Annotated in this window: 49 protein-coding genes and 2 tRNA genes (1 of these 51 running past the window's edge); 32 read left to right on the plus strand and 19 right to left on the minus strand. The window is 59.0% G+C overall.

Annotation, left to right across the window (positions count from 1 at the left end):
* The first annotated feature begins 15 nt into the window (after positions 1–15).
* The 4 genes from AACW87_RS04395 (at position 16) to yjjG (ending at position 2,646) form a co-directional block, all read left to right on the plus strand.
* Positions 16–92 (plus strand) — tRNA-Met (locus AACW87_RS04395).
* A gap of 102 nt (positions 93–194) precedes the next feature.
* Positions 195–271: transfer RNA gene (locus AACW87_RS04400), tRNA-Met, on the plus strand.
* A gap of 189 nt (positions 272–460) precedes the next feature.
* Complete coding sequence (locus AACW87_RS04405) at positions 461–1,957, plus strand: M17 family metallopeptidase (protein ID WP_241326666.1); 1,497 nt, start codon at positions 461–463, stop codon at positions 1,955–1,957.
* Positions 1,958–1,965: 8 nt separating this feature from the next.
* Entirely contained in the window at positions 1,966–2,646 is a 681-nt protein-coding gene (gene yjjG / locus AACW87_RS04410; RefSeq protein WP_241278673.1) for a pyrimidine 5'-nucleotidase, read from the plus strand.
* 72 nt (positions 2,647–2,718) lie between these two features.
* On the opposite strand, the gene AACW87_RS04415 is transcribed toward yjjG, so the two are convergent.
* The 4 genes from AACW87_RS04415 to elyC form a co-directional block, all read right to left on the minus strand.
* Entirely contained in the window at positions 2,719–3,975 is a 1,257-nt protein-coding gene (locus AACW87_RS04415) for an amidohydrolase (RefSeq protein WP_241326667.1), read from the minus strand.
* A 1,364-nt stretch (positions 3,976–5,339) separates the two neighbouring features.
* The gene (pfkA, locus tag AACW87_RS04420) at positions 5,340–6,311 is read right to left on the minus strand and encodes a 6-phosphofructokinase (RefSeq protein WP_042652255.1); all 972 of its coding nucleotides are present in this window, start codon (positions 6,309–6,311) and stop codon (positions 5,340–5,342) included.
* Positions 6,312–6,459: 148 nt separating this feature from the next.
* A complete protein-coding gene (tpiA, locus tag AACW87_RS04425; protein ID WP_043141977.1) occupies positions 6,460–7,215 on the minus strand; it encodes a triose-phosphate isomerase in 756 nt (251 codons plus the stop codon).
* 135 nt (positions 7,216–7,350) lie between these two features.
* On the minus strand, positions 7,351–8,121 hold the full coding sequence (elyC, locus tag AACW87_RS04430; protein WP_241326694.1) for an envelope biogenesis factor ElyC: 771 nt from the start codon (positions 8,119–8,121) through the stop codon (positions 7,351–7,353).
* A gap of 128 nt (positions 8,122–8,249) precedes the next feature.
* On the opposite strand from elyC, the gene cmoM reads away from it, so the two are divergent.
* The 11 genes from cmoM (at position 8,250) to AACW87_RS04485 (ending at position 20,266) form a co-directional block, all read left to right on the plus strand.
* Positions 8,250–9,026, plus strand: coding sequence for a tRNA uridine 5-oxyacetic acid(34) methyltransferase CmoM (gene cmoM, locus AACW87_RS04435; RefSeq protein WP_043141973.1), 777 nt, complete (start codon positions 8,250–8,252; stop codon positions 9,024–9,026).
* A gap of 212 nt (positions 9,027–9,238) precedes the next feature.
* On the plus strand, positions 9,239–10,558 hold the full coding sequence (gene mukF, locus AACW87_RS04440) for a chromosome partition protein MukF (RefSeq protein ID WP_043557782.1): 1,320 nt from the start codon (positions 9,239–9,241) through the stop codon (positions 10,556–10,558).
* Entirely contained in the window at positions 10,539–11,276 is a 738-nt protein-coding gene (gene mukE, locus AACW87_RS04445) for a chromosome partition protein MukE (RefSeq protein ID WP_021140832.1), read from the plus strand. Before mukF ends, mukE begins: the two co-directional genes overlap by 20 nt.
* Positions 11,277–11,321: 45 nt before the next feature.
* Positions 11,322–15,749: a chromosome partition protein MukB gene (gene mukB / locus AACW87_RS04450; protein ID WP_241326668.1), complete on the plus strand. Its 4,428-nt coding sequence runs from the start codon at positions 11,322–11,324 to the stop codon at positions 15,747–15,749.
* A 220-nt stretch (positions 15,750–15,969) separates the two neighbouring features.
* Complete coding sequence (locus tag AACW87_RS04455) at positions 15,970–16,356, plus strand: septal ring lytic transglycosylase RlpA family protein (RefSeq protein ID WP_103470884.1); 387 nt, start codon at positions 15,970–15,972, stop codon at positions 16,354–16,356.
* A gap of 147 nt (positions 16,357–16,503) precedes the next feature.
* Positions 16,504–16,809 (plus strand): putative quinol monooxygenase, encoded by a 306-nt coding sequence (locus AACW87_RS04460; protein ID WP_445206844.1) that lies wholly within the window; start codon positions 16,504–16,506, stop codon positions 16,807–16,809.
* Positions 16,810–17,093: 284 nt separating this feature from the next.
* Positions 17,094–17,591: a peptide deformylase gene (gene def, locus AACW87_RS04465; protein ID WP_241326669.1), complete on the plus strand. Its 498-nt coding sequence runs from the start codon at positions 17,094–17,096 to the stop codon at positions 17,589–17,591.
* Between the two features lie 85 nt (positions 17,592–17,676).
* Positions 17,677–18,153 (plus strand): GNAT family N-acetyltransferase, encoded by a 477-nt coding sequence (locus tag AACW87_RS04470; RefSeq protein ID WP_241326670.1) that lies wholly within the window; start codon positions 17,677–17,679, stop codon positions 18,151–18,153.
* Positions 18,154–18,390: 237 nt separating this feature from the next.
* Positions 18,391–18,876, plus strand: coding sequence for a GNAT family N-acetyltransferase (locus AACW87_RS04475; RefSeq protein ID WP_241326671.1), 486 nt, complete (start codon positions 18,391–18,393; stop codon positions 18,874–18,876).
* 53 nt (positions 18,877–18,929) lie between these two features.
* The gene (locus AACW87_RS04480; RefSeq protein WP_241326672.1) at positions 18,930–19,439 is read left to right on the plus strand and encodes a GNAT family N-acetyltransferase; all 510 of its coding nucleotides are present in this window, start codon (positions 18,930–18,932) and stop codon (positions 19,437–19,439) included.
* Positions 19,436–20,266: a hypothetical protein gene (locus AACW87_RS04485; RefSeq protein WP_445206845.1), complete on the plus strand. Its 831-nt coding sequence runs from the start codon at positions 19,436–19,438 to the stop codon at positions 20,264–20,266. The genes AACW87_RS04480 and AACW87_RS04485 overlap by 4 nt, the downstream gene beginning before the upstream one ends.
* A gap of 80 nt (positions 20,267–20,346) precedes the next feature.
* Here the strand turns inward: AACW87_RS04485 and AACW87_RS04490 are convergent, their stop codons facing one another.
* The gene (locus AACW87_RS04490) at positions 20,347–20,550 is read right to left on the minus strand and encodes a hypothetical protein (RefSeq protein ID WP_241326673.1); all 204 of its coding nucleotides are present in this window, start codon (positions 20,548–20,550) and stop codon (positions 20,347–20,349) included.
* A gap of 224 nt (positions 20,551–20,774) precedes the next feature.
* Between AACW87_RS04490 and AACW87_RS04495 the strand changes: the two genes are divergently transcribed.
* A complete protein-coding gene (locus AACW87_RS04495) occupies positions 20,775–21,692 on the plus strand; it encodes a PhzF family phenazine biosynthesis protein (RefSeq protein ID WP_241326674.1) in 918 nt (305 codons plus the stop codon).
* 87 nt (positions 21,693–21,779) lie between these two features.
* Here AACW87_RS04495 and AACW87_RS04500 read toward each other — a convergent pair whose 3' ends face one another.
* Positions 21,780–23,069 (minus strand): lipase family alpha/beta hydrolase, encoded by a 1,290-nt coding sequence (locus AACW87_RS04500; protein WP_241326675.1) that lies wholly within the window; start codon positions 23,067–23,069, stop codon positions 21,780–21,782.
* A 256-nt stretch (positions 23,070–23,325) separates the two neighbouring features.
* Between AACW87_RS04500 and AACW87_RS04505 the strand changes: the two genes are divergently transcribed.
* On the plus strand, positions 23,326–24,324 hold the full coding sequence (locus AACW87_RS04505) for a Wadjet anti-phage system protein JetD domain-containing protein (protein ID WP_241326676.1): 999 nt from the start codon (positions 23,326–23,328) through the stop codon (positions 24,322–24,324).
* 433 nt (positions 24,325–24,757) lie between these two features.
* Here AACW87_RS04505 and AACW87_RS04510 read toward each other — a convergent pair whose 3' ends face one another.
* Positions 24,758–25,336, minus strand: a complete 579-nt coding sequence (locus tag AACW87_RS04510) for a PhnA domain-containing protein (RefSeq protein ID WP_241326677.1) — start codon at positions 25,334–25,336, stop codon at positions 24,758–24,760.
* 241 nt (positions 25,337–25,577) lie between these two features.
* Between AACW87_RS04510 and AACW87_RS04515 the strand changes: the two genes are divergently transcribed.
* The 7 genes from AACW87_RS04515 (at position 25,578) to AACW87_RS04545 (ending at position 32,060) form a co-directional block, all read left to right on the plus strand.
* Entirely contained in the window at positions 25,578–26,807 is a 1,230-nt protein-coding gene (locus AACW87_RS04515) for a methyltransferase (RefSeq protein ID WP_241326697.1), read from the plus strand.
* 324 nt (positions 26,808–27,131) lie between these two features.
* Complete coding sequence (locus AACW87_RS04520) at positions 27,132–28,583, plus strand: chitinase (protein WP_241326678.1); 1,452 nt, start codon at positions 27,132–27,134, stop codon at positions 28,581–28,583.
* 628 nt (positions 28,584–29,211) lie between these two features.
* Complete coding sequence (locus tag AACW87_RS04525) at positions 29,212–29,583, plus strand: VOC family protein (RefSeq protein ID WP_241278688.1); 372 nt, start codon at positions 29,212–29,214, stop codon at positions 29,581–29,583.
* Positions 29,584–29,648: 65 nt separating this feature from the next.
* Positions 29,649–30,098: a GNAT family N-acetyltransferase gene (locus AACW87_RS04530; protein WP_241278689.1), complete on the plus strand. Its 450-nt coding sequence runs from the start codon at positions 29,649–29,651 to the stop codon at positions 30,096–30,098.
* Positions 30,099–30,284: 186 nt separating this feature from the next.
* On the plus strand, positions 30,285–30,683 hold the full coding sequence (locus AACW87_RS04535) for a GFA family protein (protein WP_241278690.1): 399 nt from the start codon (positions 30,285–30,287) through the stop codon (positions 30,681–30,683).
* A 45-nt stretch (positions 30,684–30,728) separates the two neighbouring features.
* Entirely contained in the window at positions 30,729–31,331 is a 603-nt protein-coding gene (locus AACW87_RS04540) for a histidine phosphatase family protein (RefSeq protein ID WP_241326679.1), read from the plus strand.
* A 318-nt stretch (positions 31,332–31,649) separates the two neighbouring features.
* Positions 31,650–32,060: an SRPBCC domain-containing protein gene (locus AACW87_RS04545; RefSeq protein ID WP_241326680.1), complete on the plus strand. Its 411-nt coding sequence runs from the start codon at positions 31,650–31,652 to the stop codon at positions 32,058–32,060.
* Positions 32,061–32,220: 160 nt separating this feature from the next.
* On the opposite strand, the gene smrB is transcribed toward AACW87_RS04545, so the two are convergent.
* Positions 32,221–32,745, minus strand: coding sequence for an endonuclease SmrB (gene smrB, locus AACW87_RS04550; RefSeq protein ID WP_005315464.1), 525 nt, complete (start codon positions 32,743–32,745; stop codon positions 32,221–32,223).
* A gap of 65 nt (positions 32,746–32,810) precedes the next feature.
* Between smrB and prmB the strand changes: the two genes are divergently transcribed.
* Positions 32,811–33,746, plus strand: a complete 936-nt coding sequence (gene prmB, locus AACW87_RS04555; RefSeq protein ID WP_043142017.1) for a 50S ribosomal protein L3 N(5)-glutamine methyltransferase — start codon at positions 32,811–32,813, stop codon at positions 33,744–33,746.
* A 16-nt stretch (positions 33,747–33,762) separates the two neighbouring features.
* A complete protein-coding gene (gene aroC, locus AACW87_RS04560) occupies positions 33,763–34,851 on the plus strand; it encodes a chorismate synthase (RefSeq protein WP_043555824.1) in 1,089 nt (362 codons plus the stop codon).
* A 117-nt stretch (positions 34,852–34,968) separates the two neighbouring features.
* Here aroC and AACW87_RS04565 read toward each other — a convergent pair whose 3' ends face one another.
* On the minus strand, positions 34,969–35,814 hold the full coding sequence (locus tag AACW87_RS04565) for a substrate-binding periplasmic protein (RefSeq protein ID WP_241326681.1): 846 nt from the start codon (positions 35,812–35,814) through the stop codon (positions 34,969–34,971).
* Positions 35,815–36,136: 322 nt separating this feature from the next.
* Between AACW87_RS04565 and AACW87_RS04570 the strand changes: the two genes are divergently transcribed.
* The gene (locus AACW87_RS04570; RefSeq protein WP_043555822.1) at positions 36,137–37,540 is read left to right on the plus strand and encodes a DEAD/DEAH box helicase; all 1,404 of its coding nucleotides are present in this window, start codon (positions 36,137–36,139) and stop codon (positions 37,538–37,540) included.
* A 72-nt stretch (positions 37,541–37,612) separates the two neighbouring features.
* Here the strand turns inward: AACW87_RS04570 and rdrB are convergent, their stop codons facing one another.
* The 4 genes from rdrB to cra all read right to left on the minus strand — a co-directional run bounded on the left by rdrB (position 37,613) and on the right by cra (position 45,402).
* Positions 37,613–40,153 carry an antiviral RADAR system adenosine deaminase RdrB gene (gene rdrB / locus AACW87_RS04575; RefSeq protein ID WP_241326682.1) on the minus strand — a complete coding sequence of 847 codons (2,541 nt, stop codon included), beginning with the start codon at positions 40,151–40,153 and terminating at the stop codon, positions 37,613–37,615.
* Complete coding sequence (locus AACW87_RS04580; RefSeq protein ID WP_241326683.1) at positions 40,154–42,694, minus strand: hypothetical protein; 2,541 nt, start codon at positions 42,692–42,694, stop codon at positions 40,154–40,156.
* Between the two features lie 225 nt (positions 42,695–42,919).
* Entirely contained in the window at positions 42,920–44,113 is a 1,194-nt protein-coding gene (locus tag AACW87_RS04585) for an aromatic amino acid transport family protein (protein WP_098984003.1), read from the minus strand.
* Positions 44,114–44,415: 302 nt separating this feature from the next.
* Positions 44,416–45,402, minus strand: a complete 987-nt coding sequence (gene cra / locus AACW87_RS04590; RefSeq protein WP_172955341.1) for a catabolite repressor/activator — start codon at positions 45,400–45,402, stop codon at positions 44,416–44,418.
* Positions 45,403–45,710: 308 nt separating this feature from the next.
* Between cra and fruB the strand changes: the two genes are divergently transcribed.
* From fruB to fruA, 3 genes are read left to right on the plus strand one after another with little or no spacing between them, the layout of a single operon-like run.
* A complete protein-coding gene (gene fruB / locus AACW87_RS04595) occupies positions 45,711–46,811 on the plus strand; it encodes a fused PTS fructose transporter subunit IIA/HPr protein (protein ID WP_241326684.1) in 1,101 nt (366 codons plus the stop codon).
* Positions 46,811–47,800: a 1-phosphofructokinase gene (pfkB, locus tag AACW87_RS04600; protein WP_241326685.1), complete on the plus strand. Its 990-nt coding sequence runs from the start codon at positions 46,811–46,813 to the stop codon at positions 47,798–47,800. The genes fruB and pfkB overlap by 1 nt, the downstream gene beginning before the upstream one ends.
* Positions 47,797–49,521 (plus strand): PTS fructose transporter subunit IIBC, encoded by a 1,725-nt coding sequence (gene fruA / locus AACW87_RS04605; RefSeq protein WP_241326686.1) that lies wholly within the window; start codon positions 47,797–47,799, stop codon positions 49,519–49,521. The genes pfkB and fruA overlap by 4 nt, the downstream gene beginning before the upstream one ends.
* Positions 49,522–49,613: 92 nt before the next feature.
* Here fruA and AACW87_RS04610 read toward each other — a convergent pair whose 3' ends face one another.
* Positions 49,614–49,865: a DUF1289 domain-containing protein gene (locus tag AACW87_RS04610; protein ID WP_241326687.1), complete on the minus strand. Its 252-nt coding sequence runs from the start codon at positions 49,863–49,865 to the stop codon at positions 49,614–49,616.
* A gap of 150 nt (positions 49,866–50,015) precedes the next feature.
* Between AACW87_RS04610 and mltA the strand changes: the two genes are divergently transcribed.
* Positions 50,016–51,167 carry a murein transglycosylase A gene (gene mltA / locus AACW87_RS04615; protein ID WP_098984008.1) on the plus strand — a complete coding sequence of 384 codons (1,152 nt, stop codon included), beginning with the start codon at positions 50,016–50,018 and terminating at the stop codon, positions 51,165–51,167.
* Between the two features lie 130 nt (positions 51,168–51,297).
* Here the strand turns inward: mltA and yfaE are convergent, their stop codons facing one another.
* The 5 genes from yfaE to ubiG form a co-directional block, all read right to left on the minus strand.
* Positions 51,298–51,618: a class I ribonucleotide reductase maintenance protein YfaE gene (gene yfaE / locus AACW87_RS04620; protein WP_241326688.1), complete on the minus strand. Its 321-nt coding sequence runs from the start codon at positions 51,616–51,618 to the stop codon at positions 51,298–51,300.
* Positions 51,619–51,651: 33 nt separating this feature from the next.
* The gene (nrdB, locus tag AACW87_RS04625) at positions 51,652–52,785 is read right to left on the minus strand and encodes a class Ia ribonucleoside-diphosphate reductase subunit beta (RefSeq protein WP_043135401.1); all 1,134 of its coding nucleotides are present in this window, start codon (positions 52,783–52,785) and stop codon (positions 51,652–51,654) included.
* A gap of 65 nt (positions 52,786–52,850) precedes the next feature.
* A complete protein-coding gene (gene nrdA, locus AACW87_RS04630) occupies positions 52,851–55,118 on the minus strand; it encodes a class 1a ribonucleoside-diphosphate reductase subunit alpha (protein ID WP_172955343.1) in 2,268 nt (755 codons plus the stop codon).
* 556 nt (positions 55,119–55,674) lie between these two features.
* Positions 55,675–56,361, minus strand: a complete 687-nt coding sequence (locus AACW87_RS04635; RefSeq protein WP_241326689.1) for an HAD family hydrolase — start codon at positions 56,359–56,361, stop codon at positions 55,675–55,677.
* Complete coding sequence (gene ubiG / locus AACW87_RS04640) at positions 56,361–57,077, minus strand: bifunctional 2-polyprenyl-6-hydroxyphenol methylase/3-demethylubiquinol 3-O-methyltransferase UbiG (RefSeq protein WP_098984011.1); 717 nt, start codon at positions 57,075–57,077, stop codon at positions 56,361–56,363. The genes AACW87_RS04635 and ubiG overlap by 1 nt, the downstream gene beginning before the upstream one ends.
* Before the next feature lie 201 nt (positions 57,078–57,278).
* Between ubiG and gyrA the strand changes: the two genes are divergently transcribed.
* A protein-coding gene (gene gyrA, locus AACW87_RS04645) for a DNA topoisomerase (ATP-hydrolyzing) subunit A (RefSeq protein WP_241326690.1) crosses the window boundary here: on the plus strand, positions 57,279–57,671 show its beginning. The gene runs 2,403 nt beyond the window's last position; the window shows 393 of its 2,796 coding nt (coding positions 1–393); the start codon lies at positions 57,279–57,281; the stop codon falls past the right edge of the window.

A 57,671-nucleotide genomic window follows, 5' to 3' on the forward strand; every position in this document is an offset into this window, starting at 1 on the left:
GCAGTACAATTCGGACGCGGGGTGGAGCAGCTCGGTAGCTCGTCGGGCTCATAACCCGAAGGTCGTCAGTTCAAATCTGGCCCCCGCAACCAACTATTTGTGCTCATGGCGAGGCTGATGCCAAGCGATGGGTGTAAAGACAGCACGCTACTTCTGCTCGGTAGTGTGTGGTGATGAAGGCAGTACAATTCGGACGCGGGGTGGAGCAGCTCGGTAGCTCGTCGGGCTCATAACCCGAAGGTCGTCGGTTCAAATCCGGCCCCCGCAACCAACTTTCTTCTGTTTCTCCATTTCGTTTTTCCTCTTGTTTTCCCCTCGTTATGTTTCGCGCCGTTTCCTGTTGCTCATCATATGTACGCATAATCACGCTTGATATTGATTTTCAAGTGCAAATCTGGCCGCCACCGCGCTTTGTTGGGTATCATCAGTGATATCTCTTCATGGACGAGGCCTCTGCCCAATGATGCAACAGTTCACTTATCTCCCCCCCCAGATCGACATTCATGATGCCACCCTGAGCCAGGCCATGGGCAACGGGCTTTCGGCCAACCTGCTGCTTGTTGCCGAAGATCTGCGCGACTCTATTCTGGCCAGACCTGAGTTTGCCGCCGTGGCAACCCAGATAGCGCTGGGGCAGAAGGCGCCCTACAGCCTGGTGCAGCACAACAGCCTGCAACTGGTGATCTTCATCGGAGCCCGTCCCGCCCGGGATCACGCCCTCTACAAGCAGGCCAGATCCTGGATAGCCCCGCTGGCCGGACTCAAGATCGAGCGGATGGGGTTGCACCTGGAAGGGTTTGATGAGGGGGACAGGGCGCAGCTGGCCGAGCTGACGCTGGCCTGCCTGTTGGCGGCCAATGTGCCGCTGCCGAGCCACAAGCATAACGCCGAGGATGAGTGGCGCTATCAGCAGATTGCGGTGTCGCCGCGCTGCGTGCTGGATCTGGCGCGGATCTACGCCGAGGCCGAAGGCAATGGCATGGCGCGGCATCTGGCGGTATCGCCGGCCTCCGATCTCACCGCCCGCAGCTATCGGGAGTGGGCTCGTCAGTTGGCTCAGGTCGAAGGCTGGCAGTGGCACGAGTACGATCAGGCCCAACTGGCCGAACGGGGAGCCGGCGCCTTCATCGCGGTGGCGAGAGGCTCGGAAGACAACCAGGCCGCCATGGTCAAGCTCAGTTACTGCCCGCCGAATCCGGTGCGCCGGGTCGCCCTGGTGGGCAAGGGGATCTGTCACGACTCGGGCGGTTACAACCTCAAGGTCGCCGGCAGCATGTATGGCATGCACCTGGACATGGGTGGCAGCGCAGTGGCACTGGGCGCCCTCTATGCGATCAGCCGGGCCCGCCTGCCCTATGAGGTGCACTGCTGGCTCGCCATCGCCGAGAACCACATAGGCCCGCTCGCTTACCGGCCGGGGGAGGTGGTGACGGCGCTCAACGGCACCACCATAGAGGTGGTGGATACCGATGCCGAGGGGCGCATGGTGCTGGCGGATACCCTCTGCATGGCGGTGCAGGATAATCCGGATCTGCTGATCGATTACGCCACCCTGACGGGGGCCTGCAAGCGGGCACTGGGCAGCCGTTACAGCGGCGCCTTTACCAACCGGCCCCAGTGGTTCGGCGAGCTGATAAGCCTGGGCCAGTGCAGCGGTGAGCGAGTCTGGCCCTTCCCGCTGGATGAGGACTATGACGACAACCTCGATAGCGAGTGGGCCGATCTGTTACAGTGTGCGCCGGGCGCATCGCCGGATCACATAGATGCTGCCCGTTTTCTCAACCGCTTCGTGCCTGCCCAGACCCCCTGGCTGCACCTCGATTTGAGCGGTTTTCGCAGCAAGGGGGGTAATGGCGTGGTCAGCAGTGAAGTGACCGGATTCGGGGTCAGGCTGACGCTGGACTTGCTCGCCAGCCCGCTGGGCCGCCGCCATGAACTCGATGAACAAGAACAGTAAGGGATCCCGTGAAAGTACCAAGTTATGACTGGGTGTTGTTCGATCTGGACGAAACTCTGCTCGATTTCCCGGTCGCCCAGGCCCTGGAGCAGACTCTGCAGCTCTACGGCGTGACGCCGACGCCCCCCAAGATGGCGGAATATCATGCTCTGAACCACAGTCTGTGGCAGCAGTACAACTCGGGCGAGATAGATGCGGCCCACCTGCAGCAGACCCGTTTTTCCCTGTTTGCCGAGCAGGTGGATGTGGCACCCATGGCGATGAACGACACCTTCTTGCAGCAGATCATCGCCCTGAGCGTGCCGCTGGAGGGGGTGCTGGAGACACTGCAGGCCCTCAAAGGCCGGGTACGGATGGGGATCATCACCAATGGCTTCAGCCTGCCGCAACGGGGTCGCCTCAGCAAGCTGGGCTGGAGCGACTGGTTCGAGCCGCTGGTCATCTCGGACGAGGTACAGGTGACCAAGCCGGCCGCCGCCATTTTCCAGCATACCCTGGCCTTGATGGGGCAGCCGAGCCCGGCGCGGGTACTGATGGTGGGGGACAACCCCAAGACCGACATCGCCGGTGCCGCGGCGCAGGGGCTGGCTACCTGCTGGTACAACCCGGACCGCCACGACACCGAGTGCGAGGCGACCCACGAGATCCACCACTTTGCCCACCTCTCCACCATAGTGCTGGGGCAGTAAGCCAAGCGGCGAGCCGCTCACCAGCAACAAAAAAGGCAGCCCTTGGGCTGCCTTTTGTCATCTTGTCATCTATCAGGTACCCAGGCGACTGAGCAGCCAGGATTCGAGCAGGGCGACCCCGTGTTCCAGTACGGTTTCGTCGAAGTCGAATTCCGGATGGTGATGGGGCGCCGCCAGATTGGCCCCCAGGATCAGATAGGCGGCCTGACCGCCGTTGCGCTGCACCCGCTCGATGAGAAAGCCCGCATCCTCGCTGGCACCAAAGCGGCGAGTGTGGATGGTCTCAAGCTTGAGCGCCTTTGCAAGCGGCACTATCTCCTCGAGCAGGGCCGGGCTGTTCTCGATGCCGATGGCTTCCCCCTGCTTGCGAATAAGGTAGGTGGCGCCCTGCATCATGGCGGCCCCTTCCACTATCTGCTGCACCTGGCCGAACATATAGTCGTTAAGCGCTGGGGTGGCGCCACGGGTTTCCCCCTGCAGGCGGGCATGGCCCGGGATCACGTTGCGACCGCTGCCACCGCTGAGCTGGCCCACGTTGATGCGGGTCATGCCATCGCGGTGGCGGGCAATGCCGAGCATGGCGGTGGTCGCCGTGCAGGCTGCCGCCAGCGCATTGCTGCCCGCGTTGGGCTCAAGCCCCGCGTGGGCGGCGCGCCCCAGAAACTCCACGTCGAACTTGGTGGAGCAGAGAAACTCGGTGGGATTGACCACCAGCTCGCCACTGTTGGCATGAATGCCGATGTGCAGCGCCAGCAGGGCATCCACATCGTCGAGCTGGCCGCCCGCCGCCAGCGCCTTGCCGCCACGGCAGCCCTCTTCGGCGGGCTGGAAGAACAACTTGATACGGCCGTTCAACCGATCGGCCAGGGCTGCGATCCGCTCGGCCAGCACCAGCCCGATGGCGGTATGTCCGTCGTGGGCACAGGCGTGCATCCAGCCGGCATTGCGAGACTGCCACCCTTCCTGACTGGGGGGATGCAGCTCATCCTGGCTCTCATTAACTTCTACCGCATCGATATCGAAGCGAAAGGCCAGGGTTGGGCCGGGACGACCGCTGTCCCACACGCCCATCACACCCGTTATCTCTTCGATGCGGGCCAGCCAGTCGGGATGTGCACCCTGGCGCAGGGCGCGCTCCTTCTGGGCTTGTACGTCTACCTCCCGTCCCATGATGAGGTTGCTGGCCAGCAGCTTGTCCCCCAGCATGACTTCAAATCCGAGTTTTGAGAGGTGGTGAGCGATGAGGGAGCTGGTGCGAAACTCACACCAGGCCGCTTCGGGCAGACGATGAAGATCACGACGCCACTGGCGTAGAGCATCTTGGGTCATGGTAATTCCTGCATGGCGAGTCCAGCGGATATTGTGACGGGCAGGGGAGCAAGAGTAAATCCCGGAGCACAAATGCAACAAGGGGAGCGATGAGGCTCCCCTTGTGGACGGTGGCAGTGACATGCAGCTTATATAGTGTGCATCAACCAGTTCTAAATAAGGCTTTCGGTATCACGCTGGGTGAAACAGCCAAAAAAGACAGAGAGTGGTGAATTAGTCAGCGCCTGGGCTATGGCTGTCATTCAGCAATACACAATTCTGGATGACTAACCGGCTCAAAGCTGTGACAGCGACGGCAGAGAGACGGCAACCAGAGTGAAAAACACGGTAAAAACGGCAGTAACAACAAACTCTTTCATATTTTGTCTCCCTTGGCTGACTGTTGATGGGACCAAGATACCACAATTGTGCGGTAAAACAATAGTAAAATGTATTTATGTGGCAAATTATGGGCTTGAAGCATCTAAAGCCTTGTTTTTACATTTTAGCGTCTGTTTTATCATCTGGCCTTCTTTGTGATGCCGATGCGCACTCTGTGTATGTGGTATAAATTTATAAAATTCATTATGTTATGTTTTGTTCGTGTCAATTTCTCAGTGGGTTTTGTATGGGGCTTTTCTGGTTTTTTTGAAATTTGATCCGCTTTAAAGCCCCTCTGTGGCGTCTGAAAATGTCGTCGAAAGCCAGTTGGCTTGTCCCTTGGCTGAATTTGAAGAGTGCATCCATTTTTTGTCGCATCTTGTACCTTGAAGCCTGACAGGGCGCCTCTTTCAGAGAGCGGGCGCGGCACCCGTTTCTCAGTCAGTATACAAAAATGGCGAACATGATGGGGGGCTTGCCATTGAGGGGGCACGCATGACGGCTCCTGCGCTGTGCTCACCTTTTTCTTATGCCATGAGTCTGTGTGCCCCGGTGCAACGGCATTGAGTGGCCGAGAGGCTCTCAGCACCCCCGGGATGACGATACGGCTCTGTGCTAGCGATGAGTGTGGCTGACGCCACCGGCGGTCTGTGGTGATGGGAGGAGATCTGGGGGCTGATCCTGCGTCCAATGCAGAAAAGGCAATCCCGCCAGCCGGCATACCCGGGATGTCGTGAGCCGCCAAACCTTGGCAAGGAAGCCGCGCCCATTCGCCGATGGCGAGAGGGCAGTCGCTGATTATCCAGGGGGCCAGGGAGGTGATCCGCTCGCCGGTATGGCGGGCATGGGGCAAGATTTGGACAACAGCGCAGCAGATGGCGTGGCAAGAGAGAGGGCGCCTGCACGGCTGCCGGTTCCACCCGTTGCCGGGCACTCGACGTGCATAAAAAAACCCTCCAGCGGAGGGTTTTTTGTCGCAACAGGCTGAGCAAGCGACGGGGCGCTTAGAACAGGGTGGTGGAGAGATCGTACAGCTCCTGATCGAACGGGCGCTTGAGGTTCTCGATGCAGTCGATGATGTCGTGGTGCACCATCTCGTTGCCCTGGATCCCGACGCAGCGGCCACCCTGACCGGCCAGCAGCTGTTCAACGGCGAAGGCACCCATGCGGCTGGACATGATGCGATCGCGCGCGGTGGGCGAGCCGCCACGCTGGATGTGGCCCAGAATGGTGGCGCGGGTCTCGCGGCCTGTCATGGCTTCGATGTCCTTGGCCAGGGCATTCACGTCGGTGACGTGCTCACAGATGGTGATGATGGCGTGCTTCTTGCCTTTGGCTTCGCCTTCCTTGATCTGTTGCAGCAGCTTGTCCTTGTCGAAGGTCACTTCCGGTACGATAACGTACTCGGCGCCACCGGCAACGGCGGCAGACATGGCCAGATCGCCGCAGTGGCGACCCATGATCTCGACCACGGAGATGCGGTGGTGGGAGCTGCAGGTGTCGCGCAGACGGTCAATGGCGTCAACCACCACGTTCAGGGCGGTATCAAAGCCGATGGTGAAGTCGGTGCCGGCGATGTCGTTGTCTATGGTGCCCGGCAGGCCGATGCAGGGGAAACCCTCCTCGGTCAGCTTCTTGGCACCCATGTAGGAGCCATCACCACCGATCACCACCAGGGCGTCGATACCGTGTTTTTTCAGATTTTCGATCGCTTCGGCGCGCACTTTCGGGTCTTTGAAAGCGGGGAAACGGGCGGAACCCAGGAAGGTGCCGCCGCGGTTGACCACGTCGGAGACGCTGTGACGCTCCAGCTTGACGATCCTGTCCTGATGCAGACCGAGGTAGCCATCATAGATGCCGTAAACTTCCAGGCCATGATGCAGACCGGCGCGCACCACGGCGCGGATGGCTGCGTTCATACCCGGTGCGTCACCACCACTGGTCAAAACACCAATACGTTTGATTTGTTTGGTCATGAGTGCCTCTGGATCTGAGTTGTCTAATACGAAGTTTTGAAAATGAGATAAGCCACATTGACTATATCGGCTTTCGTATGGGATGCGGGGGCCGCCATAGGAAAAGCGATATGCAGGAGGGGGCAAGCGCCCCCTCCTGGGCAACAGCTTACTTGGCTGCGCCAGCGATGATCTGGGAGAAGTCGTCCACTTTCAGGGACGCGCCACCCACCAGGCCACCGTCGATGTCCGGCTGACCGAACAGATCGGCTGCGGTCGCGCCAGTGACGGAGCCGCCGTACAGGATCTGTACCTTGGCAGCCACGGCGCCGTCAAATCCGGCCAGGTACTGACGGATGTGAGCGTGGACGGACTGGGCGATTTCCGGGGTAGCAGTCTTGCCGGTGCCGATGGCCCATACCGGCTCGTAGGCAACCACGGCGTTGCTGAAGGAGGCGATGCCACAACGGTCGATGACGGCTTTCAGCTGGGTCTCAACCACGTTCTTGGTCACGCCGGCTTCGAACTGTTCCAGTGTCTCACCGATGCACAGTACCGGCACCAGGCCAGCTTTCTGGATGACTTCGTACTTGGCGGCAACCACGTCGTCGCTCTCTGCGTGCAGGGTACGACGCTCGCTGTGACCGACCAGGGAGTAGGTGCAACCGAAGGCTTTGAGCATGGAGGGGGCGTTTTCACCGGTGAAGGCGCCGGATTCGTGAAGGTCGGCATTCTGGGCGCCGTAGGCGATCTTGCTGCCAGCGGTCAGCTGCTCAACCAGACCCAAAAAGATAACCGGCGGGCAGACGGCGACTTGCACAGAAGGATGAGCGGCAGCAGCCGGGGTCAGTCCTTTGATCAGAGCTTCGACAGAAGCTTTGGTGCCGTTCAGTTTCCAGTTACCCATTACCAGGTGCTGTCTCATCTTGTAACTCTCCTAGGCATTTGATTGCGCGACATTATATGAATTGAACCGAGCCCAAGATAGCTGACCCGGCGGCAAATGACGTAATTTTTTTTCGCTTTCCTGATCCAAATCAGGAATGCAAGGCTCGATTGCTCAATCGTTAACCTGCCCTCGCAAACGGGCCCACCATACCCCAATCCATTCGTGAATGGCAGCCTCGGAATACATCAGATAACGCCCCTTCGGCAGGTAGCTGTAGAGGGGTTGCGCCACCTGGCTCTGCTTGGCTGTGTAGTCGGTGGGGGCCGGCACCGCATCGAGTCCCTGTCCCTGATAGAGCGCCATGGCCCGCGGCAGGTGTGTGGCCGAACTGACCAGTGCCACTCGCTTGCCCTTGAGATAACGGCTGATGCTGACGGCCTCGTCGTGGGTGTCTTTGTTGTTTTCAAACAACGTCATCCGCGAGCGGGGTATGCCGAGGCTCGCCGCCATGCGGGCATTGACCTCGGCGTTGGAGAGGGGATCCCCGGACACATAACCGGAGAAGATGAGCTCAGCTTGCGGGTAAGCCTGGGCGAGGCGCACCCCCTCCAGCGTTCTAGCGAGCGATATGTTGTTCTGCCAGGCTCGCTCGGGCACGGCCGGATCGCTCACATGACCGTTGCCCAGCACTACTATGGCCGCTATATCCGGGTGCTGGTTTATCTCGAAGGGCGGAAAGGTCTGCTCCAGCGGGCGGGCCAGCTCGTAGCTTATTGGTCGCATTCCCATCAGGGCGACGACCAGCAAGGAGAGGGTCGCCAGCAGCTTGCCGGTTTTTTGAAAGCGGGTGAACCAGAGCAGCAAGAGCGCCAGCAGCAGCAGGGAGAGGGAGAAGGGCAGCGGCATCAGCAATTGGCCTAGCCATTTCTTGATAACAAACAAGTTGGCGGCAAACAGGTTGAGCTCAAACACTGGGATGTCGTCCTTGAGTTTTCAGCAAATTCGGGATGTGACAGAATACCCCTCTTTTTTCGTCAGGCCCAACCCTGCGGCCAAAAGTTGAGTGTGTCTTGAAGCAAGATCAGAGTTTTGACGGGCGCGCCGACAAGTTCGCCCGCAACATTTATGACTCCACCAAGGGGCGCATTCGCACCACCGTGGTGTGGAGCGACATAGAAGCCTGCCTGGCGCGCCTTGGCAACCGGCCCCTGCGCATTCTGGATGCGGGGGGCGGATTTGGCTACTTTGCCCAGAAGCTGGCGGCCATGGGTCATCAGGTGGAGCTGTGCGATCTCTCCGCCGAAATGCTTGAACTTGCACGGGTCCAGATTGCCGAAAAGGGGCTGGAAGACAGAATTCGTCTCATCCAGTGCCCCATTCAGGATCTCAAGAGCCAGGTGACCGGCACCTTTGATCTGGTGCTCTGCCACGCCGTGTTGGAATGGCTCGCCGAGCCGCGCCAGACCTTGCTCGGTCTGTTCCCTTTCGTCAAGGCAGGGGGCATACTGTCGCTGCTTTTTTACAACCGTCATGGCCTGCTGTTTCAGAGCCTGGTGGTGGGCAATTTTGACTATGTGCGCCTCGGCCTGCGCAAGAAGCGCCAGACCGCCCTGACCCCCACCAATCCGCAGTTGCCGGAGCAGGTGTACGACTGGATTGGGCGAGGGGGGCTCAAGATCATCGGCAAGACGGGGGTGCGCGTCATCCACGACTACATGCGCCACAAGCAGGATCAGGTCGAGAAGTTCGATGATCTGCTGGCCATGGAGCAGCAATATTGCCGCCAGGAGCCGTTTATCTCCCTGGGTCGCTATATCCATGTGATGGCGCAAAAGCCAGTCAGCTGATGGGTCGGAGAGTGGGTCGACTGGGGGATGATCCCTTCGGTGCTCTTTGCCGTCCCTGGGTCAATGCATCCATGTGATGGCACAAAAGCCGGCCAGCTGATGGCGGCGCAATCCGCCCGCTGATGCCCGGGATAACGTGATTTTTCTGATGCTACCGGATGTAGCCGTGCGCGAGCTTTCGCGCTCAATTACAACAACGAGATGACAACGTCATGATGAGTACATCCCGTACCCTGCCCGAGATGGTGGGATGGGTCAGGCAGGAGGGGTTGGCGCTGAGCCTGCCGACCGACCGGCTGGCCTTTCTGATTGCAATCAAGACCCTGTCCGAAGATGAGTCGGACCTGTCGGAAGCTGCGCTGCACGATGCCTTCGGCTATGTCAGCAACGCCTTTGGCCAGATGGACGAGACCCTCACAGGTCGCGCCAACAACGCCATCAACGATCTCATTCGCCAGCAGCTGCTGTCGCGCTTCAACACCGACATGGTGGCGGGAGAGAGCCTCTATCGCCTGTCGCGGCTGGGGATGGGGATCGTCGATTTCTTTATGGATCAGCGCCAGGTCGACTCCATCAAGCTCTCCATCCTGCTCGAACACCTGGCGGCCGAGCTCGATACCGCCCGCAAGGCGGCGCTTGAGACCAACACCCGCGAGCAGTGGGATGCCGAGGTGCTGCCACGGCTCACCTTCTCACTGGAAGAGACGCTGGGGCGCATCGATCTGACCCAGCGCGCCATGGACGAGCAGCAGAATCAGGTCAAGAGCGAGATAGCGGCCCTGCTGACCCAGAACTGGGTCGATGCCATCCACAGCTGCGAAAAACTGCTGCACGAGACAGGCCAGACCCTGCGCGAGCTGCAAGATACCCTGGACGCCGCCGGCCACCGCCTGCAGGCGGGGCTGCTCAACATTCAGGAAGTGGCCCAGGGCCGCGACGATCTGTTCCACGTCGAGGAGCTGACCCACGCCCTGCAGGGGCGGCTTGACGTCATCACCAGCTGGGGCCAGCAGTGCATCGAGCTCTGGTCCCGCTACGATCGGCACGTCCACAAATTTATCCGCAACGCCATCGACATGGACAAGAACCGCGCCTTCAGCCAGCGGCTGCGCGACTCCATCCGCAATTTCGAGCAGCACAACTTCTTGCTGAGGGTGGCCGAGGAGCCCCGTCTGCTGGAGCTGCGGGATGAAACCATCGCCATCCACGACGAAGAGGTCACCGGCGAGGTGCCCCTCGAGATGGAGTACATGGAGATGGTGGACATCAACCAGGAGCTGGCCGAGCGCATCGAGCGCTACCTGGCCCGCTACCCCGAGCAGGGCCATCAGCTGGATGTGGCCGATGTGCTGCGGGAATACCTGCTGGATTACCCGGCTCACGCCCATTTCGATGTGGCGCGTCTTCTGATTGACCAGGCCGTGCGCCTGGGCCATGCCAGCGGTGAGCGCGAGCTGCACCACCAACCCGCATGGAAACCCATTAACCAAGCTGGATCCAAGGTTCAGGCCTATGTCATTGATCAATACTGAGTTCCCCTTGCCGCTGCGGCTCGCAGAGGCCATTGCCAACCCCTTGTTTCCGCGCATCGACACCGCCTTGCGCTCGGGCCGCCACATCAGTGCCGACGATTTCGAACAGCATTCGGCGCTGGTGGAGTACCACAACGAGCTGGAGATCTTCTACGGCCGCTATCAGGTGGAACTCATCAAGGCGCCGGAAGGCTTCTTCTACCTGCGTCCGCGCCCCAGCGCCGACATCGGCACCACCGTGCTCTCCGAGCTCGACATGCTGGTGGGCAAGGTGCTCTGTTACCTCTACTTGAGCCCGGACAGGCTCGCCTCGGAAGGGGTGTTCGCCATGGGCGAACTGCAAGAAGAGGTGCTGAGCCTGGCCGACGAGAAGCAGCTGCTGCGCATGGTCAACAGCCGCTCCGGCGGCACCGATCTGGACAAGAAGAAGCTGCTGGAGAAGATCCGCACCTCCATGCGCCGGCTGCGGCGTCTGGGCATGATCACGGCCCTTGGCAACAGCGACAAATTCCGGGTCAACGAATCCGTGTTCCGCTTTGCCGCCGATGTGCGCTCCGATGAAGATCCGCGCGCCGTGCAACTGCGGATGATCCAGGAGGGCGAGGCCATCTTCCACGACGACGAGATGCCGAGCAGCGACTCGCTGTTTGAAGACATTGAAGCGGATCTCGATGAAGAACAGCTTGAACTGGAGGTTGAAGATGATCTGCAGCGTTAAATCCAAGGCCCTGATGGAGCCCTTTACTTTGATGGAGAGTGCGGCGTGAGAGGCAAATTCAAATCCCTGACCATGGTCAACTGGAACGGCTTCTTCGCCCGCACCTTCGATCTCGACCAGCTGGTGACGACGCTCTCCGGCGGCAACGGGGCGGGCAAGTCCACCACAATGGCGGCCTTCATCGCGGCGCTTATTCCTGACCAGTCTCTGCTGCATTTTCGCAACACCACGGAAGCGGGTTCCTCCAGTGCGTCGCGTGACAAGGGGCTCTACGGCAAGCTGCAACGGGGTTCCTGTTACTCAGTGCTGGAGGTGATGAACAGCCGCGAGCAGCGGATCTGGGTCGGTGTGCACCTGGAGCAGATCCAGAACCGTGACAACAAGGTCAACATCACCCCGTTCGCGCTGGTGGATGTGCCAGAAAACCTGTCGCCCACGGATCTGCTGCTGGAGAAACTCGAGGGCGGCAAGGGCCGCATTCGTGCCTTTGCCGATCTGAAAGGGGCCGCCGCCGAGCTGGGGGCGCTGAAGGTCGCCAAGTTCAATACGGTGACCGACTATCACAACTTCATGTTCGAGTTCGGCATCACCCCGAAAAAGCTGCGTGATCAAAAAGATCGCGGCAAGTTCTATCGCCTGATCGAAGCCTCCCTCTACGGCGGCATCTCTTCTTCGATCAGCCGCTCCCTGCGTGAATATCTGCTGCCGGAGAACTCGGGCGTGCGCAAAGCATTCCAGGACATGGAGGCGGCCATCTACGAGAACCGCCGTACCCTGGAAGCGATCAAGGAGACGCAAGGTCAGCGGGATCTGTTCAAGAACCTGATCACCGAGACCACCCACTATGTGGCGGCCGACTATGTGCGCAACGCCGCCGAGAAGAACCGTCTCTCCGAGCTGGCCCTCAAGGCCCGTCAGGAGCTGGCGGACAAGCGCCGCATTCTGGCCGAAGAGCGCCAGCGCGCCATCTATCTGGCCGACGAGGTGGAGCAGCTCACCAACCGCGAAAAATTGCTGACCGATGAGCTGGAGTCCGCCGCCGAGCACCTGGCCAAGGTGATGGCCGCCGTTGCTCTGCAAAAGAAGATAGAGATGTATCGCGCCGATCTGGCGGAGCTGGTCGACAAGCTGGAGCAACAGCAGGCGATCGTGGAGGAGATCCACGGCCAGCTGCTGGAAGTGGAAGAGCGCAAGGAGCTGGCCCAGGCAGAGGTCGACAGCCTCAAGACCCAACTGGCCGACTACCAGCAGGCGCTGGACATTCAGCAGACCCGCGCCATCCAGTACCGTCAGGCGGTGCAGGCGCTGGAAAATGCCCGCGCGCAGTGCGAACTGCCGGGGCTGACCGCTGAACAGGCGAGTGACACCCTGCATCAGTTCCGTGCCGCCGAGCAGAGCCTCACCAGCCGTATGCTGGGGGCCGAGCAGCAGCTGGCACTGGCCAAGGCGGCGGTAGCCGAACATCAGGCCGCGCTGACGCTGCTGTTGACTATCGCCCCCGAAACCGCCCGCGAGGCAGCCTGGCCCACGGCGCAGGCACTGCTCAAACGCCATATCGAAGACAAGGCCCGCATTGCGCAGGGGCAGGGGCTGCGCGCAGCCCTGACTCGCCTGGAAAAAGAGAGCGAGAGCCAGAAGGCCTTGTTCAAGTTACGTGACGAGCTGCACCAAGCCTGTGGCCAGCAGATCGCGAGCCAAGACGAGCTGGAGCTGTTTCTTGAGGCCCAGCGTACCCGTCAGGAAGAGCTGGCCGATCAGCAGAGCGATCTGAATCAACGTCGCGCCAGCCTGGAGCATCAGGGTGCACAGCTGGGCCGTGATATCGGCGAACTCACCAAGCTGGCCCCGCGCTGGCTCAAATCCTTTGAAAAGCTCGAGCAGCTGCGCGAGCAGAGCGGGCTGCCGCTCGCCACCGCCGAGGCGCTTTCGGCCGGCATGCAAACCGTGCTCGACAAGGAGCGCGAGTTTGAGCAGGAGAGCAATCGCATCGCGGCGCAGAAGCAGGCGCTGGAGCTGCAAATTCGCAACCTGCAACTGGGCGCCGGCGAGGCGGATCCGCGTCTGGCCCGCATAGCCGAGCAGGTGGGGGGCGTGCTGCTCTCCGATGTCTATGACGACATCTCCATCGATGATGCCCCTTACTACTCCGCGCTGTACGGTCCGGCTCGCAGTGCCCTGGTGGTGCTCGACCTTGAGGGCGCCATAGAGCGGCTGAAAAAACTGGAAGATTGCCCGGAAGATATCTACCTCATTCAGGGCAACCCCGACTCCTTTGACGAGGATCTGGTGGAAGCGGACGAGCTGGGGGACGCCGTGCTGGTGCGCACCAGCAAGCGTCAGGTGCGCTTCTCCCGCTACCCCGAGCTGCCGCTGTTTGGTCGCGCCGCCCGGGAAAAACGGATCGAGCAGCTCGATCTCGAGCGGGAAAATCTGATCGAGGGCTACGCCAAGGCCGCCTTCGAGCAGCAGAAGTTCCACCGTCTCTACGGACATTTTCGCGACTTTATCGGCCAGCATCTGGACATCGCCTTCCGCCCCGACCCCGAAGCCGAGGTGCAGGCCAAACAGACCGAACTGCGCACCTTGCAGGGTGCCATAGCCGAGTGCGACAAGCAGCTTGGGGAATCCAAGGCCATTGCTGCCCAGCTGACCCGATATATCCAGCTGGTGCAGGGGATGCTGCCCTTTGCCCATCTGTTTGCGGAGGCCGACTTGGCCGCCCGTCTCGAGGCGGCCCACGCCGACGTCGAGGCACTTAAAACAGCCGAAGCCTTTATCGCCCAGCACGGCAAGGCGCTGGAAAAGCTAGAGACCCTGGTGCAGGTGCTGCGTCAGGATCCGCAGGATCTCGCCGCCCTGCAGGCCGCGTTCGACGAGACGAGCGAATTGCTGGCCGAGCAGAAGCGCCGCTGCTATGCCCTCGATCAGCTGGTGGCCCGTCTGCCGCACTTCGCCTATCAGGACGCACAAGACCTGCTCGGCAAAGCCTCCGAGATGAGCGAGCGGCTCAAAGAGAAGCTTAAAACAGCCGAGCTGGCGGCCCGCACCGCAGGGGAGCAGCACAAGCAGATTGCCCAGCGCCACACAGAGGCGTTGCAACTGCGCACCGCGCTCGATTCCAGCGCCTCGGCCAAGCGCCAGACCCTGACCGAGTTCGAGCAGGAGCTGGCGGCCATGGGGCTGACCCTGTCGGACGACATGGAAGAGAAGTCCCGCGCTCACAAGAAAGAGATCGAAGAGCTGCTCATCCGCACCCGTTCCCGTCGCACCAGCGCCGAGGCCCAGTTGCAGGTGACCAAGCGCGAGATTGAATCCTTGGGCGGGCGCCTCAAGCTGGAAGGCAAGGATTACTACAGCGCCCGTAAATCCCTGGTGGGCCACAAGGCGAGCTGGTCGCGGGTGGTGCGCCTCGCGCGGGACACAGACGTCGAGAAGCGCCTCAACAAGCGCGAGCTGGCGTACTTGGACAGCGACGAGCTGAGATCCATGTCGGACAAGGCGCTCGGCGCCTTGCGGGTTGCCGTGGCCCACGACGAGGCCCTGCGCGATGCACTGCGTCTGTCGGAAGGCAACCGCAGCACCGAGCAGAAGGTCGCCTTCTACGTGCAGGTCTACCGTTACCTCAAAGATCGCATCCGCAACGACATCATCCGCTCCGATGATCCTGTGGAGGCGATCGAGGAGATGGAGATCGAGCTGGCGCGCCTGGCCGACGAGCTCAAGCAGCGTGAAAATCACCTGTCGCTCTCCTCCCACGAGGTGGCGGCCAAGATCACCAACATCATACGTCGCGAGCAGAACCGCATCCGGGTGCTCAACCAGGGCTTGCAGAACATCGCCTTCGGTCTGGTGCGCGGGGTGCGCCTCAACGTCAATATCCGCGAGGCTCACACTCGCCTCTTGACCGCGCTGGCGGATCAGAGTGCCATGCACAACGATCTGTTCGCCGACAAGGAGCTCAGCTTCTCCGAGGCCATGGCCAAGCTGTTCCAGCGTCTCAACCCGCAGACCGAGCAGGGGGATCGCAGCTATCAGGTGATGGGCGATGTCTTGCTCGACTATCGCAACTACCTGGAGCTGGAGATCGAGGTGCAGCGTGGCGCCGATGGCTGGCTGCGGGCCGAGAGCGGTGCACTCTCCACCGGCGAGGCGATCGGGACCGGTCAGGCCATCTTGCTGATGGTGCTGATCAGCTGGGAGGAGGAGTCCCGCCGTCTGCGCGGCAAGGACATAGCCCCCTGCCGCCTGCTGTTCCTCGACGAAGCGGCCCGTCTGGATGGCAAATCCATCGCCACCCTGTTCGAGCTGTGCGAGCGGCAGGATATGCAGCTGCTTATCGCGGCGCCCGAGAACATCAGTCCCGAGAAGGGCACCACCTACAAGCTCATCCGCAAGGTGCAGGGCAAGCACGAACACGTGCATGTGGTGGGTCTGCGTGGTTTCGGCTTCGCCGATGACAAACTGATCGCCTGACACAGGTTGACGGGTGAACACACAAACGGGAGGCTGAGGCCTCCCGTTTTATATGGAAAATATGGGAAAATGTGCGCTCCTGTCTCGTTGCTTGAAAGACGTGATGCGGCATGGAACGCGCGATTGGTCATCCCTGGGTGGTCATTTTGACGGCACGACAGAACCGCTTATCCCGGCAAGGGGAGCAAGGACAAAGCCCATGGCTGACATGAAGGGAAAGATGCAAGACGTACAAAAAGGGCTGCTGTTATCGCTTTGTCTGCTGCTGGCAGCTTGCAGCAGCCGATATGACGACAGCCACGGCGGCAGCTGGCGCGGTTATACCGACACCGGGCTCGCCTCCTATTACGCCGACCGTTATCACGGCAAAAAGACCGCCAGCGGCGAGCGCTATCGCAACAACCTCAATAGCGCCGCCCATATGGAATTGCCCTTTGGCGCCATGGTGCGGGTCACCAACCTCGCCAACGGCAAGAGCGTGGTGGTCAGGGTCAATGACCGCGGCGCCTTTAAAAACGGGCGTATTATCGATCTCTCCAAATCTGCCTTTAGCAGCATCGGCAGCACAAGATCCGGCCTTATCAAGGTGAAGATAGAGGCGCTCTAGTCGCCGACTCGTTCAATGGCACGAACAGAGTGTCCATTCTGCCCGGCTATATCCCGCCGGGTACTCCCTTTTACACTGCTCCTTCGCTCAAAGGTGGCTCCCAGACCGGAGCCCCTTTGCATACCCCTGAAAATGGAGCAGATAAAGATGAGTGAAGAGAAACGGGTGTCCATCGCCGTACTGAAAGCCCGTGCCGGCATGAGAGATCCGCTGCGCTGTGAGTTGCTCAAGCTGGTCGAGCCCACGCGGGATGAGCCGGGCAATCTGGATTACGTGCTGTTTGAACTGCGTGACGAACCGGGCACCTTCTATATGCGCGAAGCCTTTGTCAGTCAGGCTGCGCTGGATGCCCATTGTGCGACCGACTATTTTCAGGCCTTCGCCAATCAGGCCGATACATTGTTGGCAGCGCCGCTGCGGCTGATTTTTATGGAGGAGGTGAGCCATCCATAAGCGAATTGGGCCTGCTGCTGGCCCAATTTCCCCCCATATGCCAAGTGCCCAGCCCAGACGCTTTCCCGCTATTCCTTGGTGTCGATGATCCGCCAGCTTGCATCTTCACGACACCCGTTAGGGATGTTGCATTGCACAGGTTCCTCCTATTTCTGCCCAATAGCCTTTTCATCTCCCCGCTGGTCGGTAAGATATCCAAATGAAAATCAATGTTGGGGCCAAGCCCGGTGACGGCGACATTACCGCCATGGCGGTAGGGTGGCCTGACGATTTGGAGAGTAGTGATGGCAAGGCTGGAGATTTTAACGGTTCCCGACCCCCGATTGAGCATCAACGCCGAGCAGGTTGAGGATGTTGTGGCCGTGCAAGGCCTGATTGATGACATGCTGGAAACCCTCTATGCCACCGACAATGGTATTGGTCTGGCAGCTACGCAAGTGGGGCGCAAGGAGGCCATCGTCATCATCGACCTGTCGGAAAAACGGGATCAGCCGCTGGTGTTGATCAATCCACAAGTGATAAGCGGTACTGACCTTGCGCTTGGGCAAGAGGGGTGTCTGTCCGTGCCGGATTATTATGCCGATGTTGAGCGTTACGGCTCGGTAGTGGTGTCGGCACTGGATCGCCATGGCGTGCCGATCACTGTAAAGAGCAGCGATTTTCTGGCCATCGTGATGCAGCATGAGATCGATCACCTGCAGGGCAAGGTGTTTATCGATTATCTCTCGCCGCTAAAGCGCAAGATGGCGTTGAAGAAGGTGAAAAAACAGCGAGGGCAGTGATGTGGGTGGTCATGGCCTATGTGATGTTGAAAATCTCTGCCGTTGGGTCTTGTTTCATTCACGCAATCAAGGCTGGGACTGATATATGACAGTGCAATTCAAGCATTTTGACGATGTGACGGCGCAGGACTTTCTGCCGCTGCTCAACGACGCGACGATCAGAAAACACCTGATTGATCATCCCCGCTTTGATCTGCCCAGGGTCGGGTGCTGGATGGATGACAAAATGCGGATCAACCAGCAGCCAAGGTGTCGTGTTCGAGCCGTGTTGATCCATGGGCAGCTGGCAGGGTGGTGCGGAATACAGCCGGATGAGGATGGCGTCGAGCTGGCCATTGTCATCGATCAGGCCCACTGGGGAGCCGGCATAGCCATATTCAGGGAGATGATGTGCTGGGCGCGGGAGATGGGGCATACCGAAGTCCGCTTTCATCTGCTGGACAGTCGTCCCGCCTATGTGGCGCTGGCCAGCAAGGCGTGTCGGGTAGAGAAGAGGCGGCTCTCCGGGCGGATGTTCACCACCTATTGTCTGTCGGTTGAGTGCTGGTTTGCAGCTTGCTGACACCAGATGAAAATGGCCGGCAACCTGTTTGCCAATGCCAATGCCAATGCCAATGCCAATGCCAATGCGCTGAGCCATCCGTTTATATCGAGGTGGGGGATTAAGATCTGCAGCGAATGTTGCCATGACAAAAGGCGTTTTATATGCGGATTCCAGTGCGCTGAATAACCTGTTTTGACACATAGACCCGGCTTGAACACCTGTCGGTTGGCTGCGGCAAGGTGACAAGGATGGCGCATGTACCTCGAATTCAAAAAAATAAACCTGGAGCGTGACTATGGGTTTTGTGTGGCAGCCCGTCGGGACGCCTATGTTTGCAGCTTCCATCGCGACGAGGGATTTGACGAGTTTCTGGCGGGCTATCGGGAACGGATGGCGACGAGGCTGACCAGCAAGGAGTGGCATTATCTGCATGTATGGCAGGGTGGCGAGATAGTGGGGCAGCTGGAGTTTTGCACTTTCTCAGCGGAACCGGATACCGGCTATATATACCTGATCTATTTGACGCCACAGGTTCGGGGGCAAGGGTTGGCCGAATTACTGCTTCGGTATATTGGTCGCACACTGCGGCAGGCCGGTTGCCGGCGGGTGGTGTTGTCGGTCAGCCGTCTCAATCAGCGGGCGCTGCGTTTCTATCAGCGCTGCGGGTGGCAATACCTGGGGCCAAACCCCAAGCATGCCGAAACAGATTTTTATGAATATTGGTTGTCGGATCCGACGTAATCAGTAGCCGTATTTGAACGGGGAAAAAAAAGTCCCATGGAGGGGGAAAATATATGGAAGTGAGACAAGTCCGGGTATCGGATGCAGATAACATACTGGCCCTGATGAACAGACTCGACAATGAAACAACTTTTATGCTCTATGAGCCGGGTGAGCGCACCACGACAGAGGTCGAGCAAGCTCAAATATTGGCCTCGTTTATCGATGCAAACAATAAAGTCATGCTGGTACTGTCGGAGCAGGACGAGATTGCAGGTTTTATTGTCGGCATCGGTCAACCGGCAAATCGCAACAAACATGTACTGTATTGCGTTATCGGTATTCAACACTCAGCAGCTGGACAGGGCTTTGGCAAAAAAATGATGTCTGCGCTGGAGGCCTGGGCCAGGGCGCACGGCTTTGCCCGTATGGAGTTGGGCGTCATGTGTCACAATGCTCGGGCTTTCGCGCTATATCGGGCCTGCGGATTCGAGGTGGAAGGCGTCAAACGCAATACGATGAGGGTCGATGGTGAATATGTCGATGAATATATGATGGCCAAGCTGATTGAGGAGGTGGCATGAGCAAGATGCAGTGGCAGGTTCCCTTGAACGTCGCTCGGTCGCCAAAGAGTGCGCGCAGATGGGCGGTGCTTGTGCTGATGTCGCTGCTGGGCTGGTTGCTGGCCATGGCGCCAGCCCGGGCCGATGAGTCGCCGCTCGCCGCCGAGTATCGCCCTCTGGTACAGAAGGTGATCGATGCTGCCAAGGCGCGGGATCACAAGGCCCTTGCCCGTCAGATGAAGTACCCCTTCAAGCAGAAGTATCCCATCCCGGTCATCAAGAATTCGTCCGAGATGGTGGCCCGTTTCGACGAGGTGTTTGATGACGCCATTTTAAATAGCATCGCCAGCTCCCGAGTCGGGCAGGATTGGCAGACCATGGGCTGGCGCGGCATCATGCTCGGCAGTGGTGAGGTGTGGCTGGATTTCGATGGCAAGGTGATAGCTATCAATCATCAGACGGCGCAGGCCGCGGAGCTTAAAGCCACACTTATCGCCAGACAGAAAAGCGACCTGCATCCCAGCGTGCAGGGGTATAAAAGCCCCGTACTGATGTGGCAGACCGAGAAATTTACCATTCGCATCGACGACATGGGTGATGGCCACTATCGCTATGCCTCCTGGGCGAAGGGCAAGGCGCTCAGCGACAAGCCGGACTTGGTGCTCAGCAATGGCGCCGTCAGGGTGGAGGGCACGGGGGGCAACCATACCTATCAATTCAAGAGCGGCCCCTATCGCTACGAGTGCGTCGTGACCGTGCTGGGTGAGCAGGGCGCACCAACCGGTGAGCTGGTTGTCTATCAAAACGAGGCTGCCATCGTGCACCAGCCTATGATCAAAGTGCTCTGATATCCCTTAATCTGCCCGAAACGTTCAAAGCGCGGCCAAGGGCCGCGCTTTTGTTATCTGCAAGGGGCTGATGGCTTTCGCTAGCCCTGCGGTACCCTGACCCCCTTGTCGAGATAGAGGCTGCTGTAGTAGGCGCGGTGGGTGACAAACATCACCTGATGGCGGCTGCCGTCGGAGAGGATAATAAAGTCGCCTGCCTGGGCGGGGCTCTGCAGGCTGATCTCCTGTTCGGGGGCGGTCAGCTTGTCGACCTCCTCCTTGAAGGTGAGGGTGTACGAATACATAGGGTTCTCCACTGCAGGACCGTATACAGACACGCATCACAAGGCTAGTTGCCATCGTCTGTATCCGCGGCGCCCAAGCGGCACCTGTGCGGCATTTAATTTAACGGGTAAGCTGGGTCTACTTATCTTATATGGGGGCATGGCCTGCATTTGCCAGTGTCCCTCGCTTGGGGCCCCCATAACAGGCGCCAGAGTGGTTTTCAGCACGCAAGCAAGGAGTGGTCATGAAGGAGCTAGCCTCCCCGTTGGAGCCTGAGTTGGTGCGGATTGCCGCGTTTTCTGACGGGCAGCAAGGAGGGAATCCTGCCGGTGTCTGGCTAGGGCCTCGCTTGCCCGCGGCAGAGGAGATGCAACGCATCGCCGCTCAGGTGGGATTTTCGGAAACGGCCTTCGCCGCGCCCTTGTCGCCACTTGGGCCACCAGGCTCACCCCGGGGGGCTGCGACCGCCCGGCAAGCTGTCGAGTCTGGGGAGTGGCGGGTGCGTTACTTCTCCCCCGAGGCCGAGGTGCCCTTCTGCGGCCATGCCACAATCGCCCTGGGTGTGGCGCTGGCGCGGCGCTTTGGAGAAGGGGAGTATGCATTGCACCTCAATCAGACCGAGATCAAGGTGTCGGGCTGGCAGGATGAGGAGGGGCAGTGGCAGGCGGCGCTGCAATCGCCGCCGACCCGCAGCAAGCCGGCCCCGGCCGAGTTGGTGAGTGCCGCGCTGACGCTGTTTGGTTATACGTCAGCAGATCTGGATCCCCGTATTCCGCCGGCCCTTATCCATGGCGGCGCCGATCACCTGGTGCTGGCCCTGAACAGTCGGGCTGCGCTCTCGGCCATGCACTATGAACTGGCGCAGGGGCGAACCCTGATGCAAAGGGAAGGGCTGGTCACCATACTGCTGGCCCATGCAGCCCGGGATCAGCTGTTTCATACCCGCAACCCCTTCGCCTATGGCGGCGTCTATGAGGATCCCGCCACAGGCGCGGCCACCGCCGCCTTTGCCGGTTACCTGCGCGATATCCATTGGCCCCACGGCGGCATCATAGATCTCTTTCAGGGGGAGGACATGGGGATGGCGTCACACCTGCACGCCGAGATCCCGGCCGCACCCGGTAGCTCAATCAGGGTGTTCGGCCGGGCCCGCCTGATGTGAGCGACACGCAATGAAAAAACCGCCAACTGGCGGTTTTTTCCTTTGTGCAGGAGCGAACTCAGCGCGTTTCTCGGCATATTGCACCCACTATGCGCTCTGGCCATGCTCCCCAGACGGGTTCTGCTCCTTGTGAGCGGTAAGCCAGTGCAGCAGCTGACGACTTACCTGCGGGCTGCCGAGCAGGGCCATATGGCTGGTGCGATAGGCAATCCAGCAGTGGGAAGGGGGGAATGCCAGCTGGTGGTGTGCCTCGTCATGCTGGCCGAGGGCGCTGCGCAGGGGCACAAGTCCATCGCCAATCAATCGATCAGCCAGCAGACCGCGCTTGGCCGCCGTGGTGGCCGCTATGGTGAAGCAGGTCACCCCGGCGGGCAGGGGCAAGGGGGAGCGAGGATCGGGCAAGACGGTGTGCGGTTCGCCCTGCGGGGACGGCGAGTCCATCACCTTGCCGTGGCGTAGATCCTTGATGCCGGCGCTGCGCAGTTGTGCCAGCCTGACGAAGGGCTGGGTATAGGCGGTGGCAGGCAGCAGCTGCTCCAGCCAGTGACCGGCGTGTTCAAGGGGGGCGCCATGATGGGGCGTGCCGAGAAACACCATATTTTTCAGGACGCCGGGCCAGCCCATCTCACTCTGGCTGGCATGATGACAGGCGCTGCGGATCACCAAGCCGCCCATGCTGTAGGCCAGCACGCTGATCTCGTCGATGCCGCCGGGCCAGTGGGCTGCCAGTCGTTCCAGTTGACGGGCCAGCTCCCGCCCGTTTTGTGCAACGGGCAGGCCCGAGTTGTAGCGCACATAGACGGGCACATAGCCCAGCTCGCCGGCCAGCATCTCTCCATGGTTGAGCGTTTTTTCTTTGTCCTTCCCCCTGATTTGGGTCTGCCACTGCAGATCGTTCATGCACAGACCATGCACCATCAGCAGCACCCGGCCCCCGGCGGGCAGACTTGACGGCATGGCGTGCCAGTCCAGCGGCTGGCCGTCATGGCGCAGTGTCATGGGGGTAGCGAGGGCATTGTGGCTCTCGACCAGCTTGTCTCCCATCACACCATTGAGGGTGGCGAGCAGGGCGGCGCGCCTGGGCGTCTCGGGGATCTGGTGCAAGGGAGGTGTCGGCGGCAAGCGGGTGAGCAGGGCATGGATGCCACCACTCAGGGTATGGGCGGCGCCGTGCACCCCCTGGTAGACCAGACCCGTGATCCCCCGGGTTTGCCCTTGGGCCTTGCCCCTGATCCCCATGCCACTCAACACCGCCTGATGGACGGCCTCGGTGATCTGCACGGCAGCAGGCAGGACCTGGGTGAGCAAGCGGGCCAGCTCGCGGATATCGGAAAGATGCCAGGAGGAAACCGGCTGTTGCTCTGTCGACTGGGTCATGGGGCCGCCCTCAGGGAGATGGTGTCAGCAAGCAGGCTTGCACCCACTGGGTGCGTGCTGGCTGGCACAGACTCATCCAGCTTGCCGTGTTTGCCTCGGGTTTACCAGTGAAGCCGCTGGCAGATCCTGCGGGGCAGGGCCCCTTGCTGCACGGGGTGCCGCGGGAGTGCGTTTCCTCTGGCGCGAGGCGGGTCACGGTAACGGGCAGCAAAATCCTCTCTACTTGGTCATATGGCACCGTAATAGGGAGGCGAAGATGTCACTGTTTGATGAGCGCAGGGTACAGGATCTCTGTGCCCGTTTGCTGGAGGGCACCGATGAGAAGGGGTATTCACTCGATAGCAAGCATGGCCGCGAGCTGCTTGCCCTGTTGCAGGCGGTGAGCGGCGTCAAGCCGGTGGGGCGCAGCGCTCGCCATACCTTGACCCCCGCTGGGCACGACTATCTTGCCAAGCAGCTGGCACACACAACACCTCAGATGCCGGATATGCGCGGCAGTGTGCAGGCTCTTGGGGTGAGTTTGCCTTCGCGCCTCAATCAGGCCAGTTTTCATGCCCTCTGGCATGGGGACAGCAAGCATCCACGCAGTGACACAGACCCGGATCAAGCTGCCATGGACATAGCATTGACGCAGGATGAGGTGATCCGACTGCGTACCCTGAGCCCGTTGTCACTCATCGATCAGGATGGCCAGCGCCACGAGATGAGGGCGCCGATGGCACTCTTGGGAGAGCTGGCCTTGCCGGAGCGCAGCCTGGCCAGGTTGCAGGGCATCGAGTGGCAAGGGCGGCAGATAGTCACGGTGGAGAACAAGGGCGCCTTCGTAGATTACCCATTGCAAGCGGGGGACCTGCTGCTCTATGTACCCGGCCGCAATACCAGGCTGGCACGGCAAGTGATCCCGCTGTTGCCGGCGGCTGTGCCCTGGGCTCATTTTGGCGATCTGGATCAGCGGGGATTGGACATTGCCACCGAGCTGGCCGGGGCCATTCATCGGCCCCTGGCACTCTGGTTGCCCGAGACGCTGATGGCGTATATCCATCACTATGCCCGTCCTCTGACCCGTCAGCTTGAGGGGCAACAGGCCAGCAGAGGCAAGATCCCCTGGGGCGCCGCTCCCACGGCAGGCAGGCCAGGGGATCTGCTGGCAGAGGCACTCACGCATCTGATCGCACACGGGTTGTGGCTGGAGCAAGAGGTGCTGGTGCTGGCCAGACGTTGGCAGTCATGGCCATTGGGGGTGGCTTGCGACTAATGGAGTGATAAAAAAACCGCCTGATGGCGGTTTTTTTATCATGCCGGCCCTTATTTCAGGGCTTTTTTCAGCTTCTTGATCTTGCCTTCGTGCTTGGCAATTTTCTCAAGGCGTGCGGCGATCTTCTTCTTGATATCTTTCTTGCTGGCTTTGGCCATCTGTGTTGCTCCTTTTGCAGTGGGGACACCTCGAGTGTCCGTGAGTCTGTCCATCGACGTCCCAGAGTGCCACAAGGTTGCCGTCTGAGCCAAGCCTCTGTCGAAGAAAACAGCACATTTCAACCGGGGTGCCGAGGAAAAACAGGGGGGCTAGCTACGAGTGAGCTCGGTTGCAGTAGGCATCAAACAAGGTTGGGCGAGCTTGTGCGGCATATCGCGGCCACCAAAAAGCGCCCCTTGGGACGCTCTTGGTATCACTTGCAAACCGGACTCTATCAGGCTTTTTTCAGGTAGGCGGCGACCAGCACTATCTGCACGCCGTTGACCTTGCCTTCGATGTGCAGCGGGTTGTTGGTCAGGCGGATGCCCTTGACCAGGGTGCCTCGCTTGGCGGTGAAGCCGCCGCCCTTGACGTCCAGGTCCTTGATCAAGGTGACCGAGTCGCCTTCGACCAGCACGGCGCCGTTGGAATCCATAGTAGGTACGCTGTCGTCGTCGTCGCCAGCCTGGCCGGCTTCGGCCCAGGCCTTGGTCTCGTCTTCCATGTACATCATGTCCAGCATGTCCTGAGCCCACACTTCGCCCTGGCCGGACAGGGCTTTCAGCTGACGCCACGCCATGACCTGCACGGCGGGAACCTGGCTCCACATGCTGTCGCCCAGGCAACGCCAGTGATTGACCACTGTGGTGTCCGGCTGCTCCAGCTGGCCACGGCAGGTGTCACACAGGGCAAGGCTGTGATCATCATCGCTGGCCGGTGAGTGGGGCACAGCGAAGGCAGTCAGTGCCTGTTCGGCGCCGCACAGTTCACACTTGGCGCCCGCGCGCGCTTGCAGGATGGCATTGATGGTCATGTTTTGGTTCCATTCATGTTGGTAAAATGGCCCGCCTTGAGCGAACCAGGGTAAAGAGGGGGCGGAATATAGCATAAAACCCCTATCTTTGTCAGGCCAACGCCCGGGCTCCGGGTCGTTTGCCAGCTTGACACTTGCGCTCACGGCGGCTTGTCGGGGTCAAGCCGCCGGTCAGGCCCAAGCCCAGCTTCGTGGCAAATGCCCCGCATTGGCGAGTGCTTTTTGGGGAGGGATCGCTAGAATAAGCCTCTTTTTTGACTGCAAGGCAGGGGCAAGCGTGCTGGCTCAACGTTTTCAACAACTGGATAGATTGCTGACCGAGACCCGGCGCTGGTGGCAATACCAACCCTATCATCACCTGAACCTGGCCTTCGCCGACGAGGCCCCCGCGCTGGCCGCACAGCTCAACGCCATGCCCCTTGAACAGATCAATCGACTCGATGGCGACATGGGGGCGTTGTGCGACCTGCTCGCCCCCTGGATCCCGGCGGGGAAGACGCTGCATGCCCTGAGTGAGCTCGCGCTATTCAGCCCCGAGCCCATCCAGTGCGCCAAGGAGATGGCGATGCACATGCCGGGTCGCAAGCAGGCGCAGATAGAGGCCTTTACCGGCTGCCTGCCACCCCATCAAGGCCCTTATCTGGAGTGGTGCGCGGGCAAGGGACACCTGGGGCGGCTGGTCTCCCTGCATCGCCGGGCAGAGATCCTGAGCCTGGAGCTGCAAGGCCCGCTCTGTGAGGAGGGGCGTCGGCTGGCGGCCCGTGACGGGGCCCGCATGCAGTTTGTGCAGGCGGATGCCTTTGCGGCCGATGCCGGCCAGCTGCTCGCTACCGAACACCATGCCATGGCGCTGCACGCCTGCGGCGAGCTGCACACCCATCTGCTGGCGCTGGTGGCCGAGCGCGGCGCCCAGGGGGTGACCATATCCCCTTGCTGCTATCACCTGATCCGCGGCACTCACTATGTCCCCTTGTCCACCGCCGCCCGGGCCAGCGAGCTGCAGCTGGCCAAGGCGGATCTGAGGCTGCCGCTGCAGGAGACGGTGACCGCCGGGGCCCGCATCTCGCGCCTGCGCGAGCTGGAGGTGGTGTGGCGGCTCGGGTTTGACTGCCTGCAGCGCCAGGTGCGCGGAGTGAACGAATACCTGCCGGTGCCCAATATGCAAAAAAGCCTGCTCACCGGCAGCTTCGAGGCGTTTTGTGAATGGGCGGCCGAGCGCAAGGGGATAGCCCTGCCGACGGGGATGGATCTTGCCGCTTTTCTGGCCATGGGGGAGGCCCGTTATGGCGATGTCGCCCGCATGGAGCTGGTGCGTCATCTGTTCCGCCGACCGCTCGAGATCTGGTTGGCGCTCGATCGGGCGCTCTTCCTGCAAGAGCAGGGCTACCGGGTGGAAGTGGGCGAGTTTTGCGACAAACCCATGACCCCCCGCAATATCTTGATCCGTGCCGTGCGCTCTGCGCAGGCATGAGTGAGATCCCTCTGGAATGCCCGGCGGCCAGCCGGGCAGTTCCTATCCTGCCGGGTGATTGACCCCATCGATGTGTGATGTGGCCCATCATGGGATGGGCCACGGCAAGATGCGGGTTGCTAATATTTTTCATCAGCTTTTACAAGGCATATCACGGCGCACACTGCGCAATTCAGAATATCTGTTTTTTACGCATTTTATGGCGTTGCGCCCAGAGAGTGAAATGGCTCACAGATCCGTTTTATTTCTTAATTTTTGATGAGAATTTAGTTATAAAAAGGCCTATTCTCGGGATGAACTTTTCCGAGACAAGGACTGTGCCCCATGTTCAAACCCACGCAATGCGCCTGGCTGGTTGCTGCTGCCTGCGCATTTCCAAGCTATGCCGCCATGAATATTCAGCCCGATCCACAAAATACCGGTGGATATGTGATTGCCGCACCGGATCTGGCGGCAGTTGAAAAATCAAAGACAGCCAATCCCATGTACGGGGTCTGGTCAAAAGCATTGGCGACACGGCCCAATAATATTGTCGATGCCATCATACCAAGAGCGGCCAGCAACCCGGATAACGTCAAACGGGTCGAGCGGGTATTCACGGAATCGGACTGGGAATATTTAACCCAGATGGCGGCACCTGAATATACCTATGAACGCTTCTTGCGGGCCATAGGTAAATTCCCGGCTTTTTGTGGTGAATATACCGATGGCCGGGATTCGGATGCCATCTGCAAAAAATCCATAGTGACGGCCTTCGCCCATTTTGCCCAGGAGACGGGCGGGCATATCAGCAAGAACAATATATCCGACAATCCGCTGGCGCTGGAGGAGTGGCAACAGGCGCTGGTGCATGTGCGCGAAATGGGGTGGTCAGAGGGGCAGGCGGGTTACACCACGGGTTGCGGCCAGAATGACTGGCAGAACAAGAAGTGGCCCTGCAGCACGGGGCAGGGCTATTTCGGACGCGGCGCAAAGCAGCTCTCTTATCACTTCAACTACGGCGCCTTCTCCGAGGCCATGTTTGCGGGTGATGCCTCGGTGCTGCTGAGCGATCCGGGGCGGGTCGCCGACTCCTGGCTGAATCTGGCGTCCGCCATCTGGTTCTTCCTCACCCCCCAGGCCCCCAAGCCTGCCATGCTGCACGTGATCGATCGCACCTGGGTGCCTTCCCAGCGCGAAATAGCGGCGGGCATCGGCTACGGCTTTGGCACCACCATCAACGTCATCAACGGTGGCATAGAGTGTGGTGAACAGAACAAGGACAAGGGCCAGCCGGTCAACCGGATCCGTTATTGGGAGGGGCTGGCCGAGCATTACCAGATCCCCGTCAAGGCCGACGAGAAGAACACCTGCTGGCAGCAGACCCCTTATGGCAGCCTGAATCTGAATGGCGCCACCGATGTGCTTTATACCAACTGGGATGGCAACTGGAAGTACTACCCGGACAGACCCGGCGGTTACTCCTTCGAATGTGAGCTGGTGGGGTTTCAGACCGCCTATTCGGCCCTGGTGCCGGGGGATTACGAGAAGTGTGTGACCAACTTCTACGGCTCCCATGCCAACTGGCCCAAGGTGCGGGTGGTGGCCAAGCTGGATCCGGCCCCCGTGGATCCGGTCGATCCGCCGATCGGGGACGCGCCGGCCTGGAGCGCGACCGCCGTCTATACGGCGGGGGCCAAGGTCAGCTACAAGGGTGCCATTTATCAGGCAAAGTGGTGGACTCAGGGCAATGAACCCGGCAAGGGCGATCCCTGGGCGCTGGTGCCGACCAGGTAAGGAGGGCTTGGCTCCATCACCTGGGCTAACGAGATTTGTACCACGGATCCTTCATATATCTGGCTGAACGAAAAGGAAAGGGGGAGGCTTATTGCCTCCCCCTTGCATCTTATAGAGGCCATTTATTCAGCTAGGCAGAAGATGAATTGCCATGCTTGCACCTCCCGCTTATCAAGAGATGACTTCGCCCTGAAGAAGACGGTTTATTTATCCTCTGTTCATATCCGGCATCTTATGGTGCTCCCTGTTGGCGATATATGTGGGCGAAAGGCCGTTTGCTGGTCTGGCGATGTGGGTTGGATGCCATAAATATTGACGAATGGCTGCTCATTCAGCGTGATGCGATGACTGGCAGCCATCATGCAGGCCTCTTGTTATCGCGCGCCAACACTCGATAACCTGGGGCAGGGAAATTTATCTCCACCGTCATCAAGCCTATTTTCATGGCTGTTTCGTTTGGCAGAATGTGCCTGGAACAATATCCATTGCACTATATGGCGCGGCATAATGGCGTGATCTTGTCGTGTGCCAGCCTCTCACTCTGTGGATTGAGAAACAGGTGGCTATATCGGACATGGGCCTTGATGATGCGCGGGCAGAATCGGGATAAACAAGGAGGGGCCACACAATGAATATCGCCATGCATTTTGAAATTCCGGTAACGGATATGACGCGAGCCATCGGGTTTTACTCCCGCGTATTTGGCATCACGTTCGAGCGAGCGGAGATAGATGGCAACGAGATGGCGTTGTTCCCGCTCTCGGAAGGGAGCGAGGGGTGTTCCGGTGCCCTGGCCAGGGGAGAGACATATGTTCCGAGTCTGGATGGCACGCGGATTTATCTGGTGGTGACCGATATCGAGCAGGTGATGGCCAGCGCCTTGTTGGCCGGTGCCAACAGTCTGTATCCCGTTACCCGGGTTGGCGACATCATCAGGGTGGCTGAATTTCAGGATCCCGAGGGCAACCGGATCGCCCTGCAGGAAACGGCCAGACGCTGACGCAAACATTCATTCATGCTGGGCAGGCCAAACGGGGTCCGGCTCGGCACAGACAAGCAGGTGTTATGACGATACGTATTGCTACCCCGGCGGATGTCCCGGCGATGTTCGAGGTGCGTACCAGTGTGCGAGAGAACCAGATGTCCCTCCTGGAGCTGGCCGCAGTGGGGATCACCCCCGCCACCTTGCCCGGCATGCTCACCGGAAGCGGGCGAGGCTGGGTGGCCTGTGATGGGGACCAGGTGGTGGCGTTTGCGATGGCAGAGGCCGGTGACGCCACCATATTTGCCCTGTTTGTGCGCCAGAGTCATGAGGGCAGGGGGCTGGGGCGCCGCTTGATGCAGGCTGCCGAATGCTGGCTCAGTGCCGAAGGGTGCACCGAGGTGTGGCTGCTGACCGATGCGGATCTCCGGGTCAGGGCCAACGGTTTTTATCGCCACCTTGGCTGGATGGAGGATGGCATTCAGAAGGAGGGAGAGATGCGTTTCAAAAAATGCTTGCGAGATGATGGGTAACGAGCAGGCTGTGGTGAACGCGTCCCTCTTTGGGGAGAGGCAGCACCACCCCAGATGCAGTGCACAGGCTGGATCAGTGCCGTGTTTTGTGAGGCAGTTAATGGCGAGGGCGCGACAGGCGTGGTACTCATCTGATGCGAAATATGGCCGAAGAACGGCTTGGATCCATTTTGTCAGGGAGGCGTTATGCAAGGACATTGTTTGTGCGGCGGGATCCTGGTGTCGAGCGGGGATCATCAGGAGGTCAACCTCTGCCACTGCACCACCTGCCGGCGCTGGTCCGGCGGTCCCCTGTTTGCGGTGCACTGCGGCAAGGACGTGCGTTTCAGCGGGATGGCGCCTGTGGCCTATCGCTCCTCGGAATGGGCGGAGCGCGGCTTTTGCCCCACCTGCGGCACCCACCTCTTCTATCACCTGCTGCCGACGGATGAATACATAGTGCCGGCCGGCCTCTTCCAGCGGGACGATTTTCAGCTGGCGAGCCAGATCTTCATCGATGAGAAGCCAGACTTCTACGAGTTGAAGAACGAGACGCCCACCCTGACCGGCCAGCAGGTGTTCGAGCAGTTTGCGCCCAAGCCCTGATGAGAAAGGTGCTGATGCGATGACGTTGACAGACAAGGACAAATGATGGAACTGGTGGTGATCCGCCATGGTGAGACCCAGGCCAATGCCGAGGGGCGTTATCTGGGGGCGCTGGATGTCGGGCTGAACGACACGGGAGTTGCGCAAGTTGCCAGATTGGTGCAGCTGATCGCGGCGACGGAGGCGCCGTTTCAGCGGTTGCTGACCTCGCCTCTGCTGCGGGCAAGGCAGAGTGCTGAACTTGTCTCGCGCACGCTGGCGCTGCCTGCCCGGATAGTGCCCGCCTTTCGTGAACGTCATGTGGGGGTATTTGAAGGGCTGACCCAGGCAGAGGCGAAGGAGCGTTATCCCGAGCTGTGGGCGCGCAATATTACCCGGCGCTGGACAGCAGCGCCCCCGGAAGGAGAGTCGCTGGATGCCGTGATTGTGCGGGTGTCACTGGGGTTGACCAGGCTTGCCGAGGAGGCGCAGGGCGAGCGGGTCTTGCTGGTGGCGCACGGGGTGGTGGCAAAAGTGATCCGCGCCCTCACGACCACGGGATTCTCCGATTTTTTCGACTGGCAATTGTCTAACGGTGGCAGCTTGGTCGTGGTGCACGCATCGAGCGGGCCACTGATACGTTTCAGTCGTCCGAGCCTGCAAGATTGAGCGCTTCACCAGCTCGTCGAAGCGGCGCCGATGGCATCGAGAGACGACTTGATGTCCCTGTATGAACATGCAACCTCCACTGCGAATAACACGTTGATATTCAGTACAGTGTGGGCGTTTTTCCACCAATCATACCATGCGTCAGGATCCGCAATGGCGTGAGTCAAGCCGTGGCGGGGGTGACTGGCTCAGGGGGCGTGGCTGGGCTTTACTCTGTTGACTTGGGTATCGCACACGTCGCCAGCTGTGTTTGGAGAGGCGGTCTCGGTGTCGAGGCCAGCGCTGGCAAGGGATGTCAATCGAGGCAAGGAGAGAGGGATGAAGATCAGCATTGATGCGCGTATCGAGCAGGAGATAGACGCCGTCTGGTGGGCCTGGAATGACCCGGACTGTGTCGTCAAATGGAATGCCGCCTCCGATGAGTGGCACACCACGCGCAGCCGGGTCGATCTGGTGGTGGGTGGTCGTTTCTGTCATCACATGGCGGCCAGGGATGGCAGTGCCGCCTTCGATTTCGAGGGCACCTTCACCCTGGTCGAGGCACCGACCCGGCTTGCCTATGTGATGGATGACGGACGGGCTGTGGATGTGCGCTTCGTCGAGGAGCAAGGTGCCACCCTGGTGAGCCTGGACTTTGATGCCGAGTCTGCGCATAGCCGTGAACAGCAGCAAGCGGGCTGGCAGGGCATTTTGAACAACTTCAAACACTACGTGGAGGCGGCGGGCTGACGCAGATCCGGCCAGGCCAATAAAAAACCACCGGCGGGCAGCGGTGGTTTTTTATTAGGACATGAGCCCAAGTGTGTGATGCAGGCGGCAGGCACTGATGGCAAGGGGCATCAAGGTGGCGCTATCGGCAGGGGTGTTATCACCCTTTGTCTGTGGCCGTTTACTCTTCTATATCCAGCAGCACTAGGATGGCGCTGTCGCCGCCCCATTCGCGGGGGGCCTGATGAAAGGCGCGCACATTGGGGTGCTGGGCCAGCCAGCTCGGGATCCGCTGCTTGAGGATGTGTTTGCCGATGCCGTGCATCACGGAGGCGACGTGGATGTTCTCTTTCTGGCAGAGGGTGAGCAGGGCGGCCAGCTCCTGCTTTGCCTGGTTCTGGTTCATGCCGTGCAGATCCAGATAAATCTCCGGCGGATAGATGCCGCGTTTGAGCTTCTTCAGCTCGAATTTTGACACATCGTCACGCACGTAACGGGTCGGGCCATCCTCGTCCAGATGGGGCTGGTACTCGTCGCTGAAAAAGTGGCCAACCCCAAGCTTTTCGCGGCTTTCACGCAGTTCGCGTTTCTGCTTGACCGGGCGCAGGTCGGCCCTTATGGTATCTTGCTTAATTTTCCGGGTACCTTTGACAGCATCGCGAAACAGCAGGCTTTCCTCGATCGTCGGTGAGGGCGTTTTTTTCATCAGGTACTCGTCTTGCTCGCTATATAGGTTTCTCGGGCCGGATATTACTCGACTTGGAGGTGGATTTGGACAAGATATTTATCGATGAGGTGGTTGCCGAGATGCACACCATCCAGGACATGTTGCGCTGGGCCATGAGTCGTTTCAACGACGCCGGGATCTTCTACGGACATGGTACCGACAACGCCTGGGATGAGGCCGTGCAGCTGGTACTGCCCGCGCTACATCTGCCGCCGGACGCGGATCCGGGCATGCGCCACTCCCGTCTGACCACCAGCGAGCGTCATCGCATCGCCGAGCTCATCATTCGCCGCGTGCAGGAGCGCGTGCCGGCCGCCTACCTGACCAACAAGGCCTGGTATGCCGGTTGGGAGTTCTACGTGGACGAGCGGGTGCTGATCCCGCGCTCCCCCATCGCCGAGATGGTGGCCAACCGCTTCGCCCCCTTCCTCAAGCATGAGCCGACCCGGATCATGGATCTCTGTACCGGTTCCGGTTGCATCGCCATCATCATGGCTCACGAATTCCCGGATGCGGAAGTGGACGCCATCGACATCAGCGTGGATGCGCTGAACGTGGCCGAGCGCAACATCACCGATCACGGTCTGGAGCAGCAGGTCATTCCGATCCGCTCCGATCTGATGCGCGATCTGCCCGCCGGTGACAAGTACGATCTCATCGTCTCCAACCCGCCCTATGTAGATTCCGAAGATATGTCGGATCTGCCGGAGGAGTTTCGTCACGAGCCGGAACTCGCGCTGGCCTCCGGCTCGGATGGCCTCAAGCTCACCAAGCGCCTGTTGGCCAATGCCGCCGACTTCCTCAAGGATGATGGCGTGCTGGTGGTCGAGGTGGGCAACAGCATGATCCACCTGGAAGCCCAGTTCCCGGAAGTGCCCTTTACCTGGGTCGAGTTCGAGAACGGTGGTCACGGCGTGTTCGTGATGACCAGGGCCGAGCTGGAGCAATACCGGGACCATTTCGCGATTTACAAGAGCTAAGCAGCAAGGAGCACCCATGGCAGGGAACAGTTTTGGCCAACTCTTTCGGGTCACCACTTTTGGCGAGAGCCACGGCCTGGCGCTGGGCGCCGTGGTCGACGGCTGCCCGCCCGGGCTCGAGATAAGCGAAGCGGATCTGCAGGGAGATCTGGATCGGCGCAAGCCCGGCACCTCCCGTTACACCACGCCACGCCGTGAACCGGATGAGGTGAAGATCCTCTCCGGAGTGTTCGAGGGCAAGACCACGGGCACCTCCATCGGGCTGCTCATCGAAAATACCGATCAGCGCTCCAAGGACTACTCCGACATCAAGGATGTGTTCCGCCCGGGCCATGCCGATTACACCTACCACCAGAAATATGGTCAGCGGGATTATCGGGGCGGCGGTCGCTCCTCCGCCCGTGAGACCGCCATGCGGGTGGCGGCGGGGGCCATCGCCAAGAAGTATCTCAAGCAGATGCACGGCATCGAGATCACCGGCTTCCTTTCCCAGCTCGGCCCCATCAAGGCCGAGGCGTTCGATGCGGCGCAGATTGAGCAGAACCCCTTCTTCTTCCCCGATGCGGGCAAGCTGGAGGCGCTCGATCAGTACATGCGTGACCTGAAAAAAGAGGGCAACAGTGTCGGTGCCAAGGTACAGGTCATTGCCAGCAAGGTGCCGGTGGGCCTGGGCGAGCCGGTGTTCGACCGGCTCGATGCCGACATAGCCCACGCCATGATGGGCATCAATGCCGTGAAAGGGGTGGAGATAGGCGACGGCTTTGCCGTGGTGGAGCAAAAAGGCTCCGAACATCGCGACGAGATGACCCCGGCCGGCTTTGCCAGCAACCATGCGGGCGGTATTCTGGGCGGGATTTCGTCCGGTCAGGATATTGTGGTGAGCATGGCGCTCAAACCCACCTCCAGCATCACAGTGCCGGGCAAGACCATCAATACCGAGGGCGAGGCTATCGAGATGATCACCAAGGGTCGTCACGATCCTTGTGTCGGCATCCGCGCCGTGCCCATCGCCGAAGCCATGCTGGCGCTGGTGTTGATGGATCACCTGCTGCGCCATCGAGCCCAGAATCAGGGTGTGCTGACCCATACGCCCCAGTTGCGCTGATCGGCCTGCCTACCCCGCCAACTGATCGAACGGTGGCGCAGAAAAATACGCAATGACGCAGTCACAGGCAGCGCAAAAAGGCGACCCCAGGGTCGCCTTTTTTATGGATCTCGCCGCCTAGGGCTGACGGGCCTGGGCCGTGTCTGGTCTGGGCGCGGCTTCCTCACTCTCTGGATTGTCAAACCGGCATGGAGGCGGGGCAAAGCCGCTGCCGGGCGAGGGAAGGGCGGCGATGGCGTCATTGACCCGGGCGAGCTCTGCCTCGCTCACCGCCTCTTTGGCAAACATCAGGCTGACCGGCTGATGGTGCAGCAACAACTGGCAGCGGATGAAGCCATCCGCCCCCAGCTGTTGCAGCCGATAACGCGCGTATTGCCACTCCATGATGACCCCATCCAGGCGACGAGCCAGCAGCAGCTCGATCAACCTGTCGTCGGTGTTGTAGTCGTTGGCGCCCTTGAGGGCCGGGCAGTGCGCCATCCGCTGGGTGGGGCGGGTGCCACGCAGCTTGCCCAGATGCAGTTGCGTCTGCTGGCACAGGGCGGGGAGGCTCTGGATGCCTTGCCAGGGATCGGCATGGCCCGGAATGGGGTTGTGGCTCAGCAGCACGAAGGTACTGCGCCGGTAGGGGGCCGAGAAGCGGGCGAACTCGCGCCGATCCGGGGTATCGAGCGCTCCCATGGCCAGATCCAGCTGTTGCTGCTTGATCAGGTGCAGGGCCCGGGCCCAGGGCAGGTTGCGAAAGCGCGCCTCCAGCCCGGCCTGGCTCAGGATCTGGCGGGTCAGGGTCACATCCAGCCCATCCAGCGATCCTTGAGGGTTGATGTAGCTAAAGGGCGGCCAGTGGCCCCAGGCCACCGACAGCCTGGTCTTGGCCCCGAGCGGCAGGCTCAGGCCCAGTGCCAGCAGCAGCAGGCCTGCCTGACGCCAGCGACGACACTTGCTTGTGATATGTGCAGCCATGAGCCTGAACCTCCTTGTTCGGGGACTGAAATGATGGTCGTCTGTTGCTGGCATCAAGCATAGCCTGATTCGAATGAGTTCTGAGGCAGGATCTGCGAGCGGGAAGGTGACCCACTTTTTCGGTTCGCGCTGGGATGAACATCACATTTCTCTCGTTTATCCACGGCAACTCCGTTAGACTGCGCCTCTATTCTTTCCCCTTTGCTCTGCTCCCCGGGGAAATCGTTGTTTTCTCAATAGGCCCAGAACTTGTGAGATGGCATCGGCTCAGCAGAGGAGCCCCACCACAAATCCCCGGCGCCACTATCCCTAGCAGGTAATTATGAGTTTTTCTTCCCTCGGTCTGGCCGAACCCTTGTTGCGTGCCGTTGCCGAGCAAGGCTACGACACCCCGTCTCCCATTCAGCTGCAAGCGATCCCCGCCGTTCTGGCTGGTCGCGACCTGATGGCGGCGGCCCAAACAGGGACCGGCAAGACCGCAGGCTTTACCCTGCCGATGCTGCAGCGTCTGATGGAGAGCAAGCGTAAAGTTTCTCCCAACCGGATCCGCGCCCTGGTACTGACCCCGACTCGTGAGCTGGCCGCCCAGGTGGGCGAGAGCGTGCGCAACTACGGCAAACATCTGCCGATGCGCAGCCACGTGGTCTTCGGCGGTGTCAGCATCAACCCGCAGATGATGGCGACTCGCCGTGGTCTGGACGTGCTGGTTGCCTGCCCGGGCCGCCTGATGGACCTCTACAACCAGAACGCCGTCAAGTTCGACGAAGTCGAGATCCTGGTGCTGGACGAAGCGGATCGCATGCTCGACATGGGCTTCATCCGCGACATCCGCAAGATCCTGGCCCTGATGCCCAAGCAGCGTCAGAACCTGCTCTTCTCCGCGACCTTCGCCGACGAGATCCGCGAGCTGGCCACCGGCCTGCTCAACAACCCGGCCGTGATCGAAGTGGCGCCGCGCAACAGCACGGCCGAGCGCATCGAGCAGCTGGTTCACCCGTGCGACAAGGCCAACAAGATCGGTCTGCTGAGCCATCTGGTCACCAGCAACGACTGGCAGCAGGTACTGGTGTTCACCCGTACCAAGCACATGGCCAACCGTGTTGCCGAGACCCTCGACAAGAACGGCGTCAGCGCCGCCGCCATCCACGGCAACAAGAGCCAGGGTGCCCGAACCCGTGCTCTGGCCGGTTTCAAGGAAGGTAGCGTCAAGGTGCTGGTTGCGACCGACATCGCCGCCCGTGGTCTGGACATCGACAAGTTGCCGCAAGTGGTCAACTTCGAGCTGCCCAACGTGGCGGAAGACTATGTACACCGTATCGGTCGTACCGGTCGTGCCGGTGCCGCCGGTCACGCCATCTCCCTGGTCGCGGCTGATGAAGGCAAGCTTATCAAAGCCATCGAGCGTCTGACCAAGCAGAACATCCCGTGCGAGCAGGTGGCCGGCTTCGAAGCCTCCCGCGAAACCCTGGACAACATCGCCCGTGGTATAGGCGCGCCGCTGCGCAAAGAGCCCCGTGATCCGAGCGAGCAGCGCCGTGTTGCGCCGCGTCCTCAGGGTCAGGGCCAGCGTCAGGGCGCCGGTCGCTCCGCCAATGGCGGCAACGCCGGCGGTGCCCGCACCGGTAACGGTGGCAAGCCCAAGCCGCAGGGCGGACAGCGTCCGGCCGATGGCGCCGGCAAACCGGCCCAGGCTCGCCGCCCCCGTCGCGCTACCCACAACCAGTAAGTGACTGAGGTAACACCTCCCAGCGTCACAGGTTGATATAAAAAGCCCTGCCAATTCGGCAGGGCTTTTTCATTAAATACCTTGCTGGGCCCAGTCGAGGTGATTGGATTTGAAAAGATCGACACCGGTTTGTCGTATCGAGTCTATCCATGTGGTGGCATTTTGATCGCTTACCTTGTAGTGAGCAATGGCGATTTCTTTGATGATCCTGTGTTCGTTTTCAAGGGTTGTGGGCATAAGCCCTGCATCATCGGTATTGATACAGACCCTGACCGGTCCACGGCGTAAACCGAATCGGTTAGCGCTGTTACCGGCTTGCAAAGCCTCCGTTGTCGGTGGGCTCCAGCGGAATATGGGGTGCTCTTCATAGCTCTCCAATCGGCCGATATAGATGTTAGAAGTCGGGCAGGTCTCAAGTACCCACTGGTTTTGGCTGAACTTTTCCAGCATCAGATCCTGCAGTGCTTCATAAAATTCCAGGTCTTCATCCGTCAAGTAATCTTTGCGAGAATCAGCAAGGGTTGGCATATCGACCAGACCTTTGGTGACCGGCAATATCGAATGATATTGGATGTGAATCCAGTCCTCTTTTTTACCGGCGGGTGTTTCATTGAGATAATATCGCCAAATTTCTTGCTCTTGTGTACCGATCTGTTTGGTCAAATCAAGGTCCGTGAATTTCTGAAGCTTGGCCCAATCTGGTAACCAGAGCGGCTTTTCCAGCCCAAGTACATCATGTTCTTTATTCAGCATATCCGGGCAATTTCGTCTTAGCAGCCATGCTTGATGCAATTGGGTAGGGGAGTACTCCTTGTTATAAACTAGCAGGGAGTAGATCCGGATTTTTTCCTGAATGCGCAGCAAGGTTGCTTGAAATTTCGATACTTGATGGCCCAGCTCAAGGCCGCGCTGATAACTCCAGACCAGGTTATCCAGATACTCTCTGATGGGGAGATAGCAGCTATTTTGGCGTTTGGCCCACTCGTAGGGATTGATGCCAATCGCCAACCCATGGCCAATGCGATCGCCCGGGCGATATTCGCAGAAGGTGACAGCTTCATCGATGATTCTTATGCCGCTCAATATATGGCTAAAGTCTTCTCCCGCATGTAACGTTACGAAGGGTTGGCGTAATCGTTTTTCAATTGGGTAGTGCTGAGGAAAAAGCGCGCTGCGCAGTACTCTAATTGCTGGTGAAAACACCTCGATAGGAAGGTGGTTCTCGTTACCTGCCACATCAATTCCACGAAGCAGAGCTCGAAGATCGACCCTGGTACTGTCGGGAAATGGTGTTAAAGGGATACGTGCTGAATCCAAAGTAACAGAGTGAAAAAAACGCTGTAGATCACGGGTTTGTTGAAAAAGATCACCGCGTGATGATAAATATCTTCGATCTATGATTTTTTTAGGGTTGCCTCGGGTGAAATGTGCAACAAAATGAACCCGATTATGAGATTTATTATCCAAGAGTTGCTGAGCCCATATTGGCGCATTGTCAATAATTGCATCTGGCGATACTCTAAATTCACGGTAGTGATTGTCTGGTAGATCATGTAGTAGACCGTGTGTAGCATAGCTTGCTTTATTTGAAATCGGTTTTCTGTATGAAAAAGTGAAAAAGCTGACAAAATCCCCCAGTCCGACACCAGAGACCACCATATAGTTTCTTAATATGTTGGCACAGATAATAAAACTGGAGAGTAACCCATGTTGATTTAGTTTTTGTGGGGCAAGTAGCAGTGCAGTAATTAATAGCAGCCAACGCCCCGTACTGTTTTCATCCAGTGCAGCTTGCAGCAGGCGCTGTGAGAGGGAGTCTGCGATACCATAGCGGATAACGGGCGCTTGCTCTTTAGTAAGATAAAGATCCAGCTGATCCCAGCCTAACTGTGTTGGAGGCTTTTTAGCCTGCTCATCATTCCACAGACCTACAACAAGCTGCGCATAAATAGCATGAAATAGCACGGGTAGATGATTTTTATTTCTATAGCCACTATTAAAGAGCGGATGTTCCTGGCGGTTCGGCCATTCTTTATTATTAAGTTCTTTTCTGGACGGATATTTGTAATGCAGCGCGAAATCGGCTAGTGAAAGGCTATGGTGGCCGTGGCCACCAAGATGCACATGGTTATCTGCAATGGGTTTGTCATCAAAACGCTTGGGTAAGGCGTTGATACATTGGCTGCGAGAGAGCGCAATCATCTGCTCAGCAGAGAGGATACCGTGGTTTAGTAAATGGGCATAACCTGCACCTATCACCCAGGCAGAATCAATCTGCGTTAATAGTGATAGCCAGCTATCGAGCTCGCCATGCTTTACTTCAAACCGGTCGCCGCACCACTCGAGATAGTGATCGCTTAGCTTGCTGAGCAGTTGAGTCAGGTCCGCTTTTTGATTTGTCGACTCCAACCATTGTAACAGTGCTGGCTCTATATCCTCCTCGCGGATTTTTCCCGGCAGATAGGATTGAAAATCTTGGAGTGCAAGACGATATTTTGTGGGCCATTTAGCTGGGGATGTCACATTGTTTTCTGGATTTAAATAAGCATCCAACAACCTGTCAGACGCCAGAATACAAGAAGGTGATAAAGTGTTTAGTTGTAATTTCAACATCTACACGATCCCTGTAAACTTTTCTGTCAGCGAAATATAAAGTTTCTTTAAAGGATGTCTGTCCGATAAAAACTCAATTCTCTTTGATATAATCTTTAAACTGGAAAGTAAATCCATTGCTTTTTTAAGCACTATGGGGTCACTAAATGCATCAACTTCAAAAATATATTTAATTAGCTTGTTTGGTGTGTCATATTTAGTGTTTTTAAAAAAACTTGAGAATTTGTCGTTTATTTCTTTAGATATTTTTGTTCGTATGCGGCGAAGTCGCTTTTTATTTTTCTCATCATCCTCTTTTAATATTGGCGGTGCTATAAATATAGATGTATTCTGTAATGTTTTAAGATCATTCAGCTGTACAAAAATGGGGTGTTTAGATATTGCATCAATGAGTTTTGCTTCGGTTGAATCGCTGCTATAAATCCACCCTATATTTTCTCTATATGTATTTGAACTTTGTTTAAATCTAGTAGCATTTCTCAATGTTTCAACTTTAGTTTCGATCGCAATATTCGATGTAACTCTAATTCCATTTTCTTTAAGGAAAAAGCCGAAAGAGTTAAGTGTTATATATTTGAATCGCAGCGCCAGATCAATAAGTTCATCTTCGCGACTAGTCTTAATTGTTTTGAATGACTTTCTAAGATAACCGATCTGAGTAAAGGTTTTATTAAATACTGCGCTAAGAAGAGAGATGGCTTGAGATCTATTGGCGAAAGCTTGGTTTACGAGTTCAGCGTATTCATGATCCCATGCAACTATTTTTGAAATCAATGTTTTGTTCTCGTTATTAAAATTAGTATCTACAGATTCCTCATCAGGCTCATATGATACTTCTTCTTCGACCTGCTTGGTTGGATTTAAGTTATAAACAGAGTAAAATGGTGCTTGCTCTAAAATTTCCTTATATATGGGTTTGTTATCGGCTTCATCTTTTGAGGCATTTAAAATGGAAGTAAATAAGAGTTCAATTGCTCTGCTGAAGTATATTTTTAGTTGTTTGTTTCCCTGAGTTCCATAATATGAGTTGTATGTGTAAATTGCGAGTAGAAATGGGGATTCATTGTCGGCTTCAGCCTTGGTTACGCTCATCTTATCGAGATGGAGTTCAATGGGTGGCATGCTACGCAAGATATTTGAGCGTAACGAATGCTCAATCAACAGCTGATTTGCCTTGAGTACGCCATCGATATTTGTATAGTTTTTTATTGTATTTATTTGATCTTTGGTAAAGTTATACTTCGCCCATGGAATATTTAAGTTTGCCTGTTTATTTAAATTAAATACGGTTAACTGACTTGCCCTGCAAGCAGCTTTAAACTCTAGAGTTGAAAGGGCAAGTGTATAGCAGGCACCATGTTGGCAGGCGGAAGACCATGTTTTAAGGGCTTCAAGCAGATTCCTATATTTATCGGATTCTGTTGTCGATTGAAGATCATCTGGCCTCAGTAGTCGAACCATTTGCCCCAGTTCTCGGGAGGATTTCGGCCAAGGAAAATCACGGCCCTTTTCATCATCGTGTTTTGGGCCAAAGAAGAAGGAAAGCAACCTGTCTTGATAGGTATCATCAATGCTTTGACGGGCATATGGGATACCATAATTACCGTTCCATTTAATCTCTAACCTGGAGGTGATGGCATCAATCGATTGCAAGGTAATTCGATAATGATGGGGAAGTACCTTGGTCAGATATGCATTTGGTAGGTTATCAAGCAGCCTCTTTTCTGGGCTGTTATTATTTTTTTGCTCGGTATCTTCCGTGCTTTTTATTTCTTTAAGATCTTTATTGACAATGCTTTTGCCAAAATTAATTTTAACTAAATGTTCATAAAGATCAGGGTCACCACTGACCAAAGGAATGATAAATGGGCAGCACAGTCGGCGGCGGATCTCTTCCAGCACATCATAAGCTTTGCCCAAGGCCATATCTACGTCATCGATGGGAAGGACGAGGGCATCACAGCCGAGTAATGTAATAGCTTCTTTGACAAAATGATAGAAATTATCCTGAACTCTGATACCTGAGCTGTAATGCATCAGCTTATCAAGGCCGCCTAATTGTTGTTTATCAACATCCTCGATAGACTCGGCTAGTTTTCTTAAGCAGTCATAAAATTTCTGTGACTCTTTCTGCGGTTTTCCCTGAATTGTTTCGTGAACACAGTTATAGATGTTAGCGATGATAACGTTGCTGAAACTGTCATTATCTTGCAGTAAAGTAGGGTCTATTGGATCAAGAAACTTGATATTGGGTTTATTTGGTTCCTTGTTACTCTGTTCATCCCATAGAGTTTTCGAATTATATAAGAAAATACTCTTACCCGTTCCTCTGCCACCGCTTATCAGTATGGCGTCATGCACGTGACGCGTTGCACTTCCTTTTGGATGACAAGTGCACTCTTTAATTTTTTTCGCGGCATTACCCAGTGTAGTTAGATGCTTTATCAGTTGACTGGCTGCATCCTGTTGCCATAGATCTTTTGTTTGAAGATTAAATTCATCGAATTCAGATGTATCGAGATTGAGATATATATTTTCCATGAAAATCAATAAGATGATGGATTTGGTGGCGTCATTCTAGTCTGAATCTCATTTTGTAAAAGAGAAGATGTGAGGAAATTTGATCTTCATCAATGTTCAACTTGCTAATAGACCAGCTCCATCTTCCTTGAGGATCTTGTCTGCCTTCAAAAATTTTTCACCAACAAAAAGCCCCACCAATCTGATTGGCGGGGCTTTGCTATTTGGGGCATTCAGTATTGGAGATTACAGCGCGGGCAAGTAGCCGAGGCTGACACTCACCTGCACGCCCACGATCAGCACCCCCATGGCGCCGGCCAGACCCAGGGCCAGCACGCCGCCCGGGGCGCGGTAGTGGTGCGCCTCGGCCCGTTTGCGGCTCTGCCACACCAGGGTCACCGGCAGCAGCACCGCCAGCACCGCCAGCGCGATGGCGGCGTAGCCCAGCGCCATGATGAAGCCCTGCGGGAAGTAGAGGGCGAACAGCAGGGGCGGCACGAAGGTGATGAGGCCGGTCTGGCTGCGGCCCTGCCAGTTGTCCTTGCGGCGGGTCACTTTGGCCATGAAGTCAAACAGCCCCAGCGTTACCCCGAGGAAGGAGGTGGCGAGCGCCAGATCGGCGAACAAATGCATCGCCTGATTGAAGGCGGGCCAGCTGACCAGGTTGCCGACGCTGGCCAAGAGGCTGTCGAGCGCGCCGCCGGTCTGGATCAGGGTCTGTTGACCGAGCAGCCCCAGGATGGCCACCTGCCACAGCACGTAGAGGATGAGCGGCAGGGCCGAGCCCCACACGAACACCCGGCGCAGCCGCTTGGGGCAGTCGCCCAGGTAGAGCATGACGCTCGGGATGGAGCCGTGGAAGCCGAACGAGGTGAAGATCACCGGCAGGCCTGCCAGCAGCAAACCCTGGCCGAGCGGCATGGAGAGCAGGTGTTGCCCCTCGGCGCGCGGCAGCAGCAGCGCCAGCACCCCCACCATGATCACCAGTTTCACGGTGAACATCAGCCGGTTGAGGTAATCAACCTGTTTGGTGCCGACGCAGACCATGCCGCCAAACAGCAGGGTAAAGGCCCAGGCGGCCTGCTCCTGGCTGAGGGTCATGCCGGCATCGGCCAGTGCCTGGGCCAGCAGGCTGCTGCCGCCGCTGATGTAGGCGGAGGCCAGCGAATAGAACAGCATCAGGATGCAGAAGGAGGCGATGCGCTTGCCCCAGGGGCCGAGCAGGTGATCCGCCAGCTGGTGCAGGTACCACTTGCCGGTGTTGAGGCTGGCCTCTACCTGCAACATGGCGGTGAAGGCCATCAGGGCCCAGAGCCCGACCATCAGCAGCAGGGTGGCGGGTCCGCCGAGGGAGGAGGAGGCCAGCGGCAGGGCCAGCATGCCGGCGCCTATGGTGGTGCCGGCAATCAACAGGGTACAACCCAGGGTCTTGGTGTTCATGGTGTCCATCCAGATCGAGAAACTGCGTATTCAAAAAAGAGTGCCAGTGGCTGTGCTGGCAAGGCGCCTCCGGGGTCGGGACCGGAGGCTAGCGATATCGGAGTGGACGCATCGTTACGAAAAACCCGTAGATTGTAAAAGATGGTTGCCACGTTAACGGATCAAAATAGTGGAAACAAGCCTGTAAAGGCGGATTTTGTACTGGAAGGTGGCAACAGGTGGAAATAAAAGATGACAGGAAGGGGTGTTGACTGGTGGAAAAACGCGCCGGCGTGGAGAGTGCCGGCGCGTGAAGGGAGATGTCAGCGGCGACGCTTGAGGGTCCGGCTCACGTAGTGCAGCCCGCACAGATATTCGCCGTTGATCGCCTTGAGGGCGAGCTCCAGTGCCTGGCTGGCCAGGGCATCGTGCTGCTGGGGCAGGGAGTTGATGCCAAAGGGGAGGAAGTCGAGCAGGCGATCGTCTCCGAAGGTGGCCATGGCGAGCCGGCTCATGTCGGTCTCCTGCTCCAGCAGGTAGTCCAGCACCCCTTCCATCAATATGTAGGAGGTGGCGACCAGTGCCTCGGGCAACTGGCCGAGTCGCTGGTGCAACTCCTTGATCAGGCGATAGCCCTCGGCGCGGGAGAAGTGGGCACCCTCGCACAGATGGCGCGTGGCGCTGTGGCTGGCGACGGCCTGCTCGAAGCCCGCTTTTCGCTCCTGGCTGATCGTGAGTGCCGGCAGCGCAGTGATCAAGGCGATGTGCTTGAGCGCCGGGGTGAGCAGGGAGGCGGTGAGATCAAAGCTCGCCTTCTGGTTTTCACTGGCGACGGTCACGAACTTGTCGGCGGCCATGGCCCGGTCGATGGCCAGCACATGGATGCCGCGAGCCTGCTGGCGGGGATAGAAGGGATCGTCCGGTGGCAGGCAGCTGGCCACCAGCAGGGCATCCACATGACGGCTGGCCAGCATCTCGGCCAGCTCCTTCTCGGTGGCCGGTTCATCTTCCGAGCAGACGATCAGCAGCTGATAGCCCTGGGCCCGGGCGCCTTGTTCGAGGCGCTTGGCGAGCTTGGCATAACTGGCGTTCTCAAGGTCGGGCAGGATGAAGCCGAGGGTCCTGGTCTGGCCGCCGCGCAGGGAGGCGGCGCGGCTGTCCGGCTGGTAGTTGTGGGCCGTGACCACGGCCATCACCTTGTCACGGGTTGCCTGACTGATGCGGTACTGATCGGCCTTGCCATTGATCACATAGCTGGCCGTGGTGCGCGAGACACCGGCGAGGGCGGCGATTTCATCCAGTTTCATCATATTGGCTCTGTTTGAGTTGCAAGGCCCACGGTCACTGCCAGGTGAGGGCACCGAAAAGTGTGCGCGGGATCATATCATTGAAAAGCACTCTTTGTGGGTACTTGATCAATTGGCTGAAACGATTCAGTCTGAGTGTAAGTGAAACGATTCAGCTTGTCAGCAGACAATCGATGACCGGGGATGAAAACCCCGGCGGCTCCCGAAGGGATGCAATCCGGTCTATTGTCAGCAGGCGAATGATCCACATTTTTTAATGGTGTTGATCCGGCGAGCCGCACGGCCAGCCCGGAACCTGATGGAGAATCTCTATGTTGAAGTTGGCGCAGCAGCAGATCTTGCTGGGGCAATCGGTGGCGACCAAGGCGGATGCCATCGCCCTGCTGGCAGGCAAACTGACCGAAGCCGGTCTGGTGGAAGCAGGTTATGTGGACGGCATGATGGCGCGGGAAGCGCAGCACGCCACCTACCTCGGCAGCGGCATCGCCATTCCCCACGGCACCACGGACACCCGTCATCTGGTGAAAAGCACCGGTGTCATGGTGGCCCAATTCCCTCAGGGCATCGAGTGGGACCAGGGGCAGATTGCCTATGTGGCCATCGGCATCGCCGCCAAATCCGACGAGCATCTGGGCATCTTGCGCCAGCTCACCCACGTGCTGGGCGACGAGCAGGCGGCCGAGGCCCTTAAAAATGCCACCGATGCCGACACCATCATCAATATCCTGACCGGGGCAACGGCTCCGAAAGAGGTGCAGTTCCTGACCTTGGCCGACTTCCCGGCCGATGATCGCGACCAGCTGCTGCTGGGCGCCGCCGCCCGCGCCAAATCCGCCGGTTGGGGGGAGGCCGCCATGGTCACTTCCCTGCTGGCAAGCGAGCCCGCCTATCTGGGCGATGGCGTCTGGCTGGCCCGTACACCCGCGGCCCAGACCGGCTGGGTCGTGGCGACCCCGAGTGCGCAGTTGCAGGCAGGGGCGCTGCCGGTCAGCGCCTTGCTGCTGCTGTGCGCCGCCGATGCGAGTCATCTGCCGCAGCTGGAGAATCTGGCCAAACTGGCCGCCGCAGGCCAGCTTGCCACCCTGACTGGCAGCGAAGGGCTGGCCATGCTGCAGGCGGGGCCGGCGAGCGGTCTTTCCGAGACCTTCACCATCATCAACCCCCATGGCCTGCACGCCCGTCCGGGCGCCATGCTGGTCAAGGTGGCCAAGGAGTTCGAATCCGACATCCGGGTGGCGAATCTGGATGGCAGCGGTGAAGCCGTCTCCGCCAAGAGTCTGATGAAGGTGATTGGCCTGGGCGTCAAGTGTGGCCACCGGCTGGCGTTTCGCGCCGAAGGGGCGGATGCCGAAGCGGCCCTCAAGGGCATAGGCGCGGCCATCGCTGCCGGGCTGGGCGAGGGGGCGCACTGATGGACATAGTGACCATCACCCTCAACCCAGCGCTGGATCTCACCGCCCGCCTCGAGGCCATGAGCCTGGGCGAGGTGAATCTGGTGAGCGACGCCAATTTGCGCGCCGCGGGCAAGGGGATCAACGTCGCCATGGTGCTCAAAGACTTGGGCCGTGACGTCGGGCTGACCGGCTGGCTCGGCGCGGACAACCAGCAGAGCTTCGTCGCCCTGTTTGCCGAGCGGGCCCTGGCCGATCACTTCGTGCGCGTGGCGGGCAGCACCCGCATCAACGTCAAGATCTCCGAGCAATCGGGTCGGGTTACGGATCTCAACCTGCCTGGGCTCACCATCCATGAGGGTGAAGTGGCGGCCCTTGAGGCGGCCATCGACGAGCTGGCGCCGCAGGCCGACTGGTTTGTACTGGCCGGCAGCCTGCCCAAGGGGGTTGCCCCCGATTACTGTGCCCGCCTCATTCGCCTGCTCAAGGCCAAGGGCAAGCAGGTGATCTTCGATTGCAGTGGCCTGGCCCTGAGCGAGGGCATCAAGGCCGCGCCGACCCTGATCAAACCCAATCTGGAAGAGCTCAGCCAGTGGGTCGGTCGCCCCATCAAGACCCTGAGCGAGCAGGCCGAGTGTGCCCGCGCGTTGCAGGCCCAGGGGATAGCCCATGTGGTGATCTCCAACGGCGCCGACGGCCTGGTCTGGTTTGGTCCGGATGCCGTCTGGCAGGCCATACCGCCGCGCATGCAGGTCGTCAGCACAGTCGGTGCCGGCGACTCCCTGGTGGCGGGACTGGCCCACGGCCTCAGCCTCGGCTGGGCGCCGGAGCAGACCCTGCGTCTGGCCACCGCCGTCTCGGCGCTGGCGGTCAGTCAGATCGCGGTCGGTTTTAGTGATATCGATGTGCTGACACCCTTACTCGAGCAGGTGCGTGTGCAACGTCTGGATGAACTTGCCCCGACCCGACTCAATACCCCCTCAATGGAAAACTCAGGAGATGCCCAATGAAAGCAATTCTGGTTACGGCTTGCCCTGCGGGCATTGCCACCAGCTTTCTCGCTGCAAAACGGATAGAACAGCAGGCCAAACTGGCGGGCTGGGAGCTCACCCTCGATGTCGGCTCCAGCGTGCAACCTCGTCAGGTGCCGAGCAAGGAGCAGATTGCTGCCGCCGACCTGGTGCTGGTGGTAGCAAGCGCCCCGGTGGATCTCGCCGCTTATGACGGCAAGCGGGTCTATCAGGGGAGCATGGATCTGGCGCTGCAGGATCCGACCGCCGTGCTTGACGCCGCCACCAGCGGTGCCAGCGTCTATCGCCATCAGGCGGCGCCGGTCGTCGCCGCCAAACCGGCGGGTGCCAAGCGCATCGTTGCCGTCACCGCCTGTCCGACCGGGGTGGCACACACCTTCATGTCGGCGGAAGCACTGGAGACCATGGCCAAGCAGCTGGGCCACCAGATCCGCGTCGAGACCCAAGGCTCGGTCGGTGCCCAGAATGCCCTGACTGCGGATGAGATTGCCGCCGCCGATCTGGTGTTCCTCGCCACCGACATCGAAGTGGACATGGCCCGCTTCGATGGCAAGCCCGTCTATCGCACCAGCACGGGCGCTGCGCTCAAGAAGACCCGTGCCGAGCTCGACAAGGCATGGAACGAGGCGAAAACCTATCGTCACAGCGGCGCCAGCCAGCCCAAGAAAGAGGAGAAGGCCGGCCCTTACAAGCATCTGCTGACCGGTGTCTCCTTCATGCTGCCCATGGTGGTGGCCGGTGGCCTCATCATCGCCATCTCCTTCATCTTCGGGATCGAGGCGTTCAAGGTTGAGGGAACTCTCGCCGCCGCCCTGATGAAGATCGGCGGTGGCTCGGCCTTCGCCCTGATGATCCCGGTACTGGCCGGTTACATTGCCTACTCCATCGCCGACCGTCCTGGTCTGGCGCCCGGCATGATAGGCGGTATGCTGGCAAGCTCCCTCGGTGCCGGCTTCCTCGGCGGTATCGTCGCCGGTTTCCTGGCCGGTTACAGTGCCAAGTACCTGAGTGACAAGGTGCGCCTGCCGGTGACCCTGGAAGCGCTCAAGCCCATCCTCATCATTCCGCTGGTTGCCAGCCTGTTTACCGGTCTGGTGATGATCTACGTGGTGGGCGGTCCGGTGGCCGGCATCATGAGTGCCATGACCACCTTCCTCAACAACATGGGCTCTGCCAACGCCGTGCTGCTGGGTGTCATCATAGGTGCCATGATGTGCTTCGACATGGGTGGCCCGGTCAACAAGGCCGCTTACGCCTTCGGGGTGGGCCTGCTGGCCTCCAAAACTTACGCTCCCATGGCTGCCGTGATGGCCGCCGGCATGGTGCCGGCGCTGGGGATGGGGATCGCCACCTTCCTGGCCCGCGCCAAGTTCATCAAGGCGGAGCAGGAAGCGGGCAAGGCCTCCTTCGTACTGGGTCTGTGCTTCATCTCCGAGGGGGCGATTCCGTTTGCCGCCAAGGATCCGATGCGCGTCATCCCGGCCTGCATGGCGGGGGGCGCCCTGACGGGGGCTCTCTCCATGCTGTTCGGCTGCGAGCTGGTTGCCCCTCACGGTGGTCTGTTCGTGCTCTTCATCCCGAACGCCATCAGCCATGTGTTCATGTACATACTGGCCATAGCGGCAGGCTCCCTGGTGACCGGGGTTGGCTACGCCATGCTCAAGCGCGGCGAAGCGCAGGCCAAGCTGGCGACGGCGTGACAAGCTCACAACCATGAGTGACAAGGCGGCCTGCGGGCCGCTTTTTTTATGGCTGATGAGAAAGGGATAAAAGAGGGAGGTGACAGGGGGATTCAAAAATCCCAGCCGGCCTGCGCTTGCTCACTGGCCTGGAGGGCTTCTTGCGCCTTGCGACGGGCGGCGTCGACCCGGGCCTTGCGGTTGCGGCACAGGCGCATCACCTCCTGCTGCTCGGCGGGGGTCATGGTGAGCCAGTTGAAGCGCTCATCCCTATTGCGCAGGCAGCCCTTGCAGTAGCCCTTGTTGTTCACTTCGCATACCCCTATGCAGGGGCTCTGCAGCGGGAAGATCTCGAGCTGTTCCATCCATGGCCTCTCACACCTTGTTACCTTGTTATAACCCAGAAGATCCCCTTTGGAGAAATCCACTGCCAAGGGGCTGATGGCGTTTGCTTTCCCCCTGCAAATTTGGCATCTTCCCCGCCAAGCATGAGGCTTGGTGTTATATGAGGACATATGAATAAACACGCGTACTGGCTGACCGCCGCAGTGCTGGGGCTGGCCGGTTGTGCGGGCAACTCTGATCAAGCACAGGTGCCCAAGAAGAAACCCGAGGCCAGATGTTTTCTCAACTGCGAGGTGCCGGAGAATCTGGGCAAGCAGTATCTGGACGGCCCCCTGCCGGATGATCTGGTGCGGGTAGAACGCGTCAACAGTCGCCAGCGCGCCGACTACAGCAAGTTCGGCCCCCAGAGCCGGCTGGTGCTGGAGCGATCCGGCAAGATGACCCGCCGCTATGGCGAGCTCTATCGCCAGCTCTCCCGCTGGGTCGCCAATGGCGGCAACCCGGCCCAGATCACCCGGTACGGCATCAGCCTGGCCCAGCTGGGCGGTGCCGATCGCATGGGCAACGTGCTGTTTACCGGTTACTACTCGCCGGTACTGGAGGTGCGTCATCGCCCGGATGCCAAGTACAAGTACCCCATCTATGCCATGCCCAAGTGCGGTGGCCGCTGCCCGAGCCGGGCCGAGATCCACCAGGGGGCGCTGGCCAACCGGGGGCTGGAGCTGGGTTACAGCAAATCCCTCATCGACAACTTCCTGATGGACGTACAGGGCTCGGGCTTTGTCCACTACGGCGATGACGATCGGTTGCAATACCTGGGTTACAGCGGCAAGAACGGTCACGGCTACGTGAGTATCGGCCGTGTGCTGATCGATCGCGGCGAAGTGCCCAAGGAGCAGATGTCCATGAAGGCCATCAAGGATTGGGCCAACAGCAAACCGGAGGAGAGCGTCAAGGAGCTGGTGGAGCAGAACCCTTCCTATGTCTTCTTCGAGCGTCGCCCCACCAATGACGTGATCGGCGCCGCCGGCATTCCGTTGTTGCCGCTGGCGGCCGTGGCGGCCGACAAGACACTGCTGCCGATGGGCACCCCCATCCTTGCGGAAGTGCCCCTGCTCGACAAGGCGGGCAACTGGACCGGCAAACACCAGCTGCGGCTCTTGATCGCGCTGGATGTGGGTGGCGCCGTGAAGAAGGGGCACCTGGATCTCTACCACGGCATGGGTGAGAAGGCTGGCGTGGCCGCCGGTCACTACAAGCACTTTGGCCGGGTCTGGAAGCTGGGCCTGCACCAGGGGCCGACCGCAGCGCCCTGGCTTTGAAGTCAATCAAGGGGTTCTGACGGGTCAGGGCCCCAAGCCAGAGACGAGCGATAAAAAGACGAGCGATAAAAAAGCCGCCGGAGCAATCCGGCGGCTTTTTATTTGGCGAAGTGTGTGGCAGCTTGCTGCGTCAGCCTTTCTTGATGTCCAGCCGGATCGCACCGACCGGTTTGCAGCAGCAGGGCAGGCACTCGCCTGGGGAGACGAATGCCAGCGGCACATTGGGGTAGTGCACCTTGCCCGCCAGCAAGGGCGTGCGGCAGGCGCCGCAATAGCCGCTGCGGCACTGGAACTCCAGATGATGGCCGTGGCGCTCCAGGGTCTCCAACAGGCTCTCGCCGGGATGGGCGAGCAGGGCGCCGTCGCGGGTATGCACCAGCGGCGCCTGTGGGGCCTCCTGCCGTGTTGCAGGCTGCGGGGCAGGGGCCAGCGTCTTGGTCCCATCACTCACGGTGCAATACCGCCGCACGGGCACATCGCCTCATCACAGCTCGAAATCACCCAAGTCATCGGCGTGCACTTCACTGTCGATCTGGCCGACCAGGTAGGAGCTGACTTCCACTTCCTGGGGGGCGACCTGCACGTTGTCGGACGACAACCAAGTATTGATCCAGGGAATGGGGTTTTGCTTGGCGCCGGCAAAGGCTGGCTGCAGACCGACCGCGTTCATGCGCAGGTTGGTGATGTACTCCACGTACTGGCAGAGGATGTCCTTGTTCAGGCCTATCATGGAGCCGTCCTGGAACAGGTACTCGGCCCACTCCTTCTCCTGAATGGCAGCTTCCTTGAAGATCTCGAAGCAGGCCTGCTCGCACTCGGCGGCAATCTCGGCCATCTCGGGATCGTCCTGGCCGGTGCGCATCAGGTTCAGCATATGCTGGGTGCCGGTCAGGTGCAGCGCTTCGTCGCGGGCGATCATCTTGATGATCTTGGCGTTGCCTTCCATCAGCTCGCGTTCGGCGAAAGCAAAGGAGCAGGCGAAGCTGACGTAGAAGCGGATCGCCTCCAGCGCATTGACGCTCATCAGGCACAGGTAGAGCTTCTTCTTCAGCTCGCGCAGTGTGATGGTGCGCATCTGTCCGGCGACGCTGTGGGTCCCTTCACCGTGCAGGTTGTAGAGCGCGGTCGCTTCAATCAGATCGTCGTAGAAGCAGCTGATGGAACCGGCGCGCTTCAAGATCTGCTCGTTGGTCACGATATCGTCGAACACCTGGGCCGGGGTGTTGACGATATTGCGAATGATGTGGGTGTAGGAGCGAGAGTGGATGGTCTCCGAGAAGGCCCAGGTCTCGATCCAGGTTTCCAGCTCCGGAATGGAGACCAGCGGCAGCAGCGCCACGTTCGGGCTGCGACCCTGGATGGAATCCAGCAGGGTCTGGTACTTCAGGTTGGAGATGAAGATGTGCTGCTCGTGGGGCGGCAGCGCCTGATAGTCGATGCGGTCGTGGGAGACATCCACCTCTTCCGGGCGCCAGAAGAAGGAGAGCTGTTTCTCGATCAGCCGTTCAAAGACTTCGTGTTTTTGTTGATCATAACGGGCCACATTGACCGATTGGCCAAAAAACATCGGCTCTTTGAGCTGGTCGTTTTGGGTTTGGCAGAAAGTTGAATAGGCCATGGTTACCAGAATGTATTGAATGGATAAAACAGGAGAGCGGGAGCTTGTCGCTCCCGCCCGGTTAATCAGATCTTGCAGGCGCCACCGGCACAACCGTCATCCAGCATATCGGCTTGTGCGTCATCCGCACCATCACGGGTGTTGTGATAGTAGAGGGTCTTGAGGCCGTATTTGTAAGCGGTCAGCAGATCCTTGAGCAACTGCTTCATCGGTACCTTGTTGCCTTCGAAACGGGCGGGGTCGTAGTTGGTGTTGGCGGAGATCGCCTGATCCACAAACTTCTGCATGATACCGACCAGCTGCAGATAGCCATCGACGCTCGGTTGCTTCCAGAGCAGTTCGTATTGATCTTTCAGGCGATGATACTCGGGCACCACCTGTTTGAGAATGCCGTCCTTGGAGGCCTTGACCGACACCAGGCCGCGCGGCGGCTCTATGCCGTTGGTGGCGTTGGAGATCTGGCTGGAAGTCTCGCTCGGCATCAGGGCGGTCAGGGTGGAGTTGCGCAGACCCACAGTCTTTATCTCTTCACGCAAGGTTTCCCAGTCCAGGTGCAGCGGCTCGTTGCACAGGTTGTCGAGATCCTTTTTATAGGTATCGATGGGCAGAATGCCCTGGGCATAGGTGGTCTCGTTGAAGGCCGGGCAGGGGCCGAACTCGCGGGCCAGCTGCACGGAGGCCTTCAGCAGGTAGAACTGGATCGCCTCGAAGGTGCGGTGGGTCAGCGCCAGACCGGAACCGTCGGAGTAACGGGCGCCGTTCTTGGCCAGGTAGTAGGCGTAGTTGATGACGCCTATCCCCAGGGTGCGACGGTTCATGCTGCCTTTCTGGGCGGCCTTGAGCGGGTAGTCCTGATAGTCGAGCAGGGCATCCAGAGCGCGCACGGCGAGATCCGCCATCTCTTCCAGATCTTCCAGCTTCTCGATGGCACCCAGGTTGAAGGCAGACAGGGTGCACAGGGCAATCTCGCCCTCTTCGTCATCCACGTTGTTGAGCGGCTTGGTCGGCAGCGCGATTTCGAGGCAGAGGTTGGACTGGCGTACCGGCGCCACGCTCGGATCGAACGGGCTGTGGGTGTTGCAGTGATCCACGTTCTGGATGTAGATGCGACCGGTGCCGGCGCGCTCCTGCATCATCAGGGAGAAGAGATCGACTGCCTTGAGGGTCTTCTTGCGAATGGCCGGATCCTGCTCGTACTTGACGTAGAGCTGCTCGAACTTGTCCTGATCCGCGAAGAAGGCGTCGTACAGGCCGGGGGCATCGGACGGGGAGAACAGGGTGATGTCGCCGCCCTTGATCAGGCGCTGGTACATCAGCTTGTTGATCTGCACGCCGTAGTCCATGTGACGAACCCGGTTCTCTTCCACGCCGCGGTTGTTTTTCAGGACCAGCAGGCTCTCCACTTCTGTGTGCCACAGCGGGTAGAACAGGGTGGCCGCACCGCCGCGCACGCCGCCCTGGGAGCAGCACTTGACCGCGGTCTGGAAGTACTTGTAGAAGGGGATGCAGCCGGTGTGGAAGGCTTCACCGCCACGGATGGGGCTGCCCAGACCACGGATGCGCCCGGCGTTGATGCCGATGCCGGCGCGCTGGGAGACGTAGCGCACGATGGCGCTGGCGGTGGCATTGATGGAATCCAGGCTGTCATCGCACTCGATCAGCACGCAGGAGCTGAACTGGCGAGTCGGGGTGCGCACGCCACTCATGATGGGCGTCGGCAGGGAGATCTTGAAGGTCGAGACCGCATCGTAGAAACGCTTGATGTAGTCCAGACGGGTATCTTTCGGATACTTGGAGAAGAGGCAGGCCGCCACAAGGATATAGAGGAACTGCGGGCTCTCGTAGATCTCGCCGGTGACGCGGTTCTGCACCAGGTACTTGCCTTCCAGCTGCTTGACTGCGGCGTAGGAGAAGTCCATGTCACGCCAGTGATCCAGGTGCTCGTTGAGTTCCTCGAATTCGGCCTGGGTGTAGTCGGTCAGTAGGTGCTTGTCGTACTTGCCCATGTCTACCAGACGGGCGACGTGCTGGTAGAGGTGGGGCGGCTCGAACTGGCCGTAGGCCTTCTTGCGCAGGTGGAAGATGGCCAGACGGGCGGCCATGTACTGGTAATCCGGGCTTTGCTCGGAGATCAGGTCAGCAGCGGCCTTGATGACGGTTTCGTGGATATCGGCGGTACGGATGCCGTCATAGAACTGGATGTGGGACTTGAGTTCCACCTGGGAGACAGACACGTTGTCGAGTCCCTCGGCGGCCCAATCCAGCACGCGGTGAATTTTATCCAGATCGATGGGTTCTTTGTGGCCGTTACGCTTCGTCACAAACAAGTTCATTGGCTGATGACCTTTAGTTGATTCCCGAAAAACCATCGCACGGCCTTGACCTCCTGGCCGTGATCGGCTGCGGGAGGTGGGGGCGTATTGTGCGATGAATCACAAGATATAGTGTTATTTTAAGTTCGAGCTACAAGATAGTGAGGTCTACCCGGCTTTGCAATCTGTGGATAAGGCATTAGCTGTGGATAAATTGTGGGTGTCGCGACCCAGGTTAGTGGATGCTCACAGTGAGTGGGTTTTCATGCGTCCGATCCGGTAAATGCAAGTCTGATGATCGAACATGGAAAATTTAAATAACTTTTTTTTCTTGCGAAAACGGGGTGTTTTTACTAGCAAATTCAGTCTGGTTATCCCTTGTGCAGCAAGGGTCAAAAGGTGTCCTGTCCCAGTGTGTTAGCGGTTGCCAAACGGCAAAAACGGGAGATCACTCCTGATCTCCCATCGCATCCTGGCGCACCCACGAACATCCATATGTTGGTGTTCATATGGGCACCGCTTGGCAATAAAGCTGCCTTTATGATCCATCAATGCCTGTGACCCGGCGGATCATGGGTCAGGCTACCTCGTAACGCAGCCAGTGGTGCAGGGCCTGCACGGTATCGAAGTGCAGATCCGCGCCCCAGTCGGCGGGATCCTCGTCATCGCTCAGATAACCCCAACCCGCGACTGCGGTGCGCATGCCCGCATTGCGGCCCGCCTCTATGTCACGCACGTGATCCCCCACGTAGAGGCAATGGGCGGCGTCGACGCCCAGTTGCTCGCAGGCAAAGTACATGGGGGCAGGGTCTGGCTTGCGCACCGGCAGGGTATCGGCACTGACGGTGACGCCGCAACTGGCAAGCTCGGGCAGGGCCGCCAGCAGCGGCTCGGTCAGAAAGCCGGGCTTGTTGGTGACTATGCCCCAGGGCAGGGCCCGTTCGTCCAGCCATTCGATGAGCGCCACCATGCCCTCATAGGGGCGGGTGCCGACGCACAGGTGGGCGGCGTAGTAGTCGAGCAGGGCGGTGCGCAGGCGTGTGGCGCCCAGCTCCTCGAGCAGCTCATCGCCAAGCCCGGCCCTGAGCAGCCCGAGCGCGCCGTGGGAGGTGGTCTGGCGAATGATGGCCTCGGAGAGCGGGGCAAAGCCTTCGCTCACCAGCACATGGTTGACGGCGGCGCCCAGATCGGGAGCCGTGTCGAGCAATGTGCCGTCGAGATCGAACAGCACGCAGCGCAGCGGCGCCGGGTGAGAGTCGCTCATCAGCCTTGCTCCGGGCGGATGAACTCCACCATGTAGTTGACGTCGACGTTCTTGCCGAGCTTGAACTGGCCGGTCAGCGGCGAATAGTGCACGCCGCTCATGTCCCGCACCAGCAGGCCCGCCGCTTCACCCATGCGACACAGTTCGGCTGGGGTGATGAACTTCTTGTGATCATGGGTACCCTTGGGGACCATCTTCATCAGGTATTCGGCCCCCAGGATCATCATCAGGTAGGCTTTCGGGTTGCGGTTGATGGTGGAGACGAACGCTCGTCCGCCCGGGCGCACCAGGGTGGCGATGGCGCGCAGCACAGAAGCCGGATCCGGCACATGCTCCAGCATCTCCATGCAGGTGACCACGTCATACTGGCCAGGGGCCTGGCCGGCGTGCTCCTCCGCCGTCATCTGCTGGTACTGGAGCTCCACCCCCTGCTCGAGGGCGTGCAGGCGGGCGACGCCGAGGGGCTCCTTGCCCATGTCGATGCCGGTGACGCGGGCACCGCGCCGGGCCATGCTCTCGGAGAGAATGCCGCCCCCGCAGCCGATGTCGAGGATGTGCTTGCCAAACAGGCCGCCGCTCTTGTCGGTGATCCAGTCAAGGCGCACCGGATTGATTTGATGCAGTGGCTTGAATTCGCCCTCCATGTCCCACCAGCGGGAGGCGATGGCTTCAAATTTGGCGATTTCTGTCAGATCGACATTGGCATCACTATTCATGTTTTGATGATCCTGTGGCAGGGCGCGCAGGTAGCAAGACTTGGGCGCAATCTATTGTCCTGGCGGGCATTATAACGGACACACTTTGTCACACCAGCCCGACTTGTTACCCGGATTTGTGGCTTAAGGTATTTGGCTCAGTGTGTTACCATGGCGCGCTGTTTAAGCCAAAGAACAACTAATTAGGGATTAAGGCTTTCTATGAGCGATCTGGCCAGAGAGATCACGCCGATCAACATCGAAGAAGAGCTCAAGAGTTCCTATCTTGATTACGCCATGAGCGTGATCGTAGGACGAGCTCTGCCGGATGTGCGTGATGGCTTGAAACCGGTTCACCGCCGCGTTCTGTTTGCTATGAACGAGTTGGGGAACGACTGGAACAAGCCCTATAAAAAATCGGCCCGTGTGGTCGGTGACGTAATTGGTAAATACCACCCGCACGGCGACAGTGCCGTGTATGACACCATAGTCCGCTTGGCGCAGGATTTCTCCATGCGCTACATGCTGGTCGATGGTCAGGGCAACTTCGGTTCGGTCGACGGCGACAGCGCCGCCGCCATGCGTTACACCGAAGTGCGGATGGCCCGCATCTCC

Source organism: Aeromonas sp. MR7, from assembly GCF_963899385.1.
Lineage (GTDB): Bacteria > Pseudomonadota > Gammaproteobacteria > Enterobacterales > Aeromonadaceae > Aeromonas > Aeromonas bestiarum.

Excerpts from the sequence above, each read along its gene's own strand:
- AACW87_RS04405 (WP_241326666.1), top strand. The coding sequence starts at position 461 with ATGATGCAACAGTTCACTTATCTCCCCCCCCAGATCGACATTCATGAT.
- AACW87_RS04415 (WP_241326667.1), bottom strand. The coding sequence starts at position 3,975 with ATGACCCAAGATGCTCTACGCCAGTGGCGTCGTGATCTTCATCGTCTG.
- pfkA (WP_042652255.1), bottom strand. The coding sequence starts at position 6,311 with ATGACCAAACAAATCAAACGTATTGGTGTTTTGACCAGTGGTGGTGAC.
- tpiA (WP_043141977.1), bottom strand. The coding sequence starts at position 7,215 with ATGAGACAGCACCTGGTAATGGGTAACTGGAAACTGAACGGCACCAAA.
- mukF (WP_043557782.1), top strand. The coding sequence starts at position 9,239 with ATGATGAGTACATCCCGTACCCTGCCCGAGATGGTGGGATGGGTCAGG.
- mukE (WP_021140832.1), top strand. The coding sequence starts at position 10,539 with ATGTCATTGATCAATACTGAGTTCCCCTTGCCGCTGCGGCTCGCAGAG.
- AACW87_RS04455 (WP_103470884.1), top strand. The coding sequence starts at position 15,970 with ATGCAAGACGTACAAAAAGGGCTGCTGTTATCGCTTTGTCTGCTGCTG.
- AACW87_RS04460 (WP_445206844.1), top strand. The coding sequence starts at position 16,504 with ATGAGTGAAGAGAAACGGGTGTCCATCGCCGTACTGAAAGCCCGTGCC.
- def (WP_241326669.1), top strand. The coding sequence starts at position 17,094 with ATGGCAAGGCTGGAGATTTTAACGGTTCCCGACCCCCGATTGAGCATC.
- AACW87_RS04470 (WP_241326670.1), top strand. The coding sequence starts at position 17,677 with ATGACAGTGCAATTCAAGCATTTTGACGATGTGACGGCGCAGGACTTT.
- AACW87_RS04475 (WP_241326671.1), top strand. The coding sequence starts at position 18,391 with ATGTACCTCGAATTCAAAAAAATAAACCTGGAGCGTGACTATGGGTTT.
- AACW87_RS04480 (WP_241326672.1), top strand. The coding sequence starts at position 18,930 with ATGGAAGTGAGACAAGTCCGGGTATCGGATGCAGATAACATACTGGCC.
- AACW87_RS04485 (WP_445206845.1), top strand. The coding sequence starts at position 19,436 with ATGAGCAAGATGCAGTGGCAGGTTCCCTTGAACGTCGCTCGGTCGCCA.
- AACW87_RS04490 (WP_241326673.1), bottom strand. The coding sequence starts at position 20,550 with ATGTATTCGTACACCCTCACCTTCAAGGAGGAGGTCGACAAGCTGACC.
- AACW87_RS04495 (WP_241326674.1), top strand. The coding sequence starts at position 20,775 with ATGAAGGAGCTAGCCTCCCCGTTGGAGCCTGAGTTGGTGCGGATTGCC.
- AACW87_RS04500 (WP_241326675.1), bottom strand. The coding sequence starts at position 23,069 with ATGACCCAGTCGACAGAGCAACAGCCGGTTTCCTCCTGGCATCTTTCC.
- AACW87_RS04505 (WP_241326676.1), top strand. The coding sequence starts at position 23,326 with ATGTCACTGTTTGATGAGCGCAGGGTACAGGATCTCTGTGCCCGTTTG.
- AACW87_RS04510 (WP_241326677.1), bottom strand. The coding sequence starts at position 25,336 with ATGACCATCAATGCCATCCTGCAAGCGCGCGCGGGCGCCAAGTGTGAA.
- AACW87_RS04520 (WP_241326678.1), top strand. The coding sequence starts at position 27,132 with ATGTTCAAACCCACGCAATGCGCCTGGCTGGTTGCTGCTGCCTGCGCA.
- AACW87_RS04525 (WP_241278688.1), top strand. The coding sequence starts at position 29,212 with ATGAATATCGCCATGCATTTTGAAATTCCGGTAACGGATATGACGCGA.
- AACW87_RS04530 (WP_241278689.1), top strand. The coding sequence starts at position 29,649 with ATGACGATACGTATTGCTACCCCGGCGGATGTCCCGGCGATGTTCGAG.
- AACW87_RS04535 (WP_241278690.1), top strand. The coding sequence starts at position 30,285 with ATGCAAGGACATTGTTTGTGCGGCGGGATCCTGGTGTCGAGCGGGGAT.
- AACW87_RS04540 (WP_241326679.1), top strand. The coding sequence starts at position 30,729 with ATGGAACTGGTGGTGATCCGCCATGGTGAGACCCAGGCCAATGCCGAG.
- AACW87_RS04545 (WP_241326680.1), top strand. The coding sequence starts at position 31,650 with ATGAAGATCAGCATTGATGCGCGTATCGAGCAGGAGATAGACGCCGTC.
- smrB (WP_005315464.1), bottom strand. The coding sequence starts at position 32,745 with ATGAAAAAAACGCCCTCACCGACGATCGAGGAAAGCCTGCTGTTTCGC.
- aroC (WP_043555824.1), top strand. The coding sequence starts at position 33,763 with ATGGCAGGGAACAGTTTTGGCCAACTCTTTCGGGTCACCACTTTTGGC.
- AACW87_RS04565 (WP_241326681.1), bottom strand. The coding sequence starts at position 35,814 with ATGGCTGCACATATCACAAGCAAGTGTCGTCGCTGGCGTCAGGCAGGC.
- AACW87_RS04570 (WP_043555822.1), top strand. The coding sequence starts at position 36,137 with ATGAGTTTTTCTTCCCTCGGTCTGGCCGAACCCTTGTTGCGTGCCGTT.
- rdrB (WP_241326682.1), bottom strand. The coding sequence starts at position 40,153 with ATGTTGAAATTACAACTAAACACTTTATCACCTTCTTGTATTCTGGCG.
- AACW87_RS04580 (WP_241326683.1), bottom strand. The coding sequence starts at position 42,694 with ATGGAAAATATATATCTCAATCTCGATACATCTGAATTCGATGAATTT.
- AACW87_RS04585 (WP_098984003.1), bottom strand. The coding sequence starts at position 44,113 with ATGAACACCAAGACCCTGGGTTGTACCCTGTTGATTGCCGGCACCACC.
- cra (WP_172955341.1), bottom strand. The coding sequence starts at position 45,402 with ATGATGAAACTGGATGAAATCGCCGCCCTCGCCGGTGTCTCGCGCACC.
- fruB (WP_241326684.1), top strand. The coding sequence starts at position 45,711 with ATGTTGAAGTTGGCGCAGCAGCAGATCTTGCTGGGGCAATCGGTGGCG.
- pfkB (WP_241326685.1), top strand. The coding sequence starts at position 46,811 with ATGGACATAGTGACCATCACCCTCAACCCAGCGCTGGATCTCACCGCC.
- fruA (WP_241326686.1), top strand. The coding sequence starts at position 47,797 with ATGAAAGCAATTCTGGTTACGGCTTGCCCTGCGGGCATTGCCACCAGC.
- AACW87_RS04610 (WP_241326687.1), bottom strand. The coding sequence starts at position 49,865 with ATGGAACAGCTCGAGATCTTCCCGCTGCAGAGCCCCTGCATAGGGGTA.
- mltA (WP_098984008.1), top strand. The coding sequence starts at position 50,016 with ATGAATAAACACGCGTACTGGCTGACCGCCGCAGTGCTGGGGCTGGCC.
- nrdB (WP_043135401.1), bottom strand. The coding sequence starts at position 52,785 with ATGGCCTATTCAACTTTCTGCCAAACCCAAAACGACCAGCTCAAAGAG.
- nrdA (WP_172955343.1), bottom strand. The coding sequence starts at position 55,118 with ATGAACTTGTTTGTGACGAAGCGTAACGGCCACAAAGAACCCATCGAT.
- AACW87_RS04635 (WP_241326689.1), bottom strand. The coding sequence starts at position 56,361 with ATGAGCGACTCTCACCCGGCGCCGCTGCGCTGCGTGCTGTTCGATCTC.
- ubiG (WP_098984011.1), bottom strand. The coding sequence starts at position 57,077 with ATGAATAGTGATGCCAATGTCGATCTGACAGAAATCGCCAAATTTGAA.